Annotated in this window: 59 protein-coding genes and 1 tRNA gene (2 of these 60 only partly in view); 56 read left to right on the top strand and 4 right to left on the bottom strand. The window is 37.4% G+C overall.

Annotated features, from left to right (window positions below; all coding sequences use genetic code 11):
- The 10 genes from D7I46_RS08530 to D7I46_RS08485 form a co-directional block, all read left to right on the top strand.
- Positions 1-900 carry the end of a hypothetical protein gene (locus tag D7I46_RS08530; RefSeq protein WP_120772515.1) on the top strand. Its footprint begins 2,520 nt before the window's first position, so only the last 900 of its 3,420 coding nucleotides appear in the window; its start codon lies off the left edge, out of view; the stop codon is at positions 898-900.
- On the top strand, positions 894-5,708 hold the full coding sequence (locus tag D7I46_RS08525; protein WP_120772514.1) for an N-6 DNA methylase: 4,815 nt from the start codon (positions 894-896) through the stop codon (positions 5,706-5,708). Before D7I46_RS08530 ends, D7I46_RS08525 begins: the two co-directional genes overlap by 7 nt.
- Positions 5,709-5,881: 173 nt before the next feature.
- Positions 5,882-6,391 (top strand): hypothetical protein, encoded by a 510-nt coding sequence (locus D7I46_RS08520; RefSeq protein ID WP_120772513.1) that lies wholly within the window; start codon positions 5,882-5,884, stop codon positions 6,389-6,391.
- Complete coding sequence (locus D7I46_RS08515; protein ID WP_120772512.1) at positions 6,388-7,146, top strand: ParA family protein; 759 nt, start codon at positions 6,388-6,390, stop codon at positions 7,144-7,146. The genes D7I46_RS08520 and D7I46_RS08515 overlap by 4 nt, the downstream gene beginning before the upstream one ends.
- 47 nt (positions 7,147-7,193) lie before the next feature.
- Positions 7,194-7,583, top strand: coding sequence for a hypothetical protein (locus tag D7I46_RS08510; RefSeq protein WP_120772511.1), 390 nt, complete (start codon positions 7,194-7,196; stop codon positions 7,581-7,583).
- The gene (locus D7I46_RS08505; protein WP_120772510.1) at positions 7,535-7,855 is read left to right on the top strand and encodes a hypothetical protein; all 321 of its coding nucleotides are present in this window, start codon (positions 7,535-7,537) and stop codon (positions 7,853-7,855) included. Before D7I46_RS08510 ends, D7I46_RS08505 begins: the two co-directional genes overlap by 49 nt.
- Positions 7,856-8,088: 233 nt before the next feature.
- Entirely contained in the window at positions 8,089-8,361 is a 273-nt protein-coding gene (locus tag D7I46_RS08500; protein WP_120772509.1) for a TIGR04197 family type VII secretion effector, read from the top strand.
- Positions 8,361-9,017 carry a hypothetical protein gene (locus tag D7I46_RS08495; RefSeq protein ID WP_120772508.1) on the top strand — a complete coding sequence of 219 codons (657 nt, stop codon included), beginning with the start codon at positions 8,361-8,363 and terminating at the stop codon, positions 9,015-9,017. The genes D7I46_RS08500 and D7I46_RS08495 overlap by 1 nt, the downstream gene beginning before the upstream one ends.
- Positions 9,011-10,501: a hypothetical protein gene (locus tag D7I46_RS08490; protein WP_120772507.1), complete on the top strand. Its 1,491-nt coding sequence runs from the start codon at positions 9,011-9,013 to the stop codon at positions 10,499-10,501. Before D7I46_RS08495 ends, D7I46_RS08490 begins: the two co-directional genes overlap by 7 nt.
- Positions 10,502-10,512: 11 nt before the next feature.
- Positions 10,513-11,079 (top strand): hypothetical protein, encoded by a 567-nt coding sequence (locus D7I46_RS08485; RefSeq protein ID WP_120772506.1) that lies wholly within the window; start codon positions 10,513-10,515, stop codon positions 11,077-11,079.
- 1,111 nt (positions 11,080-12,190) lie between these two features.
- On the opposite strand, the gene D7I46_RS08480 is transcribed toward D7I46_RS08485, so the two are convergent.
- Positions 12,191-12,607, bottom strand: coding sequence for a hypothetical protein (locus D7I46_RS08480; protein ID WP_120772505.1), 417 nt, complete (start codon positions 12,605-12,607; stop codon positions 12,191-12,193).
- Positions 12,608-12,646: 39 nt separating this feature from the next.
- Here D7I46_RS08480 and D7I46_RS08475 point away from each other — a divergent pair, with 39 nt between their 5' ends.
- The 14 genes from D7I46_RS08475 to D7I46_RS08410 all read left to right on the top strand — a co-directional run bounded on the left by D7I46_RS08475 (position 12,647) and on the right by D7I46_RS08410 (position 23,283).
- Positions 12,647-13,492, top strand: a complete 846-nt coding sequence (locus D7I46_RS08475) for a hypothetical protein (protein WP_162930865.1) — start codon at positions 12,647-12,649, stop codon at positions 13,490-13,492.
- Complete coding sequence (locus D7I46_RS08470; RefSeq protein WP_120772503.1) at positions 13,482-14,234, top strand: hypothetical protein; 753 nt, start codon at positions 13,482-13,484, stop codon at positions 14,232-14,234. The genes D7I46_RS08475 and D7I46_RS08470 overlap by 11 nt, the downstream gene beginning before the upstream one ends.
- Entirely contained in the window at positions 14,224-14,967 is a 744-nt protein-coding gene (locus tag D7I46_RS08465; RefSeq protein WP_120772502.1) for a hypothetical protein, read from the top strand. Before D7I46_RS08470 ends, D7I46_RS08465 begins: the two co-directional genes overlap by 11 nt.
- A gap of 12 nt (positions 14,968-14,979) precedes the next feature.
- The gene (locus D7I46_RS08460) at positions 14,980-15,612 is read left to right on the top strand and encodes an ABC transporter ATP-binding protein (protein WP_120772501.1); all 633 of its coding nucleotides are present in this window, start codon (positions 14,980-14,982) and stop codon (positions 15,610-15,612) included.
- An 8-nt stretch (positions 15,613-15,620) separates the two neighbouring features.
- Positions 15,621-16,163 carry a hypothetical protein gene (locus tag D7I46_RS08455; protein ID WP_120772500.1) on the top strand — a complete coding sequence of 181 codons (543 nt, stop codon included), beginning with the start codon at positions 15,621-15,623 and terminating at the stop codon, positions 16,161-16,163.
- A gap of 190 nt (positions 16,164-16,353) precedes the next feature.
- Positions 16,354-17,694, top strand: a complete 1,341-nt coding sequence (locus D7I46_RS08450) for a UPF0236 family transposase-like protein (RefSeq protein WP_120772499.1) — start codon at positions 16,354-16,356, stop codon at positions 17,692-17,694.
- A 520-nt stretch (positions 17,695-18,214) separates the two neighbouring features.
- Positions 18,215-18,613, top strand: coding sequence for a 30S ribosomal protein S8 (gene rpsH / locus D7I46_RS08445; protein WP_120772498.1), 399 nt, complete (start codon positions 18,215-18,217; stop codon positions 18,611-18,613).
- A 127-nt stretch (positions 18,614-18,740) separates the two neighbouring features.
- Positions 18,741-19,277, top strand: a complete 537-nt coding sequence (rplF, locus tag D7I46_RS08440; RefSeq protein WP_120772497.1) for a 50S ribosomal protein L6 — start codon at positions 18,741-18,743, stop codon at positions 19,275-19,277.
- A 166-nt stretch (positions 19,278-19,443) separates the two neighbouring features.
- Positions 19,444-19,791: a 50S ribosomal protein L18 gene (gene rplR, locus D7I46_RS08435; protein ID WP_120772496.1), complete on the top strand. Its 348-nt coding sequence runs from the start codon at positions 19,444-19,446 to the stop codon at positions 19,789-19,791.
- A gap of 20 nt (positions 19,792-19,811) precedes the next feature.
- Positions 19,812-20,306 carry a 30S ribosomal protein S5 gene (gene rpsE / locus D7I46_RS08430; RefSeq protein WP_120772495.1) on the top strand — a complete coding sequence of 165 codons (495 nt, stop codon included), beginning with the start codon at positions 19,812-19,814 and terminating at the stop codon, positions 20,304-20,306.
- A 10-nt stretch (positions 20,307-20,316) separates the two neighbouring features.
- On the top strand, positions 20,317-20,496 hold the full coding sequence (gene rpmD / locus D7I46_RS08425) for a 50S ribosomal protein L30 (RefSeq protein WP_120772494.1): 180 nt from the start codon (positions 20,317-20,319) through the stop codon (positions 20,494-20,496).
- Between the two features lie 187 nt (positions 20,497-20,683).
- Positions 20,684-21,127, top strand: coding sequence for a 50S ribosomal protein L15 (gene rplO / locus D7I46_RS08420; protein WP_120772493.1), 444 nt, complete (start codon positions 20,684-20,686; stop codon positions 21,125-21,127).
- 71 nt (positions 21,128-21,198) lie between these two features.
- Complete coding sequence (secY, locus tag D7I46_RS08415; protein WP_120772492.1) at positions 21,199-22,518, top strand: preprotein translocase subunit SecY; 1,320 nt, start codon at positions 21,199-21,201, stop codon at positions 22,516-22,518.
- A 117-nt stretch (positions 22,519-22,635) separates the two neighbouring features.
- On the top strand, positions 22,636-23,283 hold the full coding sequence (locus D7I46_RS08410) for an adenylate kinase (RefSeq protein WP_120772491.1): 648 nt from the start codon (positions 22,636-22,638) through the stop codon (positions 23,281-23,283).
- A gap of 53 nt (positions 23,284-23,336) precedes the next feature.
- Here D7I46_RS08410 and D7I46_RS08405 read toward each other — a convergent pair whose 3' ends face one another.
- Complete coding sequence (locus D7I46_RS08405; protein WP_120772490.1) at positions 23,337-23,882, bottom strand: TetR/AcrR family transcriptional regulator; 546 nt, start codon at positions 23,880-23,882, stop codon at positions 23,337-23,339.
- A 219-nt stretch (positions 23,883-24,101) separates the two neighbouring features.
- On the opposite strand from D7I46_RS08405, the gene D7I46_RS08400 reads away from it, so the two are divergent.
- The 8 genes from D7I46_RS08400 (at position 24,102) to rplQ (ending at position 28,703) form a co-directional block, all read left to right on the top strand.
- Entirely contained in the window at positions 24,102-25,022 is a 921-nt protein-coding gene (locus D7I46_RS08400; RefSeq protein ID WP_120772489.1) for an NADP-dependent oxidoreductase, read from the top strand.
- Entirely contained in the window at positions 25,019-25,897 is an 879-nt protein-coding gene (locus D7I46_RS08395; RefSeq protein ID WP_120772488.1) for an NAD(P)H-binding protein, read from the top strand. The genes D7I46_RS08400 and D7I46_RS08395 overlap by 4 nt, the downstream gene beginning before the upstream one ends.
- Before the next feature lie 245 nt (positions 25,898-26,142).
- Positions 26,143-26,361, top strand: a complete 219-nt coding sequence (gene infA / locus D7I46_RS08390) for a translation initiation factor IF-1 (RefSeq protein ID WP_003130554.1) — start codon at positions 26,143-26,145, stop codon at positions 26,359-26,361.
- Between the two features lie 53 nt (positions 26,362-26,414).
- The gene (gene rpmJ / locus D7I46_RS08385; RefSeq protein ID WP_014024193.1) at positions 26,415-26,531 is read left to right on the top strand and encodes a 50S ribosomal protein L36; all 117 of its coding nucleotides are present in this window, start codon (positions 26,415-26,417) and stop codon (positions 26,529-26,531) included.
- 17 nt (positions 26,532-26,548) lie between these two features.
- A complete protein-coding gene (gene rpsM, locus D7I46_RS08380) occupies positions 26,549-26,914 on the top strand; it encodes a 30S ribosomal protein S13 (RefSeq protein WP_120772487.1) in 366 nt (121 codons plus the stop codon).
- Positions 26,915-26,934: 20 nt separating this feature from the next.
- Complete coding sequence (gene rpsK / locus D7I46_RS08375; RefSeq protein WP_010906297.1) at positions 26,935-27,318, top strand: 30S ribosomal protein S11; 384 nt, start codon at positions 26,935-26,937, stop codon at positions 27,316-27,318.
- A 50-nt stretch (positions 27,319-27,368) separates the two neighbouring features.
- Positions 27,369-28,307: a DNA-directed RNA polymerase subunit alpha gene (locus tag D7I46_RS08370; protein ID WP_120772486.1), complete on the top strand. Its 939-nt coding sequence runs from the start codon at positions 27,369-27,371 to the stop codon at positions 28,305-28,307.
- A gap of 15 nt (positions 28,308-28,322) precedes the next feature.
- Positions 28,323-28,703, top strand: coding sequence for a 50S ribosomal protein L17 (rplQ, locus tag D7I46_RS08365; protein ID WP_120772485.1), 381 nt, complete (start codon positions 28,323-28,325; stop codon positions 28,701-28,703).
- Positions 28,704-28,964: 261 nt separating this feature from the next.
- Here rplQ and D7I46_RS08360 read toward each other — a convergent pair whose 3' ends face one another.
- Positions 28,965-29,447, bottom strand: coding sequence for an AraC family transcriptional regulator (locus D7I46_RS08360; protein ID WP_120772484.1), 483 nt, complete (start codon positions 29,445-29,447; stop codon positions 28,965-28,967).
- Between the two features lie 145 nt (positions 29,448-29,592).
- On the opposite strand from D7I46_RS08360, the gene D7I46_RS08355 reads away from it, so the two are divergent.
- From D7I46_RS08355 to D7I46_RS08300, 12 genes are all read left to right on the top strand, one after another.
- Positions 29,593-30,459, top strand: a complete 867-nt coding sequence (locus D7I46_RS08355; RefSeq protein ID WP_120772483.1) for a helix-turn-helix transcriptional regulator — start codon at positions 29,593-29,595, stop codon at positions 30,457-30,459.
- A 236-nt stretch (positions 30,460-30,695) separates the two neighbouring features.
- Positions 30,696-30,768 (top strand) — tRNA-Thr (locus D7I46_RS08350).
- A gap of 311 nt (positions 30,769-31,079) precedes the next feature.
- Complete coding sequence (radA, locus tag D7I46_RS08345; RefSeq protein WP_120772482.1) at positions 31,080-32,441, top strand: DNA repair protein RadA; 1,362 nt, start codon at positions 31,080-31,082, stop codon at positions 32,439-32,441.
- Between the two features lie 307 nt (positions 32,442-32,748).
- Positions 32,749-36,873 (top strand): beta strand repeat-containing protein, encoded by a 4,125-nt coding sequence (locus D7I46_RS08340; protein WP_120772481.1) that lies wholly within the window; start codon positions 32,749-32,751, stop codon positions 36,871-36,873.
- A gap of 14 nt (positions 36,874-36,887) precedes the next feature.
- Positions 36,888-37,214, top strand: a complete 327-nt coding sequence (locus D7I46_RS08335; protein WP_120772480.1) for an LPXTG cell wall anchor domain-containing protein — start codon at positions 36,888-36,890, stop codon at positions 37,212-37,214.
- Positions 37,211-38,188, top strand: a complete 978-nt coding sequence (locus D7I46_RS08330; RefSeq protein ID WP_120772479.1) for a WxL domain-containing protein — start codon at positions 37,211-37,213, stop codon at positions 38,186-38,188. Before D7I46_RS08335 ends, D7I46_RS08330 begins: the two co-directional genes overlap by 4 nt.
- Before the next feature lie 142 nt (positions 38,189-38,330).
- Complete coding sequence (locus D7I46_RS08325; RefSeq protein ID WP_120772478.1) at positions 38,331-39,536, top strand: WxLIP family cell surface protein; 1,206 nt, start codon at positions 38,331-38,333, stop codon at positions 39,534-39,536.
- Between the two features lie 114 nt (positions 39,537-39,650).
- Entirely contained in the window at positions 39,651-40,721 is a 1,071-nt protein-coding gene (locus tag D7I46_RS08320; protein ID WP_120772477.1) for a PIN/TRAM domain-containing protein, read from the top strand.
- 275 nt (positions 40,722-40,996) lie between these two features.
- The gene (locus tag D7I46_RS08315; RefSeq protein ID WP_120772476.1) at positions 40,997-41,626 is read left to right on the top strand and encodes a pyridoxamine 5'-phosphate oxidase family protein; all 630 of its coding nucleotides are present in this window, start codon (positions 40,997-40,999) and stop codon (positions 41,624-41,626) included.
- A 348-nt stretch (positions 41,627-41,974) separates the two neighbouring features.
- Entirely contained in the window at positions 41,975-42,292 is a 318-nt protein-coding gene (locus D7I46_RS08310) for a PadR family transcriptional regulator (protein ID WP_120772475.1), read from the top strand.
- Positions 42,289-42,630 (top strand): DUF1048 domain-containing protein, encoded by a 342-nt coding sequence (locus D7I46_RS08305; protein WP_120772474.1) that lies wholly within the window; start codon positions 42,289-42,291, stop codon positions 42,628-42,630. The genes D7I46_RS08310 and D7I46_RS08305 overlap by 4 nt, the downstream gene beginning before the upstream one ends.
- 33 nt (positions 42,631-42,663) lie before the next feature.
- Complete coding sequence (locus tag D7I46_RS08300; protein WP_120772473.1) at positions 42,664-42,996, top strand: DUF1048 domain-containing protein; 333 nt, start codon at positions 42,664-42,666, stop codon at positions 42,994-42,996.
- A gap of 68 nt (positions 42,997-43,064) precedes the next feature.
- On the opposite strand, the gene D7I46_RS08295 is transcribed toward D7I46_RS08300, so the two are convergent.
- Positions 43,065-43,559 (bottom strand): GNAT family N-acetyltransferase, encoded by a 495-nt coding sequence (locus tag D7I46_RS08295; protein WP_120772472.1) that lies wholly within the window; start codon positions 43,557-43,559, stop codon positions 43,065-43,067.
- Between the two features lie 208 nt (positions 43,560-43,767).
- On the opposite strand from D7I46_RS08295, the gene D7I46_RS08290 reads away from it, so the two are divergent.
- From D7I46_RS08290 to D7I46_RS08240, 12 genes are all read left to right on the top strand, one after another.
- Positions 43,768-46,518 (top strand): hypothetical protein, encoded by a 2,751-nt coding sequence (locus D7I46_RS08290; RefSeq protein WP_120772471.1) that lies wholly within the window; start codon positions 43,768-43,770, stop codon positions 46,516-46,518.
- A 3-nt stretch (positions 46,519-46,521) separates the two neighbouring features.
- A complete protein-coding gene (locus D7I46_RS13305) occupies positions 46,522-46,698 on the top strand; it encodes a hypothetical protein (RefSeq protein WP_162930864.1) in 177 nt (58 codons plus the stop codon).
- 2 nt (positions 46,699-46,700) lie between these two features.
- Positions 46,701-47,339 (top strand): hypothetical protein, encoded by a 639-nt coding sequence (locus D7I46_RS08285; RefSeq protein ID WP_120772470.1) that lies wholly within the window; start codon positions 46,701-46,703, stop codon positions 47,337-47,339.
- Positions 47,340-47,356: 17 nt separating this feature from the next.
- Positions 47,357-48,517, top strand: a complete 1,161-nt coding sequence (locus D7I46_RS08280) for a hypothetical protein (protein WP_120772469.1) — start codon at positions 47,357-47,359, stop codon at positions 48,515-48,517.
- Between the two features lie 62 nt (positions 48,518-48,579).
- Positions 48,580-49,140, top strand: coding sequence for a 6TM ABC transporter family protein (locus D7I46_RS08275; protein ID WP_120772468.1), 561 nt, complete (start codon positions 48,580-48,582; stop codon positions 49,138-49,140).
- 10 nt (positions 49,141-49,150) lie between these two features.
- Positions 49,151-50,443 carry a glycosyltransferase family 2 protein gene (locus D7I46_RS08270; protein WP_120772467.1) on the top strand — a complete coding sequence of 431 codons (1,293 nt, stop codon included), beginning with the start codon at positions 49,151-49,153 and terminating at the stop codon, positions 50,441-50,443.
- 17 nt (positions 50,444-50,460) lie between these two features.
- Positions 50,461-52,605, top strand: coding sequence for a DUF6056 family protein (locus D7I46_RS08265; protein WP_120772466.1), 2,145 nt, complete (start codon positions 50,461-50,463; stop codon positions 52,603-52,605).
- Positions 52,602-53,528 (top strand): glycosyltransferase family 2 protein, encoded by a 927-nt coding sequence (locus D7I46_RS08260; RefSeq protein ID WP_120772465.1) that lies wholly within the window; start codon positions 52,602-52,604, stop codon positions 53,526-53,528. The genes D7I46_RS08265 and D7I46_RS08260 overlap by 4 nt, the downstream gene beginning before the upstream one ends.
- Before the next feature lie 96 nt (positions 53,529-53,624).
- The gene (locus tag D7I46_RS08255; RefSeq protein WP_120772464.1) at positions 53,625-54,116 is read left to right on the top strand and encodes a cysteine hydrolase family protein; all 492 of its coding nucleotides are present in this window, start codon (positions 53,625-53,627) and stop codon (positions 54,114-54,116) included.
- A gap of 91 nt (positions 54,117-54,207) precedes the next feature.
- Positions 54,208-55,659, top strand: coding sequence for a glutamate--tRNA ligase (gene gltX / locus D7I46_RS08250; RefSeq protein ID WP_120772463.1), 1,452 nt, complete (start codon positions 54,208-54,210; stop codon positions 55,657-55,659).
- 158 nt (positions 55,660-55,817) lie between these two features.
- Positions 55,818-57,140: an FAD-dependent oxidoreductase gene (locus D7I46_RS08245; protein WP_120772462.1), complete on the top strand. Its 1,323-nt coding sequence runs from the start codon at positions 55,818-55,820 to the stop codon at positions 57,138-57,140.
- A gap of 182 nt (positions 57,141-57,322) precedes the next feature.
- On the top strand, positions 57,323-57,671 hold the 5' portion of the coding sequence (locus D7I46_RS08240) for an RNA polymerase sigma factor (RefSeq protein ID WP_240424382.1). Its footprint extends 107 nt past the window's final position; 349 of the gene's 456 nt are visible here — the first part of the coding sequence; it begins with the start codon at positions 57,323-57,325; the stop codon falls past the right edge of the window.

The raw sequence follows: 57,671 nt of genomic DNA, 5'->3' as shown, positions 1-57,671 counted from the left end.
CATTCCACATCTCAGTCCTCCTATCATTTTGAGTGGCTATCAGCTGCAGATAAAGTGGAGATTGAGAACATTGTCAACCCAGCTTATGAAAATGATGGATATTTGATGCTGACGTTTGACCAATGGAAAGAGGAATTTGAGGGACAACTTAAGGATAAAGAAATAGAAGAACCGTTATCCGAGTTGCCCATTGAAGAATTATTCCAGCATATCAAAGAAAAGATGAACTTGGATGATGATTATATTATTTCAGGAGAACAGCTTTGCAAAGCTTCATTTGGTGGAATTTTGAATGAAGTGCTTGTGACCTATGATGGGGAAGATTTTGAAATAGCTGACTTGGCTGATAAAATTTCAGGAGTAGAACATTTTGAGGAAAAATTTGATTTGGCTTTACAGACAGTAAAACAGGAACTTTTACCTGAACAAGAGGGAAGTGTAATTGTTGAAGCTCAAGAAGAAAATAGAGAGAGTGAACAATCTAGTGCTAACGAAGTACCTAATAATGAGTATGAAGAATTTTCGCTTTTTGATTTTGATAATGGAGATGTCTCAAAAGACACAGAAACTCCAGAAACGCCTTCTTTTGATTCGACTGATGATTTAACTGTGCAAGAAGTAAAAGCGGTTGAGAAGCCGCAAAATAAGCAGGAAATCATGCTTCCAAGTCAAGACTTCATTTTCCCTGATAACCTGGATAACTTCTATCCGAAAACTCCAACAGAAAAAGTGGAGGCAAATATTCAAGCCATTCAGCTTGTCAAACAACTTGAACAAGAAGGACGTGCGGCTACAGCTGACGAACAGAGCCGTTTAGCTAAATACGTAGGCTGGGGGGACTTGCTGATGAGTTTTTCGATGAGAACCGTACTAAATTTGTTAAGCAAAGAACATTGCTGAAAACTACAGTCACACCTAATGAATACCGTGCAATGCGAGAAAGTAGCTTGACAGCCTATTATACGGATCCTGCGCTTATCCGTGAGATGTTCATTCAATTAGAGCGACAAGGCTTTAAAGGTGGACGTATTTTAGATCCAGCAATGGGAACGGGTAACTTTTTTAGTAGTTTACCTGCACATCTTCGCCAAAATAGTGAACTCTATGGAATAGAATTAGATACGATTACAGGGAGTATTGCAAAGTTTTTGCATCCCAATGCTCACATTAAAATTCAAGGCTTTGAAACGATTGACTTTGAGTCGGAAAGTTTTGATGTTATTGTAGGGAATGTTCCTTTTGCTAACTTTACCATTACGGATGCTCACTATAATAAGCCTTATCTGATTCATGACTATTTTTTCAAAAAATCAAGTGAGTTAGTCCGTCAAGGAGGTTTGGTTTCATTTATTACTTCTACGGGTACGATGAATAAACCGAACGCCAGTCTTAGACAAGAATTGCATCAAGAGATGGGGCTAGTTAGTGCGGTCAGACTCCCCAATTCAGCATTTAAAGCAATTGCAGGGACAAAGGTTGCTACAGACATCTTGACTTTACAAAAAGGTCAGTCAGATGAGTTAGATGATTGGATAGAAACCGTTCCTGCAGAGGAGGCACATGATGTTGATGTCAATCAATTTTTCTCATCTAGTCGTTCGCCGTATGTGTTAGGAGAATATGAAGTTCAAAATCATTTTCGTAAAACGCTCACAGTTGTACCAGAACCAACTCAACCGTTACTTTCTTCCCTCCATGCGGCTTATGAGCAGCAAGCCTCTTTTATGCCTGGAGTTCCAGCATTTTTTGAAGGTACCCAAGAAGAGAGAAACAATATTATAGAAAAATCTATTTTAATAAAAAAAGATTTTTCACTTTCTCTTCCTGATGAAGTTAAGGACTTAGCGCCGCAGACCCATAAGATTGTAGGCGATAAGGTTTATTTTCATGACCCTGATGATGGAATTATTGAGAAAAATCAAGAATGGTACGATGATGGATTTCAACAAGCTGTGGATGAGAATGACCGATTGATTTTTGATCAAAAAGGTCAACCAAAGCTTGTCAATTTTCGTGGTAAGTTTGACAAGAAGACTCTCCCACGACTTAAGGGAATGACTGCTATTAGTGAAAAAGTTCAAGCTATTATTGATTATCAACTCAATCAGCCACCTGTACAAGGAGAGGATTCAACCTTTAAACGTTTACTTTCTGATTTGAACCGTGTCTATGATAACTTTATTCAAGATAAAAACTTGGCGCTCAAAGGGGGAAATTGTCTTAATAGCTCAAAAAATGCCAAACTCTTTGCGGACGATATAAATTTCTATCGTTTGCTTTCGATTGAGAATGAGGTTCGCGACGAAGATGGGCATACCACCTATGAGAAGGGCGATTTTTTCTTTAAGAAGACGATTACTCCAAGTAAGGGACTTCCTGTAATTGAGAATGCGGTAGATGCCTTGAACGTTTCACTTAATCTGTATGGCCAAGTTAATTTAGACTTTATGAGCGAGCAACTGTCAGTTACATCAGAGGAGATTTTATCAGAGCTGCAGGGACAGCTCTTTTTAAATCCTATTTCCATGCAATATGAACCTGCTTCCATTTATTTAAGTGGAAATATCAAAAAGAAAATAAGTCAGCTGCGTCCATTTCTTAATTCAAATGATTCTCGCTTTAGTTCAAATCAACAAGCGCTCGAAGCTATATTGCCTGAGCCTCTTTCTATTCATCAGATTGATTTTTGGATTGGTACTCGTTGGATTCCGTTATCCATCTATCAAACTTTCTTAAAAGAAAAATTAAATAATGGTTATGGATTGGGAATGAGCCTGGACTACAATACCTATCGTGCCACGTATAACATTGAAAATGCCACAGCAATTAACCGTGTAGCAGAATGGCAGCTTAGTTCACTTTACCGTTCCCTCGTTATTTCGGGTAAAACAGCTAATTATAATCCTATTCATTTATTTGAAAATTTACTCAATCTCAAAAATACAAAAATTAAAAATACGATTAAACATGAAGATGGAACGACAGAAACCTTTGTGGATGCAGAGCTAACCATTGTTGCAAGAGAAAAACAAATCCTGCTCCAGCAGGCATTTAAGGATTTTGTTCATCAGACGCCTGAAATCTCTCAGATTATGGAACAAGTTTATAATGACCGTTTTAATTCAATTGTACCTAGAACGTATGATGGTTCACATCTTACTTTTTCAAGCCTGACGGATACCATTACACTTCGAGCACATCAGAAAAATGCAGTAGCTAGAGTTATTCAAGAAAAAAGAGGTCTTTTTGCTCACGTGGTGGGTTCGGGTAAGACTTTATCTATGATTGCTTCTGGAATGAAGTTAAAAGAATTAGGAACGATTAATAAGCCCTGTTATGTGGTACCTAAAGCAGTGCTCAATCAATTTGCGGCGGATATACTCCGTGCTTATCCTGATAAGAACATTATTGTTCCAACTTATCGAGACTTTGAAGTCTCTCATCGCAAGCGATTTGTTACCAAGATCCAAACAGGAGATTATGATGCTGTTATTTTGAGTAATGAGCAATTTGGAAAAATTGGTTTAACCAAAGAACGTGAGGAAGCTGTCATCAAAGCAGAAATTGATGAGATTGTTGAAGCACGAGCTGCCGCAAAAGCTAAAGAAGGGGGACGAAGCACGGTTAAACAACTCATCCAGTTGGAGAAAAGTGCAAAGAAACGCCTGCTTAAGCTGCAGACTGAGAAAGATGATAGCCCAATTACCTTTGAAGCGACAGGGATTGACTTCCTTTTTCTTGATGAAGCCCATCATTTTAAAAATTTGAGCTACATGACCAATATTACAGATGTTAAAGGAATTAGTACGACAGCCAGTCAACGGGCAAGTAGCCTTTTAGCCAAAGTTCGGTATCTTCAAGAAATTCATGACGGAGGTGGCGTTGTTTTTGCGACGGGTACACCTGTCTCCAACTCTATGGCAGAACTTTATACGATGATGAAATATCTAATGCCTAGGGAATTACGTGACTATGGGATTTCTAATTTTGATGAATGGGCATCTGCCTTTGGAGAAATTGAAACGAAAAATGAGGTTGACCAGACAGGACAAAAATGGAAGCCTGTGTCTCGCTTTTCTCGATTCAATAATTTACCAGAGTTAATGAACCTTTTTAGCACGGTGGCGGACATTCAAACTGCAGAAATGCTCAACTTACCTACTCCAGAGATTGCTAATGACGGAAAGCCTTTTGTTCATGCCAGCGAATTAACGGAAGCACAAGCTGCCTTTATGAAACAGCTTATTTGGCGAAGTGAGCATATGCCTTCTGACCCTAGTATAGATAATTTTCTTAAACTGACCACAGAAGCACGATTGATGGCGACAGATATGCGTTTGATTGATCCTGATTTCTATAACCCTAGTGATAGTTTAAAAGGCCAACAAGTCGCTGAAGAGGTGCATAAAATATGGGAAGAAAATAAGGAAAAACACTCCACACAGCTTATTTTTTCTGATATTGGAACACCGAAAAGTGAGCGTAAGGATAAGAACGTGAGTTTAAATGCAGAAGACTTAGACTATAAATTTAGTGTTTACGCAGATATTAGAAGGCGTCTTATGGAGTTAGGCATTCCCCAAAAGGAAATTGCTTTTATTCATGATTATCCTACAGATAAGAAAAAAGCGGAACTTTTTGAAAAAGTTCGTGAAGGAAAAATTCGTGTGCTTTTTGCCTCCACGCAAAAAGGAGGAACGGGGGTCAATATCCAAGACCGTTTAATTGCGGTACACCATGTTGATGTGCCCTGGCGTCCTAGCGACATCGAGCAGCGTAATGGCCGAATTGTACGTCAGGGTAATCTCAATCCTGAGGTGCAAATTCATCATTATGTGACGAAAGGCTCCTTTGATACTTTTATGTGGCAAGTTCAAGAGAAAAAGTTAACCTACATCACACAAATTTTAAGTGGAAAAAATGTGGGACGCTCAATGGAAGATTTGAACGAACTCGTATTGACAGCGAGTGAGATTAAAGCAATTGCGACAAATAATCCTAAAATTCGAGAAAAAATGGATCTGGAAAATCAGCTCACCAGTTTGTCCATCTTACGTTCTACATTTTATGCCGATAAACAGGCCGATAAACGGGAGGCTGAACGCCTAGAAGCTCATCTTCCACTCATGCGTCAATATGCCACAAATGCTCTATTTGATGGGAAAATAGCAGCAAGCTATCAAACGTCAAGTCCAGAGCACTTTCAACTTACTTTGATTGACTCTACTTTTACAGAAAAGAAAAAAGCAGGAGAGTTTATTGCGAGTCAGGCCTATCATGCAACAGAACAAAAAAATTTGGGTCAGTATGCAGGTTTTGAACTCTTGATTAAGCCTAATTTAGCAGCGGAATTGACGGCAGAACCAATGGCTTATTTAGTTGGAAAAAATACTTATTCTACACCCGTTAATCTTTCAAGTGGGATTGGGACGTTGACACGATTAGACAATCTAGTCAAAAATGTTATTAAGGGGAAAGCAGATAATCAGCAAGAAAAAATTGAAAATATCGAAAAAAGTATCGTTACCTTAAAATCAAAACTCAATGAACCTTTTGAAAAAGAAGCTGAATATCAGCGTCTATCTCAAAAATTGGAAGCTGTGAATACAGCGATAGAGTTAGAAAATGTTCATAAAAATACAGTAGAGAAAGAGATTAAAACTCCGAGTCAAAAAATTAAAACAATTGATGAAGAAATGGAATTCTAATCAATCGTTACGCCCTGAACAAAATCAGTGTTCAGGGCTGTTTTTTTTTACTTTAATTACACATTTTTTATGCGTTTATTCTTGACAAGAGTTTTTAATTATGTAAGAATAGAAATATAGATAAATAGATTAAAGATAAAATAAATAAATCTATTTTAAGAAAGAGGTATAAAATGGCATTTGGAGATTATTGGAAAGCGGTATCCACTGAGGATTATCCAGTTATTCTTGATTGGCTCAACCAACACGATGCAGGCGAAGGAGCAGATATTGGAGCAGTAGATGTTGCTTATTTACTTTTTGGCGAGAAATATGGTGCAAAAATCGGACTCGTGGAATACTTTGAGTATGATTTGCTTTTAGACGAGGAGACAGAGGAACAGTATTATATTGATGAGGAAGGAGAACGAATCTACGAGGGAGATTTTGAAGGAATGATTTATCAGGGCTACCGTTATTTGGATAGTGATTTTTCTGACGATACGATCGAGTATGTTCCAGTGACAGATGATCGGATTTGGAAACAGGCAAATGACTTGGCACAAAATGATTGGTCTTATGCTTTTGATTTAAAACCTTCAGCTGAGGACATCACGTGGGACGAATACCAGGAACATCTGGCTGAACATGATTATCCTCATTTTCCTTACCATCCTACCATTCTTGAGGAGGAAGACCAATGAAAATAATGACGATTACTATCCATAAAGGTGGGGATGGCAAAACAACTTTCACGCTTACTTTCGCTTCATACTTGCGTCAGAACAGCCGTGTATTAGTGATTGATAAGGACAAATCACGTAATTTGACGAATCTCTGTATTGGTCTTCAGGAAGTACCTGACGAACAGAGTATTCTCGGAATTTATAATAATTTGGAAGTACAGCCCATTCAAATCAAGGAAAATTTAGATTTAATTGCTGGAAGTTCAAAGACGAAAGCGTTAAAAAAAGAATTGGTTGGACGACGCAAACGGGAGGAAATCTTTGTCCGTTGGATCGCACGAAATTATGAGTGGTTGAATGAACATTATGATTATCTTTTGATTGATACAGAGAATGCTCAGGATGAACTCATCGAAAATTCGGTCATTGCAAGTGATATGGTTTTAGGAATTGCTCGACCAGGAGATAATTCAATTATCGCCATCAATGGTTTACAGAACTATGTGAATGAAATTAATCAAGATTATGAGACGCAGGTTAAGTTACGCTTGATTGGAAACGAGATTGTCCCAGGCGAGACGGCTTCAAAAGACTTTATTGAAACGATGCAAAGCAATCGTTACCGTGAACAATATTTGGGCTATATCAAACATTCAACAGCAATGAATCATTCTGTTCCACTTTTTGATCGAAAAATAAGGTCAGATCAAAAAGCATTTGCGGCTGATGTCAAAGTATTATGTCATCATTTAAAAGATGCATTAGACAATTGAATGGGAAAAATAGAAAAATCTATTAGCAGATAAATTGGAGGAATGCGATGCGCTGGTCACATGGAAAATATAGAACAAATTTTGACGCAGATAATAAGGATTTTGAAGATGGATTATCTTTTATTGGAATAGTGCTTATCGGGTTATTTTTGACCTTCGTCTATCTTTTTTTCAAAGAATATGCGCAAGCGATCAAGCATTTTTTAACCATTTTGATGATTCTCATTTCAGTGGGTGCCGTGATTTACGGACTTTGCAAAATTCTTTGGGCTTGGCAAGGCTGGCGCTTGAAACGGCGTATAAAACAGATTGAAAACATTCTTAAAAAGCGATATAATCTATTTATAGAAAAAAAGATTATTAGAAAAGTGGAGAAAATTAAAATAAAATGGATACGGAAAATCGTTTTGCAAAATATCAAGAAGCGGATGTTTTAGAAAAAGGGACAGTCAAGTCTTCCTCAGAAGAGGTCGTTCTTGATTTTGGAAAAAAGAAAAAAGTTCCTTCTAACAAAAATGCACCAAAAACAATTCGTGTGAGTTCAGAGGATGCAGCTGGATATAAAATGGCTGCGGCTTTTAAAGGAGTAACGATGACACAACTGGCGTCAGATGCCCTAGAGCACTATCTTAACTCGAAATTGTTAAGCCATGCACAGATTGCGGCGGTTCGTGAGGCAATGAAAAGTGCTGCGGATAGAGAAGAATAACAAAAATATTTTTGTTCAAAATTAACTATGGATAATGGATGGATTATTTTGTTTAAGAGTAGTCTATAAACTTATTGATATAGAACAGATAAAATGGATTCTGCAAAATGAGTCCATTTTATTATATAGAATTCAGAGTTTTTAGATATAAAAATTCTGCTATATGTCAACCATGGAAACGTTTGTAAGAAAGTAGTATAATAAATTTAATACAAATGAAAAAGGAGACTCTGATGGCAGCAGGGAAAATAAAATCTAATACTGTTGATGCTCAGGAAGCTATTGCCGAGCTTATAGGTGTTGATGCTTCTGGGCTTTCAAATCAATCCGTCAATTTTGGTTCGAGCACTGTTCCAAGTATGCTCGCAGGACAAACTTTATCGAATCAGTTGATGTCCGATGTTTCAAAAGTTGTGTCATGTATCTTACTGCAAGCCAATAAATTTCCTGAATTGGCAAATGCGATTGAGGAACGAGATATGGATGCGGCAAGGAGGTGGGATTAATGCCTTGGGTAAAGACAATGTTTGGGGGTCTCAAAGGCTTGGTAGATGCGACAGATGATGAAATTCGCCAATGTGCTATTACTTATAACCATCTTTACAGAGATTTAACCGAAGAAGAAATTCAACAATACATCAAAGATTATAGGATAGCAGAAAAGGAAAAACTGGAAACTGAACAAAAGGGCTCGTATAATTCTTACGTAGTTATTGCACTTGATGACGACGCTCAAAAATCAAGCTCCGAAACTAAAAAAGAGTCCACTACCACCTCTTCCAACTTTTCATCTTCTAAATTGAATTCAAAAGATAAAAGCGCAGACAAACGTGCGGAATACGCTCAAAAAATCATGTTCAAAGAACAGGAAATGGATGACCTCGGACAGTTAGAGCGAAATTTTGAGAACAGAAATGACCAATTTCTTTCGGATGCCAATCGTCATTTTTATGAATCAGAAGAACTTTCTCAGCAAAGAAATCAATATCCTTCACAACAATCCCGTTTTCAAGAGTCTGTCCTGCAAGAGGCTTATGGACAAGCAAAATGGACTGCAAATCGGCAACAAGAAACTTTTCAAGAGTCCAGCCGAGTGGCTCGAATTGAAATTGAAGATAAAATAGAAAGCTTATATAAAGAAAGGAGTGCTTTACCGTGGTAGTTTATGATAGTAGCGACTCAGATCATCTCATGCAAGTTATGACGGCTAATTTGAAGAGCGCTAAAGAAATATTTAACCGTCTTTCCAAAGGTAGCACACACTTGGTAGATACAATTAATTCAGGGACACTTTCAGGTGCTGCTTACACGGCAGGTAAAGAATTGTTTGTGGCTTATATTAATCCGATGCTTCAAAAGTTGTCGCAGGCCATCAGTGATATTGAATCAGACCTTGTGGCATATCGTAATGCAGATGGTAATGTACGCCAGTATGAAAGTCATTTAGACGAAGTATTGATTAAACAGCAACTCAATAACACAAAAGAATTAATTCGACTATTTCAGCAGAAAATTGATGACGATCAAGACTTAATGAAGAACCTTCAATCAGCAGCAAGTGGAGACTTTGGTCAAATTGCAGCAAATATGGCAGAGATACCTGGATTGCAGGAGCAGCTTGATAATTTAGAACAAGTTAAAACAATGCATGAACACGAACTTGCAGCATTAGAAACTTTTGTAAGTAGCACTTCATCTTTATTTACGGATAGTTTACAGGCATTCAAATATGCTTTACAGGGTGTGAGTATTATCAATCAAAGCAGAGCAAGTTTCAATGGTCACATCACATTTCCCGCTGGTGTAAATATGAGCTGGATAACTAGATTAAAAAATGAAAAATTCGATTCGAAACTTTCTACCAAAATGGGGAATAGGGAATCAGGTCTTCTTTATCCTCAGTACAAGAACAATCCGAAAGCAATGACTGCTATGGAAAAATTTTTAGAAGCTGTTGCGGAGGGAAAAAGTAAATCAGAGTTGAATGAGCTTTATGATAATCTTGTTGGATTCACGAAGAACAAAGCTGACCTTGATGAGTTGAATGGAATCGTAAAAGATTTACAACTTACCTATCCAAGTGGCAAGTTGACGCTCAGAACCTCACGGCCAAAAGTGATGAATAATGATGATATTGAAACAAAAACAGTGAGTTATACAGTAAATGGCATACAGCAAAACTTTTCAGAAACTAAAAATTTAAGCACAGGAAAGTTGCTTTCACAAAGTAATGGAGGATTGAATAATTTTATGGGAGTGATGGATAATTTGAATGGAGTGGGAGCAGGACAGCCTGGATATGAGGCTTCTGGACTTAGGGAATCCTCCGATTTGAAATATAGTTTAGATCCTAAAGCAAATATTGGAGAGGTTAAAGGAGTCGAAAGTATAGAGCCAAATGATAGGTTGGTATATAAAGAAGGAGCTGGAGCAAATATTGCTCTTGGAGCAATGGCGGCTGAAGGAGAACGTGAAGATGTTCAAGCAGCTGTAAATACAACTACTGTTGAAAAAGGGAGTGATTATTTAGCAGGACAAGCTAATAATAAAAAGCAAACAGAAGCAACCTCAAAGGAAGCTGCAAAATCAGCGTATAATGCCTCTCACTACCAAGGTTCTCCTTATAACAATACACCAAATGACTAAGGAGGGGTAAAATGCTTACGGATAGACAAAATAAATTTTATCTTGAAATTCAAAATTTGGGTTCTCATCTTGATGAAGGTCCAGAGAGGACATACCTTTGGCAAGCATGGGACGATATTAGAACAGGGCAGGATTTCAAAAGAACAATTAACCAGTTATGTCTCAATTTGAGAGAACTAGAAAAATATCCTGCAGGGTTGACTCAAGAAACAAAAAAATTATTTGAACAATTAGTGTCAACATATGGAGAGCCTGTAGGAGAATTAAATAAATCAATATTTTCTAAAAATTGGGGAGTTGTAAATTCTAACCCAGATGCGGTATTTGTTGGGAGAGGATGGACGAGTAGAAAAAGTCTTGAGAAGCAAAAAAAGAGCAGTTGTTTGAAGAGTATTATGTCAGCTTTCATAATATTAGTATTTGGCTGTGTTTTCCTAGCAGTCATTTGGACACCAATACTTCCGTGGATAGAAGGTCATGTTGGAAATACAATTTTTTATGGAGGCGTTATCACCATCATTGTTATAGTGATTTTAATACTTATTTTGACAGGAAATGTGAAAAAGAGCAAAAAATAAGAACACTCATTATGATAAAAGCTTAGAGGGTTATCAATTGGAGAAAAATCAAATTATAATATATAAATTTGGATAAAAAATACTTACTATCTCACTATACTTAGTGAGACTTTTTTTGAATATCCATAAATTTAAAACCTGACTTATGGTTTTAAATGACCATAAATCAGGTTTTCTATATTGTGGAGTCCATAAGTTAGGTTTTCTATTTATGGTTCCATAAGGCTGTAAACTAGGTTTATGGTCATTAGACTACCATAAACCGTTTTTACAAGTGCTGGTCTTTCCATTTATGGGTAATGAGCCACTACTCTTTATTTACCTTTATTCTTTATCTATTTTCTATGATGATGATGATGAAAAATAAATAAAGGATTTTTAAAAAATTTCAAAAATAAAAAACAAGGGCTGATGAGTAACAAAAACAGCACTTGTTTTTTGCTTAAGGTTAAAGACCACTCCAAAATATCATAAAATAGTGTCTTTGTCCAATTGGAACAAGAAATTTCCTTGCCACAATCCGTTAAAATTCTTAAAATTGATTATTATCAAGTGGTATGGTTGCCCAATTTGATGAATTAGCTTTTGAACTGAAAAGTCGTCCGAAAAGCTGAACGAACAGTTGCAATCTTGATTGGCGATGTTCATCTGATAGGAAAATGTTTATGAAAAGAGGGGAACTGAAAAAAGCTGTTGGGCAGGTGGTTTAGGACTGGAGTCTCGGGGTTGTGGGATGTCAATCTTTTGAACATTTAAGAGAGAATTTTATTTCAGATATGGAAAAAAATTAGAGGAGCAAATTCTAAAGCTCACTGATCATATGAAATTTAATTAAACTGATGAACGTCTAGTCCAGCAACTTAAAAATTTGCAAAATGACCGAAAAATCTTGGAGGAGTCTTACATAGAAGAAATTTAGTCAGTGGAATATGATAAAATTTTAGGTAAAGCCGTTCGAAAGATTTTTGAAGAAGTTACAAATTGGGAAAATTTGTTAAAATGAAAAGTTTTAAATTAGATATAAAAATTTTGTTCCATAGCAATAATGGGTAAAACAAAAAAGAAGCTTTATTAAGGCTTCTTGCACCAAAAATCATATAGTCTTTTTTATTTATACGCTATCTGGACTCCATACACCTGTTACTTTAAATCCAAACATATCTCCAGTTGTTCCTTTGATTTTTACTTTGACATTTTTACCTTTATCTTCATAAGCATTATTTGCAATATAGTAGCCTTTGTTAAGTTTTGTAATTTCAACATACCAAGTTTGGCTAAAGTATTTGCCATTGCTATCAACAACACAAGCAGAATAGTTTTGAGATTTAGACCGAGTTTTCGCCATCATGTAGGCGGAACTGTAATCATATTTTGGACGAATATCAGTGTATTTATAACTCCCAGTAAGTCCAGGAGTAAAATTAAAGGTGTAACTAGTGTCTCCGTGATTGTTTCCTGCAAATACAGGGATAGTTCCTACTGTTAAAATTCCAATTGTTACAGCAGTTGAAATTATCCATTTTTTCATAAGTTTACTTCCTTTCAAATGGCAAATATGATATAATTGGTGCAACTTAATTATAACTTAAATGGAATGAAAGCACAAAATATTATAGGAGGATTAACAGGTATGGGAGCCATTCTTTACAGAATTTCAAAGAGACATCAGCTTTGGCTAATAACTATATGTGGTATTATTCTGGGAGTATCTGGACTAGTCACAGGGAAAATTATTGGAAATTTTCCGCAAGATAATTATTTATTTTATCCAGTTAGTGCATATTCAATGGGAATCCTTGTAATTCCTTTTCCAGCATTTGTAATTTATAAATTTTTATTCCCTCTAATTGCCAGTATGGGTGTTGGGGATTTGGTAGCTGAAGATTTAAATTCAGGATATATTAAATCATTTATTCCTCGTTCTAATTTTAAAAAGTATTTAAGTCAAAATATGTTACTTTCTTTTTTTATTGGAGGAATAATTTCAATTGTACCTGCTGTGGTAAATTTTATAAGTCTGTTTTTCTTTATTCCACATACAGCGTTAAACCCATATTATAGTATGTTTCTTGTTGATTCACAAGAGTTTATACCTCAATTATATTATGGAAATCCTTTAATTTATTTTATAATAAGAATAGTTTTTATCTTTATTTTTGGAGGAGCATTATCAGTATTTGCTACCTCTATATCTTTCTTGATGAGAAATCGCTATTTATCCTTAGCAATTCCAATGTTTCTTGTCTTATTCATTGATATGATAATTCAATTTTTTGTACCAGATCGCTTTACTATAACATCTCAGTTTATTGGTACTCAAAACATCCAAGTATCGGGAATAATTTTTATTACTTTAGTTTTTATATTTTCTATTGTGACTCTTTTTGTTGGAGTGAAAAAACATGAAATATAAAAGAGGGATTTTCTACTTGTTGCATTTAATTTCACCTTACAATATTTTATTTTTTTTCTTAGTGCTTATATTTTTTAATTTATTCAATTTAATTTTTCAGTATTTTAGGATGGATAAAGAATTTGGTAACCTGGATGTTTTGTTATTTGGAAATACTGGATTTTTGTTTGGGGCATTTAATGGTTTTACGTTGATATTTTATATTTTACCATTAGTGGGAGTAGTTTATTTTATTGAGAAATGGACAACTACTTCTACATTTCTTCTTTACTCTAGAAGAAACAGGAGAGTTTTAATGAGTAGATTAATTTCAACGGCTATTCTATTGTTATTCTATTTATTATTGATAATAGTGAGTTTTCTTATTACATTCACAATTGTTAGATATTTCGTTGTTGATGTTGATACTACTACTTCATGGAAGCTCACTATTACTTTCAGAATGTTTTTAGTGAAATATGTACAGTTTATTACAATTGCTCATGGTTTTTTGATTATACTTTTATATGTAAAAAATAGATATATAATTTTATTTCTCTTATTGGCATTATTTATTTATTCTTTAGTTGAACAGCCACCGTGGTTAACACCACTTTTCTTAATTGATAGAAGCCAAATTCTAGTAAATTCATTCTCATTTTTCATTTTTATAGGAAAGCTGATTATACTAAATGTTATAATATTTAGTATAGGTTCACTTATTCAAAATATGAAAAAAATCAAGGAGCATTATGGGTATTGAATATATATACATACTGTCGAAACGTTTTATTAGATATATGGTTTCATTAGGTAAAAGATGGTATTTATTAGGTTATATATTTATAGGTATCTACAGCATGATGGTAAACGATAGAATGAAACTTTCAGGAAAAAATATTCCTGATATTCTTTCACCATTTTTTAGCAATACATATCCACTTAGGGAATATAGTGAAATAGAGTTGCCGTATTTTTGGTTAATTATTCACTTGATTTCTATGCTTTTAATTTTTTATTCATTAGTGGTGTTAATTGATAACCAAGGATTAACACTTTTGATAAGGATAAAGCAAAGGAATTTGTTATCGTTAGCTATATTGATTTCAATATTTATTACAGCTTTTATATATACTTTAGTATTTGGAGTAGTTTTGTCAGTGGCGCTGTTACGACCAGTCATTTTTTCATATTTATTTATTAAATACCTGATACTTTTGTGGCTTAGCGTTACTCTGACGAATTTGTTGTCATTCTTAATTTATATAATTGGTTCAAACACGATTGTTTCCATGTTTATGAGTACCTTGATACTAATTGTTATTAGTATTTGTAATACTAAATTTATTCCATTTAAAAGCTCACTTATTTTGAGCGATAATATAAATTACTTTTTGATGGGAAATAATTTTTGTATTGCAATATTGATAAATATTTTCATGATATTGATGGTTAGCCTTGTAGTAAAAACATTGATTCAAAGGTATTCATTTTAAGAGGAGGAAGGCATGGCTTATTTAGAAGTTAAACATCTCACTATAAAAAGAAAGAAGCAATTTATTCTAGACAATGTTAGTATTTCCGCGGATTTGGGACAAGTCGTAGGATTTATTGGTCAAAATGGATCGGGAAAATCCATGCTATTCAAAGCAATTTGTGGCTTTGCAATAGTTGACAAAGGGAGCGTTACTGTAGGTAATGAAACTATAGGAAAAGATGTTGATTTCCCATCAAAAACAGGAATGTTGATTGAAAGTCCAGGATTTATTAATTCAATGTCAGGGTATCAAAACTTGTATAGTTTGTCTCTACTGACTAATAATGTATCAAAACAAGATGTTTTGGAACTATTAAAATTAGTTGGATTATATGAAAAAAGAGAAAAAAAGGTTAGTAAATACTCTTTAGGAATGAAGCAAAGGTTGGGAATTGCTCAGGCTTTGATGGGAAATCCTAACTTAATTATTCTAGATGAGCCATTTAATGGATTAGATAATCAAGGTATAGAGTTATTGCTGGATATTATTGAGAATTTAAAGAGAATAAATAAGTTAGTCTTATTGACCAGTCATAGAAACGAAGATTTAAAAAGAGTTTGTGACAGATATTATTATGTAGAAGAAGGAAAGTTTACCGAATAGGAGAAGGAATGCGTAAGAAAAGTTTTTTGATTATATTTTTGGTTGCAATTATTCTTGTTCTTTCAGTAATTAGAATAAAAAAGATTAACAGCAATGTTCCACACTCTTTTGAAATTAAAACCTTTGAACAAAACAAATGGGTTTCTTTGGATGATTTGAAATTATCAGTAACTGGTTATAAGTTGGGTAAATCATACCATTATGATGGTGGAAACCCGAATGATCAGTATATTAATATGCCTGTGACTATAAATGTTACAGTCACAAATATATCCAATGCTATACAAGATATTTCGCAATTATCAGAATGCTCTTTGTATGGAGGTTATGATTATTCTCAAACTGATAATGTAAAATTTTCTAATAGAAATCTTAAAGTAAACGAAACTGCAACAATCTCGTTTACTTATACCGTTGATAAGAAGACCTTTAATAGTTCAGCTATGCACTTTGTTATAGGTACTTCTAGTTTAAAAAAATATGATAATAAAAATTACAGAGAAATTTATAATAAAGGAAAATATGAGGGAGTTATTTTTTCACTTTCATAATCATAACTCAAAAAATCAAAAAACAAGTGCTTAAAAGTAACAGATATAGCACTTGTTTTTTGATTAAGGTTAAAGACTACTACAAAATATATAAAATAGTGTTCTTGTCTAATCAGAACAGAAAATTTTCTTGACACGGTTCGTTAAAATTCTTAAAATTGATTATTATCGATAAAAACCAAGGAGTGGTATGGTTGCTCAATTTGATGAATTAGCTTTTGAACTGGAAAGTCAAAAACGGAATATTGAACACTTTCTGGAAGTATGCAAAACTTATGAAGATGCGGAAGTGGCACGTTTAATTAAAAGCGACTGGAAGGTCATCCGAAAAGCGGAACGAACAGTTACCACCTTGATTGGCGATGTTCCTCTGATAAGAAAATGTTTGCGAAAAGAGGGGAAATGGAAAAAGCCATTGGACGAGTGGCTGGGTTTGGAGCCTTATGTGCGTTTGTCGCCTGAGATGAACATTCTCGTCGCGGAGACGATGATTGATTTGTCTTTTAGAAAGTCAGCTAAACAGATTAGGTTACATAAGCACGTCGAACTAACCAAAGATAGCATACTCAAAGTCCGTCAACTTGCGACGAAGCTTTATCAAGAACGAGAAGCTTATCGGGAATATGAGGAGCACAAGACACCGAAGCGGAAAATAAGTCGTCTTTATTTGGAAGGCGACGGAGTGAGTGTTGATGAGCAACAACTCACAGAAGAACAAAAGGCACAAGGAAAAAGTAGAATTGACCTTGCTCATTTTGTTGCGCACGAGGGAGTGGTTGAAATAAACAAAGAAAATCGGCTCATTCATAAGCATCGTGTCATCAAAGCCAGTAACCCAAAAGCTAGAGAATTGATGAAAGACTACTTGGACAGTCATTATGAAATCACTAAGGAGACCTTGCTTATTACGAACTCGGATATGGGATCAGGTTATACTCCAGAAGTTTTTAAAGATTTTGCTAAATTTCTTGGGTGTAAGTGGGAACATCATTGGGACCAGTATCATTTGGATCAAAAAATTAGTGACTATTTTAAATTTTTGTCTGGAGAAGACGAAAGATCAAAGCAATTAGAAGAAATGCTTCGTTCAGCGATTCGTCGCCATATTAAGAAAGATGCCCGACTTGCTCTGAATACGGCGGCTGCATTGGTTGAAGATGAAGCGTCGCTTGAAAAATTTGAGAAGTTCTCCGAGCGCTTACTTCGCTATTTCCAATATACTAAACCTGCCCATTTGAGAGGGTACACCCATGAGGGAATGGGGATAGTAGAGTCACAAAATACCTATATTGCGGATCGAATGAAACACAGAAAAATGTCATGGCTTCCAGAGGGAGCAGAGACACTTGCACAGCTCATTATTGATTCAGCCGAAGGGACTTTACGAGACCTTTTCACGGGAAAGTGGCGAGAAGAATGGCAAAAAATTGAAGCGATGCCTACGGCTTCTTATTATCTTAAAGAAGTGGAAGAAGTTTACGAAATTAAACAGGTCGTTCAACGGAGTAAATCAGGGCGCCGTCTCCATTGATTAATGAATTTTCAGAAATATCACGTAAAAATTCTGAAAATTAGAAGCTTGAAAAGCTGATAAGAACAGTATTTTTGAGTTGAAAATAACATGTAAAAAACGCAACAAACGCTTGAATTTGTTGTGAGTTTTTAGTATAATTTTATTAGTTAAAAAGAGAAAAAATTATAAAAAAGCACCACGGCGGTAACCGTAGTGCTTCACGTGAGTAAAACAATTAGAGCTTGTCTTACTCAACTCAGATTATTTTACACAAAAAAGTAAAAAAAATCAAAAGTTGAGAATACAAGCTGTTATTTCTCAACTTTTTTTGTAAAATTTAATATTCTTTAAACCTAATATTTCTGGGAATAGTAGGATTTCTACAAATTCAAGACGGACACCATTGTAAAGAAAAGTGTTGACATGGTGCGGAACTTCTGCTATACTAATTAAGTTCGGTCTTTTTTATGAAAAGGACCTCATTAATTTGAAAGTGGGATTGAACACACCCAAACTACAAATAAGGAGAAATTACATTATGGTAATGACTGACCCAATCGCAGATTTCCTCACTCGTATTCGTAACGCTAATATGCGTAAATTCGATGTTGTAGAAGCACCTGCAAGCAAGATTAAACGTCAAATCGCTGAAATCCTCAAAGCTGAAGGTTACGTGAAAGATGTTGAATACGTTGAAGATAACAAACAAGGCGTAATCCGCGTTTTTCTTAAATACGGTAAAAACGGTGAAAAAGTTATCACTAACTTGAAACGTATTTCAAAACCAGGTCTTCGTGTTTACGTGAAATCTGATGATGTTCCTAAAGTTCTTAACGGACTTGGTACAGCAATCATCTCAACATCTACTGGTGTCGTAACTGATAAAGTTGCTCGTCAAACAAATGTTGGTGGTGAAGTAATTGCCTATATCTGGTAATTGTTGCATTTGTCAGCACTGACAGATTTATTGTCAGCACAGACAGAAAAATTTTAAGTCTAATTTGATTTAAAACCCGTGAAAACTGATTGCTTAGCAATCTGATAATCTAACAGGAGAAAAAAACATGTCACGTATTGGTAACAAAGTCGTTGTTATCCCAGCTGGTGTTACAGTTGAGCAAAACGGCGCTACAGTAACTGTTAAAGGTTCTAAGGGTGAATTGACACGTACATTCAATGAAAACATCAAGTTGAATATTGAAGGTAATGAAGCAACTTTCACTCGTCCTGATGACAGTAAAGAAATGAAAACAATTCACGGTACAACTCGTGCCCTTTTCAATAACATGGTCACTGGTGTTTCTGAAGGATTCTCTAAAGCCCTTGAAATGATTGGGGTCGGATATCGTGCACAACTTCAAGGAACTAAACTTGTTCTTTCAGTTGGTAAATCACATCCAGATGAAATCGAAGCTCCAGCAGGTATCAAGTTTGTTGTTGCTAGTCCAACTTCTATCGTTGTTGAAGGTGTCAGCAAAGAAGCTGTTGGTCAAATGGCAGCTTATGTACGTAGTCGTCGTGCTCCAGAACCTTATAAAGGTAAAGGGATTCGTTATGTTGGTGAATTTGTACGTCGTAAAGAAGGTAAAACTGGTAAATAATCTTTTTGAGATTATAATCCGTAGTTGGTGGGACACAGATATGGGTCGTGCCAAGATTTTGTCAATGCTAACCTAAATTAGACAGACAAAAACTCCCCGCTTGCTTATAAGCAAGAAAATCGATGGCAAAAACTATCGAAATTTAAAATTTTAAAGAGGTAGAATTGTGATTTCTAAACCAGATAAAAACAAACTCCGCCAAAAACGCCATATTCGCGTTCGCGGAAAAATTTCAGGTACTGCTGAAACTCCACGTTTGAACGTTTTTCGTTCTAACACAAACATCTATGCACAAGTTATTGATGACGTAGCAGGTGTTACACTTGCTTCAGCTTCATCACTCAAATTGTCAGGAACTAAAACTGAACAAGCCGCAGAAGTTGGTAAACTCGTAGCTGAAGCTGCAAAAGCTAAAGGCGTTGAAGCAGTTGTCTTCGACCGCGGTGGTTACCTCTATCATGGGCGTGTTGCAGCGCTTGCTACAGCAGCTCGTGAAGCTGGATTGAAATTCTAAGGAAAGGGGTAATCATTAAAATGGCTAGAAACGAAGAAGTTAAAGAATTCGAAGAACGCGTTGTTGGAATCAACCGTGTTACTAAAGTTGTTAAAGGTGGACGTCGTCTCCGCTTTGCAGCGCTTGTAGTTGTCGGTGACCGTAACGGACGTGTCGGTTTCGGTACAGGTAAAGCTCAAGAAGTTCCAGAAGCAATCCGTAAAGCAATTGAAGCAGCTAAGAAAAACCTTATTACAGTTCCTATGGTAGGTACTACACTCCCTCACGAAGCGCTTGGCGTATTCGGTGGTGGTAAAATCCTCCTTAAACCTGCTGTAGAAGGTTCAGGTGTTGCAGCTGGTGGTTCTGTTCGTGCCGTACTCGAACTTGCTGGTATTGCTGATGTTACAACTAAATCATTAGGTTCAAATACACCAATTAATGTTGTTCGTGCAACAGTTGATGGTTTGAAACAATTGAAACGTGCTGAAGAAGTTGCTGCATTGCGCGGTAAATCAGTATCAGATTTAGCATAAGGAGGAAAAAATGGCTCAAATTAAAATTACTTTGGTAAATTCACCAATCGGCCGTATCCCTGCTCAACGCAAAACTGTAAAAGCACTCGGTCTTGGTAAACTCAACAGCTCAGTAGTGAAAGAAGAATCAGCTGCAATTCGTGGTATGGTAAATTCAATCTCTCACTTAGTAAAAGTTGAAGAAGCTTAATTAAAAAATGAAAATCTGTCCCTGTGGCAGATTTTTTTTGAAATTATTTGCTATTTTATTGTAATTTTAGTAGAATAGTATAGTCCGACATTCGGATGAAATATATAGTTAAAGTATCGGCGAGTTCATTTTACACGTTCCTTACATGGAGAATGGGCGACAGCAAGGTACAAAATAAGGAGAAAAAATGGAACTTCATTCATTGAAAGCTGCCGAAGGTAGCCGTAAAGTACGTAATCGTGTAGGTCGTGGTACGTCATCAGGTAATGGTAAAACATCTGGTCGTGGACAAAAAGGTCAAAAATCTCGTTCAGGTGGTGGTGTTCGCCCTGGTTTTGAAGGTGGACAAACTCCATTATTCCGTCGTATGCCAAAACGTGGTTTCTTGAACGTTAATCGCAAAGAGTATGCTATTGTTAATCTTGAAACTTTGAACCGTCTTGAAGATGGAGCTACTGTTTCAGCTGAAACTCTTGTAGCTGCTAAAATTGTTAAAGATGTTAAATCTGGTGTTAAAGTTCTTGCGAACGGCGAATTGACAGTTAAAAACCTCACAGTTAAAGTTGCTAAAGTATCTGCTGCTGCAAAAGCTGCAATCGAAGCAAACGGTGGTTCTGTAGAAGAAGCTTAATCTATTCAATTGGCGGTTGATTTTCAGCCGCTTATTGTCTATTTACAATTAAAACGCTTTAAGGAGGTTTTATGTTTTTTAAAACACTTAAGGAAGCCTTTAAGGTTAAAGACGTCCGAGCAAGAATCCTCTTTACGATTTTCATCCTTTTTGTCTTTCGATTAGGGGCACATATTACAGTGCCTGGTGTCAACGTACAAAACTTGACAGAAATCAGTAATCTTCCGTTTTTGAACATGATGAATTTGGTGTCTGGTAATGCGATGCAAAACTACTCGCTTTTTGCGATGGGGGTTTCGCCTTATATTACAGCATCTATTATCGTTCAGCTTTTACAAATGGATATTTTACCAAAATTTGTGGAGTGGTCAAAACAAGGAGAGATTGGACGTCGTAAGCTGAATCAAGCGACGCGTTATATTACCTTAGTGCTTGCTATGGCGCAATCTATTGGTATCACTGCTGGTTTCCAAGCGATGAGTTCACTCAATATTGTTGAGAATCCAAATTTACAAAGTTATTTGATGATTGGAGCCATTTTGACCACAGGGTCAATGGTTGTAACTTGGATGGGTGAACAAATCAATGAAAAAGGATTTGGTTCAGGGGTCTCTGTAATTATCTTTGCGGGGATTGTTTCTGGTATTCCGTCAGCGGTACAATCTGTTTATACAGAAAAATTCCAAAATGTGCGTCCATCAGAAATTCCTATGTCTTGGCTTTTCGTAATCGGCTTGATTCTTGCAGCGATTGTTATTATTTATGTGACAACTTTCGTACAACAAGCGGAGCGCAAAGTTCCTATTCAATACACGAAGTTGACACAAGGGGCACCTACAAGTTCTTATTTACCACTTCGTGTCAATCCAGCAGGAGTTATTCCAGTTATCTTTGCTGGTTCTATCACTACAGCTCCAGCAACTATCTTGCAGTTTTTACAACGTGCAAATGGTGATAATGTTGGTTGGCTGGCAACGCTTCAAAACGCTTTGTCGTATACAACTTGGACAGGAATGCTCTTCTATGCTCTCCTGATTGTTCTTTTCACTTTCTTCTATTCGTTCGTACAGGTTAATCCTGAAAAGATGGCAGAAAACCTTCAGAAACAAGGTTCTTATATCCCATCAGTACGTCCAGGTAAAGGTACTGAAAAGTATGTGTCACGTTTGTTGATGCGTTTATCAACAGTTGGTGCACTCTTCCTTGGTTTGATTTCTATTATTCCAATTGCAGCGCAAAATATTTGGGGACTTCCTAAAATTGTTGCGCTTGGTGGGACATCATTACTGATTTTGATTCAGGTAGCTATCCAAGCTGTTAAACAGCTCGAAGGTTACTTACTCAAGCGGAAATATACAGGATTTATGGATAATCCACTAGAAATGAAATAAAAATCTTGCGTAAAGCAAGGTTTTTCTTTATTTTTTACTAAAAATACGCTAAAATTAAAAAGTGAAAATACAGAAATTTTCTGTTAGTGCTGACAGAAAAAATTAGGAGAAAGCAAAATGAATTTGTTAATTATGGGACTTCCGGGAGCTGGTAAAGGTACTCAAGCAGAGTTTATCGTCAAAAATTATGGTGTAAATCATATTTCAACAGGAGATATGTTCCGTGCAGCGATGAAAAATGAGACTGAAATGGGGAAGCTTGCTAAATCATTCATTGATAAAGGTGAATTAGTTCCTGATGAAGTGACAAATGGAATTGTTAAAGAACGCTTAGGACAAGACGACATCAAAGCTTCAGGATTCTTACTTGATGGTTATCCTCGCACAATTGACCAAGCTCATGCACTTGATAAAATGCTTGTGGAGTTAGGCATCAAGCTTGATGCTGTGGTAAATATTGTAGTCAATCCAGATATTCTTGTGGATCGACTGAGCGGACGTTATATTTGTCGTAACTGTGGAGCAACTTATCACAAAATCTTTAATCCAACGAAAGTTGAAGGAACTTGTGATGTTTGTGGCAGTCATGACCTTTATCAGCGTGCTGATGATGTTCCTGAAACAGTTAAAAATCGTTTGGATGTTAACATTAAAGAATCTGCACCAATCATTGAACATTACCTTGAACTTGGTCTTGTCAAAGACATCAAAGGTGAACAAGAAATCAGCAAGGTTACAGAAGATATTAAATCTGTACTTGGTTAATCAAAAAAGTTACTGACAGAATTTCTGTCAGTAACTTTTTAGTTTGTCAGTGCTTATGGAAGTTCAACTAATTTTTTGTAAGTATCATAGACACTCCAGATTTGTTCTGAGAACTTTTTATTTTTCTCATGAGTCCATTTAACAAATGCAAGATGAAAGATTTCCACTGAAAACCTTGCTGACAGCATGGAAAGTGAGCTATCAAAGTGAGGGCTTAGCGTATTTTCTACAGACATGATTAAAGTCTGGGCTTTTAATAATTCGCGTTCTTTAAGGTCAGGATGTGACTCAACAATCTGAGTGCGCAAAAGTGTGCGTTCCCGATTTTCATCGAAAAGAGTAATCGCTGCAAAACCTGAAACAGCAAGCTTTAGCGGATTTAAAGTATCTGAGGAGTGTTCTGAAATGTAGTTTGCTACTTGTTTGCCTAAATGATTTTCTGAATCAAAAAGAACATCAGATTTGTCCTTGAACTGACGGAAAAAAGTACGCTCGGTGACACCAGCTAAAGACGAAATTTCTTGCACGGTTGTATTTTCGTAACCTTTTTCCATAAATAATGTCGTGGCTGCAGTTTGTAACTTTTCTTTACTTTTCATTTTCTTCTTCCAATAACTTTAAAATCACAAAATGTCAGTTTGTGACATTTTTCTTGACAAATCTTTTTAATAAGCTTATACTAAATTCGAAATGTCAGTTACTGACATTATTATAACACAGACTGGCCCGATTATGCGAGTAAGGTAAAAGGGTTGGTTAAGATTAGTATCTGCTTCAAGAAGTTGCAGCAGATACTCTTTAGAACAGAAGGAAATTAAATGAAAGCTTTACAATACGAGAAATTTGGCGAAGCAAAAGATGTTTTAAAAATAGTGGAACAACCGATTCCTGAGCCATCTATGGATGAAGTGCGCATTCGAGTTACCACAGTTGGCCTCAATCCAATGGATTGGCTGATTATGAGGAATCCTCAGATGGGAGCGCAATTTGGCGTGCAATTGCCTGCAACTTTTGGTTATGATTTCGCAGGTGTCATTGAAAAAGTAGGAACACATATTGAAGAGTACAAGGTTGGAGACCGTGTATTTGGCACAACTTATAAAGGAGCTGCGGCTGAATATATTCTGGTAGATGATAAAGTTAAAACAGAAAATCGTTTATTTCATACACCTAACGAAATTTCTGATGAGATTGCAGCGACTTTGGGAGTTTGTGGTTTGACAGCGGCTGTTGCGCTACGAACTTTGGATTTGCAAGCCAGTGATACTTTACTCATTGGTGGTGCAGCTGGCGGTGTTGGTACATTTGCAGTGCAACTTGCAAAGTTAGCTGGTGCAAATGTCATAGGGACAAGCTCTAATACTACTTTTGATTATTTACGTAGCTTGGGCGCAGAGCCCGTTGAGTATGGGGATGGATTACTAGAGCGTTTGAAAAACATTAATATCACAGCTGTGACGGATTTATTTAGCCATGATACACTAGAAGTTGGACTTGCTCTTGGGATTAAACCAGAAAAAATGTCCACGATTATTATGATGCCAGAACCCCCAGCAGGAATTGCCCGCGCAACGGGAGGAGTTGGCACAAAAGAGGATATGGCACATATTTTAGAATATATTATTTCGGGAGACTTAAAAGTACCACTCGCAGGAAATTTTGCTCTTGCGGATTATCAGGCGGCTGTTGAGTTACAAGCTAGTCGTCATGCACATGGAAAGGTTATCATTACATTATGAAAATCACTCTTTTAGGCTCACTTGGCAATATCAATCAGCACTATATTCCAAGACTGATAGCAGAAGGACATGAAGTTGTTGTCATCTCTTCTAAAGCTGATAGGGCTACTGAAATAGAGAAAATGGGTGCTCATGCAGCCATAGGTTCAAATCGAGATTTAGAATTTCTGATTAATACTTTTAAAGGAAGTGATGTCGTTTATCTTATGGTTTCTGGCGGTATTCCAGCTCAAGACATGGCAAAAGATGCACAGATTCTAGGAGAAATTTATAGTCAAGCTGTAAACATTTCGGGTGTAAAAAAAGTTGTTAACCTTAGCTCGGTTGGTGCTGATGACAAGGAAGCAGGAATACTCTATAGTTATCATTTCATAGAAGAAGCCTTAAATACGCTTGAGGGTGTCAATGTCCGCCATGTTCGTCCTGTCGGTTTTTATACTAATCTTTTTAGTGAACTGGCGACAATCAAAGCTTCTCAAACCATTTTTGAGCCAGTAGCGATTGATACAGTACGAGCTTGGGTTGATCCGACGGATATCGCAGATGTCGTTTATGAAAGTTTGACACAGTCATTTACTGACAAGAGCGTGCAATATGTTGTCAGTGACTGGGTAACTGGAAATGACTGGATTCAGTCATTACGCACAGTTGGCCTTGAGGTTACTTATCAACAAGTCACTGTTGAGACTGTAGAAGATACGATGCGTAAATCGGGTTTTTCAGAAAGTAATGCCGCAGATTTCGCTCAACTCAATCGTGCGCAACAAAATCCAGAACAGTTTTATAAAGCAATAAAAAATTCTGATTATCACCTTGGAAAAGTCAAAGTCGCTGATTTTGCCAAGATTTTCATCAAAAAGTATCAAAATCAATAATCTGTCAGTATACTGACAGATTTTTTATAGTTATGATAAGACTGCCAGTGACATAGGAACACCCGAAAACATTGTCATGGACTAAAATGAAAGGAATAAAAAAGAGAAGTGAAGACAAAACTAGAAAAATAAAGGTTTTTTCAGGATGAAAGCTTGCATTTCTTACTCAAAAATGATAAAATACACTAGTCCGACTTTTAGATACATTCGTATCTTTCGGAGAATTTTTAAGGAGGTACTTTTGCTTGGCAAAAGATGATGTAATCGAAGTAGACGGCAAAGTCGTTGACACTATGCCGAATGCAATGTTCACTGTTGAACTCGAAAATGGTCACCAAGTCTTGGCGACGATTTCAGGAAAAATTCGTAAGAATTATATCCGTATCTTGCCTGGAGATAAGGTTCAAGTTGAACTGTCACCATACGATTTGACACGCGGACGGATTACTTACCGCTTTAAGTAATTCGGACACTTCATTGAGTGCATATGCACAGTAACCATAGAAAGGAAGACACAATGAAAGTAAGACCATCTGTTAAACCAATTTGCGAATACTGTAAAGTTATTCGTCGTAACGGTCGTGTTATGGTAATTTGCCCTGTAAATCCAAAACACAAACAACGTCAGGGATAGAAAGGAAATAGAAAAATATGGCTCGTTTTGCTGGAGTTGATATTCCAAACGAAAAACGTATCGTTATTTCATTGACTTACGTATTCGGTGTTGGACTCAAAACATCTCAAAAAGTTCTTGCAGCTGCAGGAGTTTCAGAAGATATCCGTACAAAAGATTTGACATCAGACCAAGAAGATGCAATTCGTCGTGAACTTGATGGCTTGAAACTTGAAGGTGACCTTCGTCGTGAAGTTTCTCTTAACATCAAACGTTTGATGGAAATCGGTTCATACCGTGGTATGCGTCACCGTCGTGGACTTCCTACACGTGGACAAAACACGAAGAACAATGCTCGTACACGTAAAGGTCCTGCTAAATCAATCGCAGGTAAGAAAAAATAATTAAATAGAAAGGAGTTAAAATGGCAAAAATTACACGTAAACGTCGTGTTAAAAAGAATATTGAATCAGGAATTGTTCATATCCAATCAACTTTCAATAACACAATCGTTATGATCACAGACGTTCATGGTAACGCCCTTGCATGGTCTTCAGCTGGTGCTCTTGGTTTCAAAGGTTCTAAAAAATCTACACCTTTCGCCGCTCAGATGGCCTCAGAAGCTGCTGCTAAAGCTGCCCAAGAACAAGGTTTGAAAACTGTTTCTGTTACTGTTAAAGGTCCTGGTTCAGGTCGTGAATCAGCTATTCGCGCACTTGCTGCAGCTGGTCTCAATGTGACATCTATCAGTGATGTGACTCCTGTACCTCACAATGGTGCACGTCCTCCAAAACGTCGTCGTGTATAATTAGTCACTCTTGTCACTAATCACTTTTCGCTTTAGAGGAGAATACATACATGATTGAGTTTGAAAAACCAAAAATTACTAAATTTGACGAATCAGAAAATTACGGTAAGTTTGTTGTTGAACCACTTGAACGTGGCTACGGTACAACTTTAGGCAACTCTCTTCGTCGTGTTCTTTTGTCATCACTTCCTGGTGCTGCTGTGACTTCAATTCAAATTGAAGGTGTTCAACACGAATTCGCAACAATCCCTGGCGTACGTGAAGATGTTATCCAAATCGTTCTTGCGATTAAAGGAATTGCTATCAAATCTTACGTAGAATCTGAAAAACAAATCGAACTTGACGTGACTGGTCCTATGACTGTTACTGCTGGTGATATCTTAACAGATAGCGACATTGAAATTGTCAATAAAGACCATTACTTGTTCTCTATCGCTGAAGGTCACTCAATGCGTGCTGTAATGACTGTTAAAAAGGGTTATGGCTATGTTCCTGCTGACGAAAATAAAGTTGACGGAGCGCCAATCGGCACTATTGCTGTAGACTCAATTTACACGCCAGTAAGTAAAGTAAACTATCAAGTAGAACCTGCCCGTGTTGGTGGAGATTCTAGCTACGATAAATTAACACTTGAAATTACTACTAACGGTACCATCATTGCTGATGAAGCTTTGTCACTCTCTGCAAAAATCTTGACAGACCACTTGAATCTGTTTGTTGATTTGTCAGAAGTTGCTGCCGAAGCTGAAACACTTGTTGTTAAAGACGAAGTAAAAACAGAACGTGTGCTCGATAAAATCATCGAAGAAATGGACTTCTCAGTTCGTGCTTACAATGGTTTGAAACGTGCTGGTATCAATACAGTTGCTGATATTGTTGAAATGAGCGAAGCTGACATGATTAAAGTCAAGAACCTCGGTCACAAATCGGTAGAAGAAGTCAAAGTTAAATTGACTGAATTGGGACTTTCCCTTAAAAAAAGAAAATAATACAGGAGGAAAAAAATGAGCAATCGTAAACTTGGACGTACATCTTCACAACGTAAAGCTATGCTTCGTGATTTGACAACAGATTTGATCATCAACGAAACAATCGTTACAACTGAAGCACGCGCTAAAGAAGTTCGTCGTACAGTAGAAAAAATGATTACGCTTGGTAAAAAAGGTGACCTTTCTGCACGTCGTCAAGCAGCAGCTTACGTACGTAACGAAATCGCAATCAAAGATTTCAACGAAGAAACTGAAACCTTCCCAACTGCACTTCAAAAATTGTTCAGCGACCTTGCTACTCGTTATGAAGGACGCAACGGTGGTTACACTCGTATCCTTAAAGTTGAACCACGTCGTGGTGATGCTGCACCTATGGCAATCATTGAACTTGTTTAATTAAACACGACTTTGATTTGTAGTTAAAACCTATTGAGTGTGATGATGTTGGCGAGGGTTCTGTGGGCGCATGTGTTGAGTTGTAATGGACTCTCTTTCGCGTCAGCCTTGCTTATAGTCTAGCTCTAGTCGCCTAGCTGTTACCAGTTAGGTGACGCACTCAATTTGATTTTATATATAAAAGAAATAACACTGAGAAGTGTTTTTTTTATCATAAAAATTCCTGTCAGTATACTGACAGGAATTTATTTAACGACAAAATTATTTTTTATTAACAGGAAACCTTAGTTCGACTTCGGCATCAAGAGGAGTTCCAGCAGTGATAACCTCAACTACAAATCCATCTATGAAGTCATAAGTATCTTTAAGTTGAGGCAAAATATCTGCAAAAAGTTCAGTATTTAACTGGTCAAAAAGTGTTCTCGAATTTCCCCCTTTAGCCGTAAGAATAACATAGTCACTCTCTGGTAAATCGAAACAATCAGGCGCTTGAATAGCGCTATTGACACCAGCGAAATAATAAAATCCATCTGTACGATTTTCACCGATTGCATAACCAAATCCGTCCAAACTATTCGCCATTTTTTCTGGAAAATTTTCAGTTTTCGCAAGGTTAATAAAATGCTCGCTTTTTAATCTGCGAACTTCATCAATCGTTTCCCAAGTCGCCAAGGAAATTCCGTCAAATTTGACAGTCCAGCCATGAAGTGTCAGTGCATTTTTGTGTTCGATTGTAAAAGTCATTTTGTATTTCCTCTTTTCTTTTGATATAATCATTATAACTTAGTAAACTGGACATCATATTGTCTACTATAAAAAATTAAAGGAAATTATTTTGAAAATCTCTCGACTCATCGAAATCTTGTTAACATTACTTTCGTGAGAAATAGTGTCAGCAACCGAATTTGCGGCGCGTTTTGAAGTGTCAAAAAAGACGATTTACCGTGATGTTGAAGCCTTAAATCTAGCAGGTGTTCCAGTTTACCTCAAGCAAGGACGATATGGAGGATTGACATTAGAAAATTCGTATAAGTTGGATAAACATCTCTTATCAACGAACGATTTGCAAAATATTTTACTCGCCTTGTCAAGCGTTCATCAGCAAATTTCCAATGATAAAATAACAGCGACATTGGAAAAAATATCCAGTATGATTGATCAAGAAAATCAACAAATATTTTTTGATTGGCAAGGAAATATGATAGCGCATGACGAACTGCGTGATTTAACTCAACACTTGGCGGATTCCATACAGAACTATCAACGTGTAGCATTTTCATACATTGATGCAGTTGGAAATGAAAGCCAGCGTGAAGTAGAGCCGACTAATATTTTCTTCAAAGTTGACCATTGGTATTTGCACGCTTATGACACCTCTAGGAAAGCTTTTAGAAATTTTAAGTTGTCTCGAATGATGAATGTAAAAATCCTAAAATTGCATTTTGAAGCCCGCGAAGTACCAAAAGTTGGCATTGTGAAAGATGATTTTTTACAGGCAACCTCATTATTTAAAGTCAAAATTATCTTTGACAAAAGTCTTCGTGAAAAAGTTGTTGACTGGCTCGGTCAAAAAGAAATCATACGAAAAGACAATCAAAATTTTGAAATCACCGTAGCACTTCCCCTAAAAGAATCGAGTTTCCAGCAGATTTTATCTCTAGGAAACAAAGCAAAAATATTTGCTGACTCCCCTTTTGAAAAAGCATTTAGAGACTATCTTTTAGTATTGGTAGCACACTATCCAACATCACTTTAGAGTTGATTTTTTGTCAAAATTTGATAAAATAGACAGGTATCAGTTTTATAAGATTAACTCCGATACAATAGTGGAAGTCTATACAATACGAGAGCCGCTGTAGCTCAGTCGGTAGAGTTGAAAGCATGCTTTCAATTGGCGGATAAAAATTTGTGAAACAAATTACTGCTCTGCTCTACCATATTTCTGGTAAAGTGGTAAGAAACTGGATTTCACTAGATACAATATAACAACAAGCCGCTGTAGCTCAGTCGGTAGAGCAGCACCATGGTAAGGTGAAGGTCGTGTGTTCGATTCACATCAGTGGCACTAAAAATCAAGCGGATTTAACCGCTTTTTTGTTACATTTTACAAAATTTTTCGTATATAAATTTAGGAGAAGGAGGAAATTGAGTTCGTTTATCATTTGTTTAGAAGTTAAAAGCACATGATAGCTAGGATTTATGGGACATAGATTCCATCTAAAATCAAAGTTTTCTAATTTTCCCGATTTCAAATCAATTAGCAAAAATCTGACCTCAAAACATCAGATTTCTGCCGTTTGGATAGCGTTCTGTATGTAGTCTATTCACTAAGGAGTTGAATCAGAAAATTCTGGGACGAAACTCACATCTCATAATATGGCTAAGAAAAAATCATCCTTTATTTGTCAAAACTGTGGCTATAAATCGGCAACATACCTCGGACGATGTCCAAACTGTGGAGAATGGTCTTCATTTGTTGAAGAAGTTGAAGTCCAAGAAGTTAAAAACCAAAGAGTCTCAATGACTGGTGAACGTTCAAAACCGATGAAACTAGATGAAGTTGAACTTTTTGACACACCAAGAATTGAGACAGATTTAGACGAGTTTAATCGTGTACTTGGTGGAGGTGTTGTACCAGGTTCTTTAGTCTTAATCGGTGGAGACCCAGGGATTGGTAAATCAACATTGCTTCTGCAAGTATCCACACAGTTGGCATCACGTGGACGTGTCATGTATGTCAGTGGTGAGGAGTCTGCTCAGCAGATTAAACTACGAGCAGAGCGGCTTGGAGATATTGATAGAGATTTTTATCTTTATGCTGAAACAAATATGCAGTCTATTCGCTCAGAAATAGAACATTTGAAACCCAATTTTCTGATTATTGACTCTATCCAGACGATTATGACACCAGAGGTACAGTCTACACAAGGATCAGTAAGTCAAGTACGTGAAGTGACAGGAGAGCTGATGCAGATTGCTAAAACCAATGATATTGCAACTTTCATCGTTGGCCATGTCACAAAAGAAGGACAGCTTGCAGGGCCTCGGATGCTTGAGCATATGGTAGATACAGTCTTATATTTTGAAGGCGAAAGGAATAACACTTTTAGGATTTTGCGTGCAGTAAAAAACCGTTTTGGCTCAACCAATGAAATAGGGATTTTTGAGATGCAAGGACATGGTTTGATTGAAGTTAATAATCCTTCGGAAGTTTTTCTAGAAGAACGCTTAGAAGGCTCAACAGGTTCTGCGATTGTTTGTGCACTTGAGGGGACACGACCTATCTTGGTAGAAATTCAGGCATTGACCACACCAACGATGTTTGGCAACGCCAAACGAACGACATCTGGACTTGATTTCAACCGTGTAAGTTTGATTATGGCAGTTTTAGAAAAACGTGCAGGTCTGCTCATGCAAAATCAAGATGCTTATCTGAAATCTGCTGGAGGTGTCAAATTAGATGAGCCTGCCATTGACCTTGCGGTAGCTATCGCAGTAGCTTCAAGCTACAAAGAACTATCGACAGACGCGCGTGAATGCTTTATTGGCGAAATAGGATTGACTGGTGAGATCAGGAGGGTCACTCGCATTGAGCAACGAATCAATGAAGCAGCAAAGCTCGGTTTTAAAAAAGTTTACGCTCCTAAAAACTCAATATCGGGAATAGAAATCCCTGAAAATATCGAAGTAGTTGGTGTGACAACACTAATGGAATGCATGAAATTAGTCTTCTCCTGACACATCAAAACTAAACATGACTCTAAAGCAAAGAGAACTCATATTTTGAGTTCTCTTTTTTTTTATAAATAAAGAAAACAGAAATAAAAGCGTTTTAAAATTACATTATTTGATAAATTACCATTGTTTCAAAGAAAAATCAGGAAAACTATGCAAATATGCAAAAAATGAAATCTCTAACTCACTAAAAACGATTGAAAAACGTCATTTATATTGCTATCCTATGTATGTATTAAGAAAAGTATTTCTATTAGGTTAAATTTGAAACAAATGATTAAAGTAATAAATTAGAAAGGAGGTGAGAAAAATGAAAACATTGAAATTTAGAAAAAAAGGCAGAAAAAAACACTTTGCTTTTAAAAGTATGTTGTGCTTGATGATTGTATCAATGCTACCTTTTGTAAACTTTAGCATACTTTATCAAGATGTCGGACAGGGAAGAGTTTCGCAAGCAACTGTAGAAAAGATTTTTAAGCCTAGAGTTGCGATTGCCCAAACAATCACACCGACTGCTGCACCAGCAAGACCAAGTCTTCCAACCACTCCCATGGTTAGTGCGGCAAGTCCGACAACATTTGGCTACCAGCAATCAATTAGTAGCTTGCTCAGTACAGCGCAAAAAACGCAAATTGTGCTACTTCGTTCACTAAACGGTGCAACAGCAACCGTTTATAAAACTTACAGCATTGCATCTAGCTCGTTGAATGCGGCAACAGGACAGATTTATACAGATAATAATGCAAATTATGACTACATCCTGTATATAGGTGGAAATGTAACAGCACCAGCCTATTGGAACTCTCAATTCTCAAATGGTTCTAATAACTTTGAAGCATTGAATAAGAGAGCAAAATCTATTACTTTAATAAGTAATCCTGCTGACCCGTTGACTTCTACTAATAGTCAGGCAACTGGTACCAACTATACATTGACTTTCCCAAAAGGAACGAATGTTGATACAAATGCAGAACCAGAAGTTTATTTCGGATGTAACACGGTTTTTAGAAACCTGACCTTTACATCTTCAACGGTAACGACTGCTGGTACAGCGTTTAATACTGCTGGAGCAGGGAAAGTTTCCCTCTATGCTCAAGGCAATAAATTTGCTATGGCAGGTGGTGCTTGGTGTCTTTCTACTCTAAACTTAGTGGGTGGTTCAAAGAATAGTGATGTCAACTGGCAAAGTACCGATGCTAATGTTAACCACGGTGCAGGCCAATCAGGAACAAATCTTTGGGTAGCATCGACAGGTAACTGTGGAACACAGATTCTTGCGGGGATGGACTCAACGAATAATACGCTGACTGGTGATGCTCATGCAACGATTGTTGGTTTTGGTTCAGGAGGAATCAACTGGTATGAAGGAACTAATGCTGGCACGATTAACGGAAGTATCTACAACGATATTCGTGTAACAACAGGTTCAGGAAATATCCAAAATATCTGGGGCGGTGGTAATGCCGCTGTGATTAACGGCAATGTAGTCACTACTGTAAACAATAGTGTGCCAATAGGTTTAGATACTTTCTATGGTACGTTCAATAGTTCGGGTACCGATAAAGTTACAGGGACTGTCTATAACACAATCACTGGTAAAGGAACTTGGTATGATGGTCAAGGTTACTATGTTGGTGGTGGACGTTATGGAACTATCGGAACAAGTGGAACAACAACCGATGCCATTTCCAATAATTTCGATACTTCTGGATTTACCTCAGGAGATACGATATTTGTTGGAGGAGATGACCGTGCGTATTCTGGTGCTACTCAGGGAACAGGTTTATCAAGTGGTATCATCTATGGTAATGTCACTAACTATGTGAAGACTGGTTTTACAACAGGTCGAATCATTTCTCTAACGGGTGTATTTGGAATGCACTTCAATGCGCTTAACGGGGTATCATCAGGTATTTCAACCAATGCAGGCTATACTTACTCTCCTACTCAAGCAGAAGTAAATAGTTTTATTAACGGTACAAGCTCAGCACAAGCAGATACAAATGTTGCAGCAAGTTCAGATGGAAAAGCAGGAGCAATGTTTGGTAATGCCTATACTTGGGTTCAAGGTGGTGTCGTATCAGTACCTACAGTCGGTTCGGCTCTAGAAGATACAACAGCTGCTTATACTCGCGGTGGTGGTTTCTTAGGATATATCAAAGGAAACACAACTGTTGAGTTGGGGACAAGTAATGGTTCAACCGTTGGTGGAACAGGCATGGTAACGGCTGCAGGCTGGTCAAGTGGAGATGCAAGCACAGGAACAAATGGCTATACAGAAACACAGAATCCAAATCTATCTAATGTCTCCGGATATAGAGTATTTGGTGGTGGTGGCACAGGAAGTCGTGGACCACTTGGTTATTTCCAAACAGGTCAAGCAACTGTTATTCAAAACAACGTCGCAGCTTATGGTATTTACGGTGGAAATTACGGTGGGATTCTAAATGGTTCTTCACTCAATATCGTCAATGCTGGTATTACAAATACTTCAGCTGGTGGTGGTTATTTAGACGCCGCTCAACTCGGTAACGCTGAGTTAGATGTGTATAACGGTCAGGTTGATAATCAAGCTATTGCAGCTGGGCAGTCTACAATGGGTATGGTTGGCAATGCACAAGCGAGTTTAACTTCAGGAAGTTATATCAACGGTTCAGCTTATGGTTATGTTGGTATAGGTGGTAGTGTCCTAAAAGGAAATACAGTCGTTAGTGTGGCAGATGCGGACCTTACTGGCAGTCCAGTTTCGGGAAGCAAAGTTATTACAGGAGGCGCTTATAATGGTTCTGTACGAGGAAATACAGACCTAGAATTCTCAATGAGTTCATCTGCGAAGACTAAGGCTCTTCCGAGTGGTACAGTTCTTTCGGGAACAGGTGTTTTGACAGCTACTGGTGGCGTAGGTTCGGGTACTACGAACAGTACGACGGTAAATATAACAACTGGACAAACTGCTCTGCTAAATAATAACGTAATGATTTACGGAGATGCATCTACGGGTGTTAATACAACTTTAGGAAGTAATACTATCACAGTCAATGCAGCAGGAAATGCGATGACTGGTAAGATACTATCAACAGCATATAACTTTAGTAGCTTGACAAGTCCGACAGGGCTGACAGGTTTGTCACAAACGACAGTCATCAATATCAATGCTCTGAGTTCAGTCGCAAGTGTATCAGCTGGTGGAGATAATGACAACTTCACAAATAGTATGCCATTGAACGGTAACACAGCAACGATTAATGTTGGAGATGGTACAAATGCTTTGACCATATCTGCAAATAAGATGACAAGCTTCACACAGTTTAATCTAAACAAAAATGTAGCCTTGACGCTTAATAATGCTGGTTTGTTAAATGGTGGTACGACAGCGACTGCTGCCAATCATGGTGCAAGTTACTCTACATTTGGTAATGCAACGCTTAATGATGGCTCAAACTTGATTTTGCCTAAGACAACGGTACTAGCTTCTTTAGCAAAATTAACGGTATCTGGAATAGCAACTTATACTTCCCCATACACGTTAAATACTGGACAGTTTAATCTTTCTGGTTATAGTGCAAGCTCTGGAAGTGCATTGAAATGGAGTCCTACTGGTACAGCACCACTGATAAACGATACCTCAACTTCAGCAGCAAACTTGTCACAATTTATCAGTGATTACAAAAATCAAAATGGTGTAGATTTATCTAATCTGTTTACTAACAACTCATCAAATCAATCAAGTTACTATCAAAATGGTTACTATCAAGGAAAACAATTGGGATATCCCGTATTGACCTTCACAGGAGCGACAGCTCTTACTGGTAATCAAGGAATCAATGAGCCTGGTTTGGCAGGTGTTGTGCAAACGACAAGTAACTCTAACTTCTTGAGTTCAGCGACTGTGAATGGTCAAACACTTTACGGTGACATTGATACAGGAACAATTGCAAACACAGAAGTTGCAGTGATGAGTCCACAAGGTGCAGCTTATCAAGTAGTGCCTACTCAGTTTGACTTTGGTGTGTACCAAACAAATTTTAGTAGCCCTATTATAACCACTGCAATCTACAAGCGGGCAAGTACGACAGATGCAGATATGCAAACTTATAACACTATATTTAGTAAATGGTCTAATGGCAGTCAGCTTAATGTACAGATGACTACTCCGCTGACGAATACCACTAACTCTGCATCAAAATTAACAGGGGACGTTGGTTATAGTGGCGCGAAAGGAAACTATACAGATATAAGTAATCAGCAAACTGTTCAAGGATATGCAGGATTTGGCTACGATAACCTTTCAAAAGATGATGCGTGGGCAAATGCTAATGGTGCTGGAACTACAGGTAAGGGGATGTATCTCCATGTCACTCCAGGGACAGCCATTGCTGGACAATATCAGGGAACAATGACTTGGTCTTACCAAATCTCACCAACAAGTCCATAACATAAGGAGAATAGATGAAAAAAATAAAAGCAATCATTTTCATCCTTGTTTGTATTGCTCTTGGCAGTATAGCAACTCCTTATCATGCTGATGATTTGGGGAGTAGTAAGACTCAAGGTGTAGTAGGATTTAGTCCAGGAAAACCACCTGCGCCAGAACCTACAGCACCTACACCTCCAAAAGGAAGTGTTCCAGAGTCACCCAAGGTCAATACAAAGCTTCCCAAAACGGGTGAAGCTTCTACAGATTCACTTTCGCTAAGTGGTTTCATACTGCTTGGCGGATTAACAACATTGTTTATTATTGATAAAAATAATCCTAAAAGGAGAACTTATAAATGAAAAAAGAAACATTATTGGTTGCAGGAAGCACTCTTGCCGCAGCTACTCTGCTCTTTGCAGCAGGTACAACATCAACAGCTCATGCTGCAACAGCACTAGGCTCAAGTAATACTACAGGTGTAGTTGAATTTGGACAAGCGACAATTCCACCAGTTCAACCACCAACAACAGGTGGACCTGATGATCCAACAACAGATCCAGAAAATCCAGGAACACCAACAGATCCAACAGACCCAACAAATCCTGAAACTCCTGGTATCCCAGATGAACCTTTCACACCTGTTGACCCAGGTACAGGTCTTGCACTTAGCTTTGCACCTAACCTCAACTTTGGTCATCACCCAGTGGACTACCAAAAGGCAAATGATTACTCTGCTTATGGTTTAGTTTACGGTGTTGCAAACTCAACTGGTGATGCAACTTATACAGCAGGTGTGCCTTACCTCCAAGTCTTTGATGGACGTGGTTTGACAAATGGTACTTGGTCTGTAACTGTTGAACAATCTACTCAATTTACATCTTCAGCTGGTAGCCTGACTGGTGCAAAAATTAACTTCAATAAAGATGGTGGTGACAATGTTGTGACACCTGCTGGTTCAGTTGCTCCAGATGGTGTTGTAGGAATCACATCTTTGACACCTACAAATGAAGGTGGTGGTGCTCAAGTTATCTTTAGTGCAGATACTGCTGGTACAGGTACTGGTATCAACTTGCTTGACTTTGGTAAAGCTGATGGTTCTACACTTGTTGCTGACCAATCAACTGGCGCTTCTAAAACAAGTCCAGTAGATGATGGTACAGGACATCAAAGCTGGAATACAGATAACTTCTTGGACAGTGCTAAAACACTTCCAGGTAAACTTAGCCCAACGGTAACATTGAATGTTCCTGCTGGTTCAGCTAAGGTTGCCCAATATAACACAACTTTGACTTGGTCACTCTATGACACTCCAAGTTCAGCAACACTCAGCTAATCATAAAATATTTTCTTTAAGTTCATTTCCCTTTTGGGAAATGGGCTTTCTAGAGAAGATTTGGCTAACAAATTTTTTGCTATAAGTCATCTTGATTTTGGTAGATTATAAAATCAGATTGATATTACAAATGAGGTGAAACATGAAAATCTTTAAGATAATTTTATCAAGTATCGTTGCTCTTTTGCTTTTTGTTGTGGGTGGTCATACTGTATTTGCAGGGACGATGAATTTTTCAATTACTCCTGTTTTGCCATCTAATCAGGCAAGGGCAGGTGAGGGGTATTTTGACTTGTTGATGAAACCTAACGCAAAACAAACGATTGAAGTTCAGGTTCAAAATACAAGTGCGAAACAGATTACGGTGGATACAATTGTTTCACAAGCAGCGACTAATAGTAATGGTGTGGTAGAATATCAGCCAAATAGTATTAAAGCTGATGCGACACTTAAATATAAGTTGACAGACTATGTTAAAGCACCTGCAAAGACAGTGATTCCTGCTGGAAAAACGGTAAACGTCAAGATTGATGTGACGATGCCTGAGGGAGCGACATCTGGCTATATGGCTGGTGGGTTGACTTTTAAGCAAGATGCAAGCGAGCTGAAACAAGATAAATCAAAAAGTTCAATGGCAGTCAATAATGAATATCAATATGTTATTGCATTATTGATGCGCCAATCTACAGCGACGATAGCACCTAAATTACAACTGAATGGTGTGACCCCTACTCAAGTTGGGGCACGTAATGTTATCACGACCAATCTCCAAAATACATCAACAGGCTTTTTAAACTATATGAATGTTAATGCGACAGTCACAGGAATTAGTAATAAAAAGCTTAAATATGATTACGCTAATGCTCAAATGCAGATGGCACCTAACTCAAATTTTAATCTTCCGATTCCAGTGTCAATGACAGGGATTGCTCAAGATGGCAAATACTCAAAACCAATGGAGGCAGGAAAGTATAAGCTACATTTGACTGTTTATGGTCAAAAGGATGCTAATGGTCAATATGAAACAACGGTAAATGGTAAGAAAATACGTTATGCTTATCGCTGGGAGTTTGATAGAGATTTTGAGATTACAGCGAACCAAGCTAAGAAATTGAATGCTAAGGACGTAACGATTAAGCATGATAAACCATTAAATATCTGGTGGTTAATTGCTGGTGCGCTAGCATTGGTACTTGTGCTGATTCTTGTTTTTGTTCTTTTAGCGAAACGCCGCAAAAAAGCAGAAGAAGAGGAAAATGAAAAAGCTGAACTCCAAGCTCGACTGGCTGAAATGGAAGATAAATTGAAAAAATCCGTTAGTGAGAGCGAATCTGAGGATAAAGAGTAATTAGAAATTTATTAGGATAAAAAGTGAATTAAGAATATTTCAAGGTCTTGTGTTATAATTAACACAGGGCTTTTTTGTAAGCCCAACCATTTTATAATATAGAGGAGGTAATGTATGCGTCGTTGGATTATTCATCTTGTCATGACAATCGTTGGGGCATCGCTAGGAATTGCTGCTCTACCCGCGCTATGGAAATTGTTCGGATGGAATAAAGGAATTTTACAGTACGAAGTTGTTGACGGTGTGATTGGTGCAATTATTTTTATTATTCTTTCATTTGTTTTGGCCGGCTCAATGCTTAAGGGATTAAAGAAAATTGATTCTAAGATTTCAAAAATGAATATGTCAAAAATGGTATTCAATATCATTGGGATTATTTTAGGGCTTTTAGTAGGTGTTCTTGCTAGTATTCCATTGACTTTGCTAAATGTACCAATTTTGAGTAACATTATTTCATTTTTGCTCGTTTTGATTATGATTTATCTTGGTTATTCCTTATTTGATAAACGAGGGGATGAGATTACAAAAGTTCTGTTCCGTAAGCGTCGTGAAATTTTGGCTCCAGAAGTTACTGACGATAAGCCTGTCAGTGCTGACAGAAGTATTCTACTAGATACTAGCTCGGTTATTGACGGTCGAATCTTAGATGTGCTTAAAACAGGATTTATTTCGGATAAGATTATTGTGCCTAATTTTGTGATTTTGGAGTTACAGTTAATTTCTGATAGCTCTGATCCGCTGAAACGTGCTAAAGGACGTCGAGGGTTAGATTTGGTCAATGAATTAACCAAATTTGACAATGTTGAGATTTCTCAAACAGACTTCAAAGAGGTGCGAGAAGTGGATACTAAATTGCTTAAATACGCAGCTGCTACTCATGCAAAATTGATTACAAATGACTTTAACCTTAATAAAGTTGCAGAGATTCAAGGGGTTCAGGTGCTGAATATCAATGATCTGGCAAATGCGGTTAAAACTCAGCTAGTAGTTGGAGAGCAAATCAAAGTACAGATTATTCGTGCGGGGTCGGAACGTCAGCAAGGGGTCGCTTACTTACCAGACGGGACAATGATTGTCATTGAGGATACAGCGAAAATGATTGATAAAACAGTCACTGTCGAAGTTGCAAAAGTGCTACAAACAAGTGCAGGACGAATGATTTTTGCTGATTTAGTGCAGGATTGAATGTGTCATACTAGTTCCATTTTAAAATTCAGCAGAGTTTCATACCACGAGTGTCTATCTGCTCTATCTCTGTGGCATCGTTTCTGTGCGATGAAGCCATTCCATTATTTATTTTTACAACGGCTGAATTACAAGTATGTTGTATAAAATCTGAGTATACACGTACAATTTAGTATCAATAGCTAAAAGAAATTAATATTTTATAAAAGCCAACACTATGTTGGCTTTTTATGATAAAATAAAAATAAGTAAATTCAAAAATTGAGGTTTGAATCATGTATTTTAAACGTTTTGCCCAACTTTTCGTTATTTTTTTGATTGCAGTCGGCATTTTTTCGATGATTTTGGAAGGAAATTTTGGTACATTTTGGCTAAGATTTATTTTGGGACTCATTGTAGCTTACGCTGTGCTGACACTTCCTTTGGTCATATTAACCATTGCAAAAGCGAATAAAAAAGCCAATATCGTGGGAACCAAGCGAACAGAGGGTGAGCTTGCTGAAATTTTACAGAAGCTGCCAGGCTATGTAGCATTATCTGTTCAGTCTGGCGATGGAAATACAGCGACAACAATTATGAGTTTTGTGCAATCTCAACATTTAGAAAATGTGCTGTATATGGTTTCTGACAAAGCGACACGTAAAGTTGCTGTGATGAAACAGCAACCTGCAGTTAGCTTCACAACTTGGTTTGACACACTAGAATCAGGTGGGCGTCTATCATCCAATCAAGCAATTACTGAAATTATCGAGGGAGAGTCTGCTGCTAAAGTCGTTAAGGATGAACCAAATATCTTATCTCTCCATGAAAATGCAGTAAATATGTCCATCATTAAGTTGACGATTCAATCTGCTTTGTATGAGAATTTCAAAGATGGGTTGAAAGTCTTAGATTTTGAAAAATAAGTTCTGTCAGTTCAATGCAATTACCATAAGTGTCGAATCGACGAATAGAAAACTTATCAGCATAGCTGAAAAGTCTGTCAGTTCAATGCGATTACGGTGAGCATTGAATCGGCGAATAGAGGACTTATCAGCATAGCTGAAAAGTCTGTCAGTTCAATGCGATTACGGTGAGCATTGAATCGGCGAATAGAGGACTTATCAGCATAGCTGAAAAGTCTGTCAGTATACTGACAGACTTTTTTATTATCATCAGAGTATAGAATCACTAATAAGTATTGGCAACTAGCACTAATATGTGTTACGATATAGCGGTACTAAGTTATACAAGGTATTAGGTAGGGAAAAAAGATGAATAATATCACAGAGATGCTCAAAGGTGTTCTTGAAGGTTGTGTCCTTGAAATCATCGGACAGGGCGAAACTTATGGTTATGAAATCACGCAAAAACTGCGTGCGATCGGTTTTGATGATGTCGTGGAAGGAACGGTCTATACGATTACTATGCGACTAGAAAAGAAAAATCTCGTCACTATCGAGAAAAAATCTTCAACAATGGGACCACCAAGAAAATGGTACACCCTAAGTACAACAGGGCAGCAAGAGCGGCAAAGTTTTTGGGAAAAATGGGAATTTATCTCAGCAAAACTGGAGGATTTGAAAAAATGACAGAAAACAGAACTCTGATTGACCGAATGCTCGGACTTGAGGAAAAACGGGAATGGCATGAGTTTGAAAAGCGTGCGAAAGCCCTTGGAGACGATTACTACGCAGACTATAATGCGATGAAAAAATACATCTGGATCTCTGGCGTTGAAAAATGGAAAGACTTCAAATTTATCTTTGACCACGTTCTTGATTTGCTTGAAGAAGTCGCAATTGATGGGCGCAAAGTCACGTCAATCACAGGACCAGATGTCGCCACTTTTCTTGATGAAATGGTGGAGCATAAAGGCTGGGAGGACAAGCAAAAAGACAAATTAAATAAAATAATGCACGAGAAATAGCAAAATATTTTATAACTTACGAAAGGAATTCAATTGGCATTAGGAGATAAAATTTTTGGTGAACTCGCCGAGAAAAAAGAGTGGAATGCTCTGCAAAAAAGAGCAAAAGCACTTCCAGCAGATTTTTATAAAACTTACAAAGCAATCCAGAAGTACTTATTTAATATGGGGCTTTCTGACTGGCGCATTTTTTATGAAATCCTTGACTTACTAGAGCTTGCCAGCTTAGACGGACAGACTGTCAAAGAGGTCATTGGCACAGATGTCGCTGCTTTTGCAGATAACTTCATTGACGATAAAAAACAAGACTGGCATGAAAAATATCGCCACGAATTAAATCAATATTTTAATCAAAATCAGCGCTGACAACTTTCTGTCAGTAAAAATTAACAAAAAATCTCACTGACAACGATTCTGTCGGTGAGATTTTTTTATCAAAATTCCATTACCATATTGTACCAAGTATCTCCACCAAATTTTGATTCGGAAAGTCCTTCATTCTTGAACCCATGCTTTTCATAGTAATCAATCAAGTAATCATGACAGGTCAAGCTGATTCCAGCGCGTTGTTTAGCTCTTGCTTCCTCCTCTAAAAGAATGAGAAGCTTAGTGGCAATCCCCAAACCTTGATAGTCAGGGTCAATTGCAAGGCTGATAATTTTTTGAAACCCACCACTATTGGGATTTGGCTCAGAATGTTCAAAACACTCATCACTCAAATAGCGACTTTCAGTTACAGGACCAGTAATATATCCGACCACCCGACCCTCAGTATTTCTGGCAACAATAAAACTATCAGAAATCAACTCAATCCGCTCAACCATAGACGCTACAGAGAGTGCCTCGTTTTCGGCAAAATCAAGTTTTTCAATATGCATCACAACGTCAATATCGCTAGGAACGACACGATTATAAGTAATTTCAGTCATAACTCCATTCTAACATAAGCGCTTATAATTAAAAACTTAGTTACATTACATAATGTGTAATAAAAAGATGACAGATTAATTTAATACACATTAAAAATATATCGTGCAAAGCTATTGTAATATTATGACTAAAATTGTATAATTACTATGATTAGATAAGAAGCAATATCAAGGACTAAAGAGATAGAGTGGCACTTTGGAGAGCATCATGGGCATAAATTTAACAAAAACTAATACTAAAAAAAGCCATCGGACAAAGCTCCTAGTAGGTTTGCTCGTTAGTACAAGCATTCTTGGAGGTGGTCAGTATCCATCAATGTTGGGCAGTAGGAGTTCAGCGCTAAAAGCGCACGTTTTTGCAGATACAACAAACCAACAGCTTATCCCAGGACAATCTCTAGATACGGGCAATCACACTTATGGTACGGCAGATATCGAAACTGGAGATTCATGGACAACAGCAGGGACAGCGACGTCACCTGTAGCTGGACAAAACTTTTCTACGACATTGGTTTCAAATACAAAAAGTTCTGCAGGACTAGCACTTTTTAAAGGTGCGCTGGATATGACAAAACCTGCAAATTTTCAGGGCACTTTTTCAATTACAGTGAAGGGCGCTTTGGGTTATACAGCAAATGCTCTTGATGGAGGAGACTCTCTTGGTTTTATCTTAACTCCAGACTCTACAGACCAGATTTCATCAAACTTGCCCAATTCAACAAATGAAAATTTGGGAGTTGGGGGTCTACCTAGCTCTGTGTTTTTGGGAAGAGACTTATACGATAATACTGATGTTGACCAAAGCATTGCAAACTCAGGCTCAGGAACATCTGGGGCAACGGCTGGACAAAATGTAGTTTGTATCCGTACAACCGACACAACAGGTACTTTAAGCAAAACTTATCAAGCTACAACTGCTCCCGACCCAGGTGTAATGAAAAGTAGCAACAACACCATTACGGAAACAATGGCATTCAGTTGGCAGCCAAATACAGATAGTAACGGTAATACTGTCATAAATGGCGATGGTACAGTAACAGGCACATTGACTTATGTCTTGACACCTCAAACAGGGACTAATGCAGGCAAAGCAGTAACAGTGACCAGTACGGTAACACTAAGCGCTTCACTCTCTCTAGGAGTGGTTGGAGCAACAGGAAATAACTATGGTACGATGACTTTTGCTAATGACGGCAGTTCATTCACAGCATATAAAGGAACAAATCCTGTAACGGTCAACTACATCAATAAAAAAACAAACGAAACGATTGCAAGTTCATCAACAATTATGGCAAATGTAGGAGATAGTATTGATGTCACAGCACCAGACGCAGTGAATACCAATACTTCGCTATATAGCTATACTTACAATGCTCCAACGATTGCAGGTTTCGATTATAGTTCGCCAGACCCCGCCATTACCGTAGCGAATAATGATAGCACAACCAATAGTATCAATGTCTACTACACTCCAACAGCAGTAAATACAGTAAAAAATGTCACAGTCAACCAAGACGACCAAGGTAATATATTGACCGATACGGCGGGTTATGTGCAACTTTCTAGCAGTACAAGCTCAGATACAGTAGTAACTGATGATAATGGGGATAGTACAACTACTAATACCACAACTATCATCTGGCACAAGCCGGTTGATACAGTCATCAACCAAGATGACCAAGGAAACGATCTAGTAGATACGACAGGTTACGTTAAACTTAGCACAACGACTAGTACACCAGCAGCAAATGGCGATATAACGACGACAAACATCTGGCATCTCCCTATAAATCAAACCGTCAATGTCGTAAACAATGTTGATGAATCAGGTCAGCCAATCGCTGACACTTCAACTGGATACACACTTGTTCAAGCAGGGACTCCAGTGATTACCACTCAGACGGCAACAGATGGAGATACGACAACCACAAGCACTGTTACAAATATCTGGCATCAAGTTGCAGAGAATACTGTAAGCACAACCGTAAACCTTGATGAGCAGGGAAATACTATTACAGATCTCACAGGCTATGTTTCCTCGGCTCAGACAAAACCATCAGTAACGACGACGAGTACAGCAGATAACGGTGATGTCACGACTACAATTACGAGCTATCTCATTTGGCATAAAGTTGTCACAACTACTGTCAATCAAGTAGATAACGTGGACGAACAGGGGAATCCTCTTAGCGATACGACAGGTTACCATCTGATGAGCTCACAAACATCAGCACCAACAACCACAATGGCAGCAAATGGTGACATCACGATAACTAACACAACCACCAATGTCTACCACAAAATTATGGCCACCACAATTAATGTAACAGCTAATATTGATGAGTCAGGTGCAACGATAACAGATACAACAGGTTACATCAAATCTTCTCAAACAAAACCATCTATGACATCTACAGTAGTCGCAGATAATGGAGATGAAACGTCTACAATTACAAGCTATACAATTTGGAAAAAGTCGTCAACCACAGAAGCAACAACGTCAAGTAGTACATCAGATAGTACATCAGATGTTCCAAGTCCTCCTGCTCAAGCACAAGCAGTAGCAATACTAGCAACTAAAAATGCGAGTCAGGAGCCTTTAGTTTCAATACCGGCGATAAAGCATATAGAGCAGAATCCAGTAATTAAAAATAAGTCACCCCAAGCTCCAGAGAAAAAAGTAAAAGTAGATACTGTTCCAAAATCAACGACAAAAGTATCAAGCAGCACAAGTACATCAGCAAAACAAGCAGCGGCAAGCAAAACTAAACCAACAATGACAGCTACACAAAAAATGATTCAAGTTGCTAAAGTCGAGAGTGCAGGAGCTGGTGGTGCGATAGCAGGGATGGCGATTTCTGCAGGTTTATTTACATTAGCACAACGCTTTATTCCAGCAGGATTCATTTTCTTTCTTCTGGGAAAAAGGCGAAAGAAAAAGAAGAATGAAGAAGAATAAAATATGGTGATAGCAAAACTCGTTTATTATTTTTCGATAAATATAAAAATAGAAGTGGGTATACTTGGTGCTGTCGCAGGAATGCTAGGTTCAGGGGGACTCTGGTATTTGATTAAAAAGTTCATTCCGACCAGTTTTGATGACTTTATCACTGGAGAGAGCAACAAGGATAAGAGATAGCAATGAATAATTATTTTTTGAGATTGATGGATGCGCTTGAGCAAATCGAGCGAAGTATTTTTAAGATTAATGACCTAAAACGTGAGTTTGAGTATCAGGTCAACAAACTAGTAAATCGACAAGCATTGATTGCTGCCGCAGTTGGTCCTGCATTGTTTTTGATTATTTATACAATCAATGGGAGTGGGATGTTTTCAAGTAATATCTTGAATGAATCAGCAACTATCGTCGGCTTACGAATGTTTGGTGTTGGCTTTGTGACATGGACATTAGGCGTTTTGCTCGATTTTACGTTCAAGTATTTGTTCTATCGAGATTACTTGCCTGCAGGTAGGACAACAAAACGAAAGAAATTAGCTCCAGCTTATAAAGAGAAAAAACAAAAATTGGTTGAAAGTGTTAAACCAGTTATAGAGCAAGAATTAGTGAACTCAGAAATACCAGAGGGCTACCTAGATATTCCAACAGTTGGTATGCTAATGCAGTATATCAATGATGGCAGAGCCAAAAATCTCAATGAAGCAGTTCAGCTTGTTCAAAAAGATAAAGACGCAGCTAGTTTGAAACAACAACAATCACTCATTCACAAGTTTAAAGAAATAGAACAAGAAGATTTCTTAACGGACGTTAAAGTAGGATAAAAAAGAAGGTAAGCAAAATGAATAAAAAGATAATCAGAAATATTATCCTAAGTACGGTTTTTGTTATTGCACTCTTTGGATTGAGTTTATCCAACAAAAAACTGTCAAATGCGGCAACAAGCACACCACTTCCTGCATACACAACAGACCCATCGGCTCAACCTCAATCAATTAGCATCAATTACAATATTGGTTATGATGCTTCTTTGGGAACAACAGGTGCCAAAGTTACAGGTCCCACTTCGGGAACTTTTAGTGCTTATACAGCTTCACTTGGCAATGTTTCTTTTACGGGAACTTACAACACAGCGATAACAACAGGAGTATCAGGAGCTAATTCATGGAGTAACGCGTTGATTACTTCAACTAACATTGATGCTATTGTTAAAGGACTGGACTTTGTGATTGATGGTACCTATACCCTCACAAAATATGTCCCTTATCAATATACGTTGAATGGTGCAAACTATACGGGTTACCTAGAATCTACCACAGGTCAAACTGTTCCCAATCTTTTGATTGCCGTAAATGTTAATGCAACAAATGGGCAAGACTTTATAAAAGTAGCTCCAGGATTCAATGATAGCAGCTTTCCTAAAGGAGATGGTCAACAATCTTCAGGAGCAATGGCAGATTTTAGTGTAAATATGCAACAAAGTATTCAAGGAGCGACGAACTGGATTGGTTTGTCCAACTTCAATCCCAATGTTGACTCTATGGATTTTGGTTTGAATGGACATACAATGACTCTGACTGGGAAGACGACCATTAGTAATGTAGATGCGTCTTACTCTATCACACTAGATGTTGAAACAGTCAAAGCTTCATCAATTGGTGATACAAGCTGTTCTGACCCATCGGCTTTAGACTTCCATGTAACAACCACAAGTGCAACAGTAAATGGTGTTTCCGTAAATCCATCATTGGTTCTCAATGCTTTGTATGCTATCACTAAACAACATAATAGCTTTGTTACTTATAGTGGGGGTAATGATTTTTATCTGAGTGTTTATGAAATGCCAGGAGGCCAAGACCTTAATGCTGGTGATAACTATGGTACAACTACGTGGAAAACGAATCGTATTCTTGTTGGGGTAAACTGGAGTACAGGAACATTTTACTATGATTATACAGATGGCAGTGGTCAAAGAAATGTAACGATGAATTTAGGCAATTAAAGTATTTACAAGAACCTCTGGAGATAACCAGAGGTTCTCTATAAATGATGTGAAAGGACAAGATGAAGCGATTAGTCATATTTATCAAGAAAACAATAGAAAAATTTACACAGGAAAACAGCGAGATTGAGGAAAAATTAGTGCAAGATGATTTTTTTGCTAATGGCTCAATACTGTATAAAGCAGGTCAGATTGCTGTTTCAGTTTTTGGCTGGTTGGTGTTACTTTTTCCGCTTCTGATAATGATTAATTCAATTTTTCCTAAACCTTTATTCTCAGGTATCTATCACTGGAGTGGTAAACAAGGAAGACTATTTTTAGACTATGTCTCAATTGTTGCTTTTGCTGCCATTGTCATCTTTATTCCAGTGAGTATCTTTTTAGTTAAAAGAAATAATAAAGTTGAAACTGAGGAGCTTGCCAAAAGAAAGTTTTATGATGAAGTACGCACAGAAGCACGACTTGCTCTGATGGATGAGATTTATACTGAACGTTTTGGAGATAAGCAGTTTAGAGAAAACACTGACTATTACATTGTCCAACCTGAGCAAAACTTTTCAAAAAAATATATCAAAGCACGTTATAAAGATAACGAAAAGGAGTTGAACGCAAGAAAGGATTGATGAGTTTATAATGAAAATTATGACCTATTTGTCCATGGGACTGCTTTTGTATCCCTTGCTTGCAGCGATTGCTTATACGATTGGTGGTTATGTTTATCATCGTTCCTATAAAGGAAAAATTAAAACATTTTATCATTTTAAACCTGAAGAAGAACCATTAGTTACGATTATGGTTCCTGCGCACAATGAAGAAGTTGTCATAGAAGACACTTTGAACTATCTAGCGCATGGACTTAATTATCATAACTACGAGATTCTTGTGATTGATGATGCCTCGACAGATTTGACAGTGAGTATTGTCCAGCGGATGAAGCTCCGTATTCCCAATCTTCGATTAATCCAAATTACTGAAAATCATGGGAAGGCTCACGCTTTCAATATTGGGATGGGGTTTGCTAAAGGTGAGTATGTTTTGTCCAATGATGCTGACACGACACCTGAACCGGATGCCATATGGAAATATGTTAATTATTTCGTTGGAAATCGTTATCAAAATACAGGTGCAGTCACAGCAAACATGGGAACACAGAATCGTAATGGACTACTAGAAAAATCAACTACAGTTGAGTTTGCATCAATCATGGGATTGATTAAAAGAGCGCAACAAGGAACATTAGGTTCTGTCTATGCTTTTAATGGTGCTAATACCATGTACCGTAAAGCTGCGGCACTTGACGTAGGTGGTTTTAGACAAGACCGCGCAACAGAAGATATTTCGATTGCATGGGATATGCAGTATAATGGTTGGCGCGCGATATTTGCTCCTGAAATCTTATTTTATATGAATATTCCGGATAACGGACAAGATTTTTATCATCAACGATTACGGTGGGCAATGGGAGGAACAGAGTCATTTATTGATAACTTTAGACGTATCTTTCGTCATCCGATTAAAAATATTAATAAAGTGATTATGTTGATTGACCAATTTTCATCAATTACTTGGTGTTTGTATTATTTTCTGACCACGATTACGATGCTGGTAGATGTGGTACTCTTTATGGTTATTGGTGAGTATAGTTCTGCGAGTTATACTTTCCAAAGTTTTGTCATCTTTCTTTCGTTTATGGTTGTTTTTGGTTTGAGTCAGCTTATTTTAGCACTTGTGTTGGATGATTCGGGGAAAAAGATGAAATATCTTTTATTTGCACCATTATACCTTTTGTTTTTTTGGCAAATTAATGTCATAACAGTGGTGAATACAATCTTTCTTGCGATTAAAAATACGACCAGCTACGATGCAAAAGGAAACTGGAAATCTCCGACTCGTGTGAAAATAAATAAAGATGAAACGGACAATTAGTATGGAAAGGAAAGCAGATGAATATATCTTCAAAAATTCCAAAACATTTGATAAGAAAACTGATTGCAGTAGTGATAACAGTGCTTATTTGTCTGCTTACTTATATCTTTGTGCATAATCTTAGCAAATACGTTCCCGTATATAGTACGGATGATGTGCGTTTTGCTTTTTTATATAAAGGAGGGAATCCGTGGAAATTGCCAAGAATTACCAACCTTTCTCAATTTGCCTACTCGGTTGTCTTTCAATTTTTATTTTGGAACGCTAGGCTTTCAGCCATTGCTATTGAAACATTTTTTACAGTTGCCATAAAGCAGAGTACTTTTGCAATCTTAAATGGTCTGGTTTATGTTTTGATGGGAATTGTGATTAATGTTCTAGTGTTCGGGAAAAAAGTATTGATTCGTCCACAATATATGGCATTGACTTTCTTGCTTCTCTGGGTGGTTATTCCCAATTTTGGAATGGATGCGTTATGGCATTCGGGAACTGCAAACTATCTTTGGGTTACTCCACTTTATTTAGTGTTCTTAATTCCCTATGTTTTCAATCATCAAACGAAATTCCCAGCGCTACGTTTTGGATTTATTATCATCATGGGCATTTTGGCAGGAACTGCAAATGAGATCGCAAGTTCTCAGACCGTAATTGCTGTTTTTCTACTTTCTTTTTTTGATAATAAACATTTTGAGAATGATTGGAAGTGGATTGGATTGATTACGCTTGGGATGGCTGATTTTATCTCTATCTTTAGGGATGTCACTGCAGGTGGAGAGATGTCAGGAGCTTATGGAACAAAGAGTTTTCAGATTGGAATGCTGATTTCGGAAACAGTTCATACATCGGGCTTACTTATTCTAGCCTGTCTATTTTTAATTATTATCTTAGTGATTAATCGAAAGAAAATGGTTGACTCTACACTCCCATATCAAATCCACCGTCGTTTGTTTGTAGGTTTAGTATTTTTTATAGCAGCATTTGCTAGAGTGGGTGCGTTGATTATTTCTCCATTGATTGAAGCACGTATTTTCTGGTCTAATAATATTTTCTTTCTTATTAGTTTTTTAAATTTATTTTTTGGGTATGTTGAGTTAAGAAAAAATCATTTTATCACAAGAAGTTATCCTATTCTTATTTCTCTTGTGCTTGTGTTTATCAATATCCCTAGTTATGAGAAATTTTTTGCTAATGTAAGAATTGGAGATAATATTATTTATACTTGCAATAGGATTTTTGCTCAGGCAAGAAAAGAAGGAAAAAACGAAGCAGTCGCAACAGGGATGCCAGGAACTTCAACTCTTGGAGCAGATACTCCATTTGGTGCTGGATATCTTATCTGGTACACTCCAAAAGGAGTGAATGCACCTATGAGTATTTGGCAAGAAAGATATTATGGTGTGAAAAAAATTACGCTAGGTTATATTGGACCGATAGAAGTTAATCCTCTTTTACCTGATAAGACGGTTATCGCTGTCGAAACGCTCTATAATACTTATGTTGCTCCAACGGCAAATAAACTTTCAAAATGGTGGTATGGTGATAAGGGATTTGAAGAAAAAGCTTATGCAGCAGAAAATAGAAGCACTAGTAAAAGATTAGAAAATAATAAATCTACTACAAAAACAGAAACAACGACAGGGATATGCACAACTACAGTTGAGTTTTATAGCGATAGGACAGGCAAACTTGTTGGCAGTCAAAAAATTACTGCGTGGCCAAAGACGAATTATGACATAAGAAATCTCTATCCACAAGGCTATACACAAGATGTGGCAAATCCACAATCTTATAAGTTTACAAATGTTAAAAATCAAACTTTCCCACTTTGGGTCCATCCAACTACGCAAAATTACACCGTGCAGTACAATGTTGGAGATACAATCATCTCAACTCAAGAGGTGAGTGGTCTTGTCGGAGATAAAATTACTGTGAAAATGCCTTATGGTTATAAAGCGGTGAAAAATAAACAGTTGACACAAAAAGTTCCAGTAACAGGATTTGCTCAAAATGTTGTGATTAATATTGTGCAAAAGCCATTTTGGCAAAGGTTACCGGAATTTTGGGCTTTGTATCTAATACTCATTGGTTTTATAGCCTTTCTTGGATTAGATAAATGGCTAGTTGTTTTACAAAATTCAAAAACAAAGAAAGAAAGCGTATGAAAAAATTATCAATCATTGTTCCTTGTTATAATGAGGAAGAATCTCTCCCACTCTTTTTTTCGGCAATGGAGGAGATTCACAATCGACTCCCATTAGATTTTGAATACTTATTTGTTGATGATGGATCTAGTGATGGTACTTTAAGGGTGTTGCGCGAGTTAGAAAACCAGTATCCGAGGAAGGTGCATTATCTCTCTTTTTCTCGAAATTTTGGGAAAGAAGCGGCAATATACGCGGGTTTGCAGGCTTCAAAGGGAGAGTATTTGACGTTGATGGATGCAGATTTACAAGACCCTCCTGAATTGCTGGTTGAGATGTATGAAAAAATTCAACAGCCTGATGTTGACTGTGTAGCAGCGAGACGCTCAGACCGTCAAGGAGAGCCAGTATTGAGAAGCTTTTTTTCTCGCTTGTTTTATCGGATTATGAATCGGATTAGTTCAACGCCTGTGATTGATGGAGTGCGCGATTTTCGGTTAATGACACGGCAAATGGCAGATAGTATCTTAGAGCTATCAGAGTACAATCGTTTTTCTAAGGGCTTGCTGACTTGGGTCGGCTATCATACGGAGTATGTGGCTTATCAAAATCGGGAGCGTGTGGCAGGGAAGACATCGTGGAGTTTCTGGAGTTTGCTAAGATATTCTGTTGATGGTTTCATCAATTTTTCTGAAGCTCCTTTAAATATCGCAACTTATAGTGGAGTCATCTCTACTTTTCTCTCGATTTTAGTGATTCTTTTTCTGATTATTCGTCAATTATTTTTTCATCATTCAGCAAGTGGTTGGACTTCAATGACGGTCATTATCATTTTTTGTTTCGGTTTTACTTTGTTGATGTTAGGTGTAATCGGAAAATATATTAGCAAAATTTTCTTAGAAACAAAACGTCGTCCGATTTATATTGTGAAAGAGAAAAAATAAATTTATTCTGAAAATCAGAGCTACTATTTGGAAATTGAAAACTAATCTTGTATGATATGAAATAAGATTAGTTTTTTTATTTGAAAGGAGTGTGTGATGGTACAAGATATTTTATTTGTGATTGATTTGCAAAACGATGTGTGCGACGGAATTTATCGTAGAGAGGAACTGTTGGCTCAAGTGAATGAGCGGATTGCGCTTTATCGAAAGGTAGAGCGACCTATTTTATTTATTCAGCATAATGATCCTTGGCTTGAAAAAGGAAGCAGCGAGTGGCAATTGGTGGAAGGTCTTGATGCGCGTGAAGTCGATTTATATATGGATAAAACACACGCAAATGGTTTTTATCATACGCCTCTTCAAGAGTTGTTGATTGATTTACAAGTTGAAAGTATTGAGTTTTGTGGCGCTCAAACGGAGTTTTGTGTGAATAGTACGTTGGTTTTTGCTCATGGTTTGGGCTATCGAAATTTTATGCAACATGGTGCGACTTCGACTTTTGATAATCAACAGATGACTGCTCAGACTACGATTGATTTTTATGAGCAGCATCTTTGGGAACATCGTTTTCTTGAATTTATAAATTAGTTGCATTTTTCCAATGCATCTTAATTTGTGGTAAAATAGATTTGATTGATATGTCTTATAGACTATAAAAATTTACAGGAGAAAAAACTGAATGTCAGACAAAATTCGCGTTCGCTACGCACCGTCACCAACAGGACTTTTACACATAGGTAATGCTCGTACTGCTCTTTTTAACTATCTTTTTGCTCGTCATCATGGGGGTGATTTTATTATCCGTATTGAAGACACTGACCGTGAAAGACACGTTGAAGACGGAGAACGTTCACAGCTTGAAAATCTCCGCTGGCTAGGTATTGACTGGGATGAAAGTCCTGAGACTCATGAAAATTATCGTCAGTCTGAGCGTCTTTCTTTGTACCAAAAATATATAGACCAACTTCTTACTGAAGGGAAAGCTTATTACTCATACAAGACACCTGAAGAGCTTGAAGCAGACCATGAAAAACAAGAAGCAGCAGGAATTCCACCGCATTATATCAATGAATATGCAGGAATGAATGAGAATGAAAAAGAAGCTTATATCGCTGAACGTAAAGCTCAAGGAATAACGCCTGTTGTCCGTATTTCTGTGAATGAGACAGCAATTTACAAATGGAATGATATTGTCAAGGGCGATATTGAGTTTGAGGGCGGGAATATAGGTGGAGATTGGGTTATCCAAAAACGTGATGGTTATCCAACTTATAATTTCGCTGTTGTTGTTGATGATCATGATATGCAAATTTCGCACGTGATTCGTGGAGATGACCATATTGCCAATACGCCAAAACAACTGGTGGTTTATGAAGCGCTTGGTTGGGAAGCTCCACGGTTTGGTCATATGACTTTGATTATTAACTCTGAAACAGGGAAAAAATTGTCAAAACGTGACACAAATACTTTGCAATTTATTGAGGATTATCGTAAAAAAGGTTATATGTCTGATGCGATTTTCAACTTTGTTGCTTTGTTGGGCTGGAATCCTGGTGGAGAAAAGGAAATATTTTCTCGCGCAGAGTTGGTAGAGCTTTTTGATGAAAAACGTTTGTCTAAATCTCCAGCGGCTTTTGACCAAAAGAAATTGGACTGGATGGACAATGAATACATCAAGAATGCAGATTTTACTGATGTTTTTGCGCTCACTAAACCATTTCTTGAAGCAGCGGGACGACTTGATAGCCGTGCAGAAGAATTGGTTAAACTTTATCAACCGCAAATGAAATCGGCGGACGAAATTGTGGAATTGACGGAGCTTTTCTATGGTGATTTCCCAGAATTGACCGAGGAGGCGAAAGAAATGCTGGCTGCGGAGTCAACACCAGTAGCATTGCGCAGTTTCCGTGAGAAGTTGGCAGCGCTTGATGAGGCTGACTTTACCGCTGAGAGTATCTTCCCGCTGTTTAAGGCGACTCAAAAGGAAACGGGCGTCAAGGGTAAGATGCTCTGGATGCCGATTCGTATCGCTGCGTCTGGCTCAATGCATGGACCAGAATTGCCTGAAACGATTGCTCTTCTTGGTAAAGAAAAAGTCCTAGCACATTTAGATACAGCATTGAACAAGTAATGCGCTTTGCTTTGTAGATGAGGAAGTTTTGAAAGATGAAATATAAAAACGCCAAAAGGCGTTTTTATATTTCATACGAATTAATCGTAAACAAAATGTTTTTTAAATGATTCGAATTATTATAAAATAGTTTCAGAAAAATAAGAAAAGGGTCAATTATGGAAACGAAAACTTTTAAAAATGTCATTATTGGTTTTGGAAAAGCGGGACGTGCATTGGCAAAATCGCTGTCTCAACATGGTGAGGATGTCGTTATCATTGAGCGAGAACAAGCGATGTATGGTGGAACTTGTCCAAATGTTGGATGTGCACCGTCGAAGACATTGATTGTCGCAGGTCACAAAAATATGGGTTTCAAAGAGGCGATGACGACAAAGTATAAAGTCCGAGAAATGCTTCATAATGGTGCTTATCATGGTGCTGCTGATGAACCGCTCGTTTCTGTGATTGATGGGATTGCACGATTTATTAATCAACACACGATTGAAGTGGATAATCATGGAGAAATTTCGAGAGTAACTGGTGAGCGAATCTTTATCAATACTGGTGCTACACCAGTTATTCCTGAAATTGCAGGGATTCATGAAGCGAAGAATGTGGTGACGTCAGAAGGTGCGATGGATTTAGATTCATTGCCAGAGCATTTGGTGATTATTGGAGCGGGATATATCGGCTTAGAATTTGCTGGAATGTTCAATAAATTTGGTTCTAAAGTTACGATTCTTGAACCTCATGAGACTTTTTTGCCTAAGGAAGATAGAGATGTGGCAGAAATTATTTTGAATGATTTAAAGGAGAGCGGCGTAGAAGTTCACCTTGGTGTTGCTATTGATAAGATTACAGATGATAGCGTTGTGGCTGGTGGAAAAAGTTATCCAGCAAATAAAGTGCTTGTTGCAACTGGACGTAGACCTAATATCTCTGAATTGAGGCTTGAAAATGCGGGAGTTGCTCTTTGGGATAATGGCTACATCAAGGTTGATGACACTCTTAAAACAAGTAGTGATAATATTTGGGCGCTCGGAGATGTCCGAGGTGGTGGACAATTTTATTATCTGTCAACGGATGATTTTCGGATTGTGAACAATCAATTATTTGGTGATGGGTCAAGATTGTTGAGTGATCGAACGATTGTACCTTATTCTGTTTTTATCACACCGACTTTATCGCATGTTGGTTTAGATGAACAAGAAGCTCAACGTCTTGGTGTAAATTATCGTTTGTTCAAGATGGCAGCAGCACCAATTGTTAAGACAAAGGTTGTGCAAGAGATGCGAGGGTTATTGAAAGCTCTTGTAGACCCTGAAACAGAGGAAATTTTGGGAGTGACACTCTATCATGAGGATTCACATGAGGTGATTAATCTGGTAAGTTTAGCGATGAAGATGCACACTCCATATACTGTTTTGCGTGACCAAATCTTTACTCATCCCACAATGGGGGAAGGGTTAAACGATTTGTTTCAAAATGAAGTAAAATAAATTTTGTAAGTATACTGACAGCTTTCTGTCAGTATTTTTTATTTGATAATATCAACTTCATACAGTGATTTGTAAAAAAATCTGATAAAATGAAAATGAATTGTAACCGTTTTAATTGTTGTTCGTTATATAAGTGAAAGGAGGTGAGGGAGCTGGAGCTTCAGGAATATGAAGATATACTAATGGTTTATGCGATAGAAGTGACAAAATGGTTAGTCTCGCAGGGAATCAAACCAGAAGAGGCGCAGGATACTGTGCAGGATGTTTTTGTTAAAATGCTTGAGCTTGACCTCATTATCCCACCATCAAAGTTGCGTTCTTGGATGTATCGAGTGTCACTGAGGAGCTACATTGATCATTATCGTCGAGATAAAAAGTATCAAGAAATCTTGTCAGCACTGACAGAGGAATTATCAGTACTGGCAGAAACATCTCCTGATTTACATCCTTTCTTAGCGAGGTTGAAATTTACTGACAGAAAACTTTTGGAGCATTTTTATTATGAGGGACTGTCTGTTAAAGATTTGTCAG

Origin of the sequence: Lactococcus allomyrinae (genome assembly GCF_003627095.1) — a bacterium.
Lineage (GTDB): Bacteria > Bacillota > Bacilli > Lactobacillales > Streptococcaceae > Lactococcus > Lactococcus allomyrinae.
The sequence above is the reverse complement of the archived record's forward strand: the minus strand, read 5'-3'. Positions and strand labels throughout refer to the sequence as shown.

Coding starts and splice junctions, on each gene's coding strand:
- D7I46_RS08400 (WP_120772489.1), top strand. CDS start 24,102: ATGAAAGCTTTACAATACGAGAAATTTGGCGAAGCAAAAGATGTTTTA.
- D7I46_RS08480 (WP_120772505.1), bottom strand. CDS start 12,607: ATGAAAAAATGGATAATTTCAACTGCTGTAACAATTGGAATTTTAACA.
- rplO (WP_120772493.1), top strand. CDS start 20,684: ATGGAACTTCATTCATTGAAAGCTGCCGAAGGTAGCCGTAAAGTACGT.
- rpmJ (WP_014024193.1), top strand. CDS start 26,415: ATGAAAGTAAGACCATCTGTTAAACCAATTTGCGAATACTGTAAAGTT.
- D7I46_RS08460 (WP_120772501.1), top strand. CDS start 14,980: ATGGCTTATTTAGAAGTTAAACATCTCACTATAAAAAGAAAGAAGCAA.
- D7I46_RS08455 (WP_120772500.1), top strand. CDS start 15,621: ATGCGTAAGAAAAGTTTTTTGATTATATTTTTGGTTGCAATTATTCTT.
- D7I46_RS08245 (WP_120772462.1), top strand. CDS start 55,818: ATGGAAACGAAAACTTTTAAAAATGTCATTATTGGTTTTGGAAAAGCG.
- D7I46_RS08255 (WP_120772464.1), top strand. CDS start 53,625: ATGGTACAAGATATTTTATTTGTGATTGATTTGCAAAACGATGTGTGC.
- D7I46_RS08410 (WP_120772491.1), top strand. CDS start 22,636: ATGAATTTGTTAATTATGGGACTTCCGGGAGCTGGTAAAGGTACTCAA.
- D7I46_RS08270 (WP_120772467.1), top strand. CDS start 49,151: ATGAAAATTATGACCTATTTGTCCATGGGACTGCTTTTGTATCCCTTG.
- D7I46_RS08510 (WP_120772511.1), top strand. CDS start 7,194: ATGCGCTGGTCACATGGAAAATATAGAACAAATTTTGACGCAGATAAT.
- D7I46_RS08395 (WP_120772488.1), top strand. CDS start 25,019: ATGAAAATCACTCTTTTAGGCTCACTTGGCAATATCAATCAGCACTAT.
- D7I46_RS08370 (WP_120772486.1), top strand. CDS start 27,369: ATGATTGAGTTTGAAAAACCAAAAATTACTAAATTTGACGAATCAGAA.
- D7I46_RS08305 (WP_120772474.1), top strand. CDS start 42,289: ATGACAGAAAACAGAACTCTGATTGACCGAATGCTCGGACTTGAGGAA.
- D7I46_RS08500 (WP_120772509.1), top strand. CDS start 8,089: ATGGCAGCAGGGAAAATAAAATCTAATACTGTTGATGCTCAGGAAGCT.
- D7I46_RS08470 (WP_120772503.1), top strand. CDS start 13,482: ATGAAATATAAAAGAGGGATTTTCTACTTGTTGCATTTAATTTCACCT.
- D7I46_RS08285 (WP_120772470.1), top strand. CDS start 46,701: ATGAATAATTATTTTTTGAGATTGATGGATGCGCTTGAGCAAATCGAG.
- D7I46_RS08265 (WP_120772466.1), top strand. CDS start 50,461: ATGAATATATCTTCAAAAATTCCAAAACATTTGATAAGAAAACTGATT.
- D7I46_RS08320 (WP_120772477.1), top strand. CDS start 39,651: ATGCGTCGTTGGATTATTCATCTTGTCATGACAATCGTTGGGGCATCG.
- D7I46_RS08360 (WP_120772484.1), bottom strand. CDS start 29,447: ATGACTTTTACAATCGAACACAAAAATGCACTGACACTTCATGGCTGG.
- D7I46_RS08495 (WP_120772508.1), top strand. CDS start 8,361: ATGCCTTGGGTAAAGACAATGTTTGGGGGTCTCAAAGGCTTGGTAGAT.
- rpsK (WP_010906297.1), top strand. CDS start 26,935: ATGGCAAAAATTACACGTAAACGTCGTGTTAAAAAGAATATTGAATCA.
- D7I46_RS08515 (WP_120772512.1), top strand. CDS start 6,388: ATGAAAATAATGACGATTACTATCCATAAAGGTGGGGATGGCAAAACA.
- rpsM (WP_120772487.1), top strand. CDS start 26,549: ATGGCTCGTTTTGCTGGAGTTGATATTCCAAACGAAAAACGTATCGTT.
- rplF (WP_120772497.1), top strand. CDS start 18,741: ATGTCACGTATTGGTAACAAAGTCGTTGTTATCCCAGCTGGTGTTACA.
- D7I46_RS08485 (WP_120772506.1), top strand. CDS start 10,513: ATGCTTACGGATAGACAAAATAAATTTTATCTTGAAATTCAAAATTTG.
- D7I46_RS08450 (WP_120772499.1), top strand. CDS start 16,354: ATGGTTGCTCAATTTGATGAATTAGCTTTTGAACTGGAAAGTCAAAAA.
- D7I46_RS08275 (WP_120772468.1), top strand. CDS start 48,580: ATGAAGCGATTAGTCATATTTATCAAGAAAACAATAGAAAAATTTACA.
- rpsH (WP_120772498.1), top strand. CDS start 18,215: ATGGTAATGACTGACCCAATCGCAGATTTCCTCACTCGTATTCGTAAC.
- D7I46_RS08310 (WP_120772475.1), top strand. CDS start 41,975: ATGAATAATATCACAGAGATGCTCAAAGGTGTTCTTGAAGGTTGTGTC.
- D7I46_RS08315 (WP_120772476.1), top strand. CDS start 40,997: ATGTATTTTAAACGTTTTGCCCAACTTTTCGTTATTTTTTTGATTGCA.
- D7I46_RS08335 (WP_120772480.1), top strand. CDS start 36,888: ATGAAAAAAATAAAAGCAATCATTTTCATCCTTGTTTGTATTGCTCTT.
- D7I46_RS08505 (WP_120772510.1), top strand. CDS start 7,535: ATGGATACGGAAAATCGTTTTGCAAAATATCAAGAAGCGGATGTTTTA.
- D7I46_RS08280 (WP_120772469.1), top strand. CDS start 47,357: ATGAATAAAAAGATAATCAGAAATATTATCCTAAGTACGGTTTTTGTT.
- rpmD (WP_120772494.1), top strand. CDS start 20,317: ATGGCTCAAATTAAAATTACTTTGGTAAATTCACCAATCGGCCGTATC.
- rpsE (WP_120772495.1), top strand. CDS start 19,812: ATGGCTAGAAACGAAGAAGTTAAAGAATTCGAAGAACGCGTTGTTGGA.
- D7I46_RS08290 (WP_120772471.1), top strand. CDS start 43,768: ATGGGCATAAATTTAACAAAAACTAATACTAAAAAAAGCCATCGGACA.
- D7I46_RS08340 (WP_120772481.1), top strand. CDS start 32,749: ATGAAAACATTGAAATTTAGAAAAAAAGGCAGAAAAAAACACTTTGCT.
- D7I46_RS08260 (WP_120772465.1), top strand. CDS start 52,602: ATGAAAAAATTATCAATCATTGTTCCTTGTTATAATGAGGAAGAATCT.
- rplQ (WP_120772485.1), top strand. CDS start 28,323: ATGAGCAATCGTAAACTTGGACGTACATCTTCACAACGTAAAGCTATG.
- D7I46_RS08330 (WP_120772479.1), top strand. CDS start 37,211: ATGAAAAAAGAAACATTATTGGTTGCAGGAAGCACTCTTGCCGCAGCT.
- radA (WP_120772482.1), top strand. CDS start 31,080: ATGGCTAAGAAAAAATCATCCTTTATTTGTCAAAACTGTGGCTATAAA.
- gltX (WP_120772463.1), top strand. CDS start 54,208: ATGTCAGACAAAATTCGCGTTCGCTACGCACCGTCACCAACAGGACTT.
- secY (WP_120772492.1), top strand. CDS start 21,199: ATGTTTTTTAAAACACTTAAGGAAGCCTTTAAGGTTAAAGACGTCCGA.
- D7I46_RS08405 (WP_120772490.1), bottom strand. CDS start 23,882: ATGAAAAGTAAAGAAAAGTTACAAACTGCAGCCACGACATTATTTATG.
- D7I46_RS13305 (WP_162930864.1), top strand. CDS start 46,522: ATGGTGATAGCAAAACTCGTTTATTATTTTTCGATAAATATAAAAATA.
- D7I46_RS08325 (WP_120772478.1), top strand. CDS start 38,331: ATGAAAATCTTTAAGATAATTTTATCAAGTATCGTTGCTCTTTTGCTT.
- D7I46_RS08520 (WP_120772513.1), top strand. CDS start 5,882: ATGGCATTTGGAGATTATTGGAAAGCGGTATCCACTGAGGATTATCCA.
- D7I46_RS08295 (WP_120772472.1), bottom strand. CDS start 43,559: ATGACTGAAATTACTTATAATCGTGTCGTTCCTAGCGATATTGACGTT.
- D7I46_RS08465 (WP_120772502.1), top strand. CDS start 14,224: ATGGGTATTGAATATATATACATACTGTCGAAACGTTTTATTAGATAT.